This window comes from Pseudoduganella umbonata (assembly GCF_014192225.1).
In the GTDB taxonomy this organism is placed as follows: domain Bacteria; phylum Pseudomonadota; class Gammaproteobacteria; order Burkholderiales; family Burkholderiaceae_D; genus Rugamonas; species Rugamonas umbonata.
The window spans coordinates 1-56,397 of the sequence record NZ_JACHXS010000011.1; the positions used below are offsets into that span (position 1 = coordinate 1).

General features: G+C 65.7%; 54 protein-coding genes (1 of these 54 only partly in view). 23 read left to right on the forward strand and 31 right to left on the reverse strand.

What is annotated here, in order from left to right:
- Nucleotides 1–82: 82 nt before the first annotated feature.
- From FHS02_RS23780 to FHS02_RS23795, 4 genes are all read left to right on the forward strand, one after another.
- Nucleotides 83–922 (forward strand): DUF2345 domain-containing protein, encoded by an 840-nt coding sequence (locus FHS02_RS23780; RefSeq protein WP_137316937.1) that lies wholly within the window; start codon nt 83–85, stop codon nt 920–922.
- Complete coding sequence (locus FHS02_RS23785; protein ID WP_137316936.1) at nt 922–2,175, forward strand: glycoside hydrolase family 19 protein; 1,254 nt, start codon at nt 922–924, stop codon at nt 2,173–2,175. The genes FHS02_RS23780 and FHS02_RS23785 overlap by 1 nt, the downstream gene beginning before the upstream one ends.
- A 702-nt stretch (nt 2,176–2,877) precedes the next feature.
- Nucleotides 2,878–3,354: a hypothetical protein gene (locus FHS02_RS23790; RefSeq protein ID WP_137316935.1), complete on the forward strand. Its 477-nt coding sequence runs from the start codon at nt 2,878–2,880 to the stop codon at nt 3,352–3,354.
- A 213-nt stretch (nt 3,355–3,567) separates the two neighbouring features.
- Entirely contained in the window at nt 3,568–3,951 is a 384-nt protein-coding gene (locus tag FHS02_RS23795) for a M949_RS01915 family surface polysaccharide biosynthesis protein (protein ID WP_137316934.1), read from the forward strand.
- Between the two features lie 122 nt (nt 3,952–4,073).
- On the opposite strand, the gene FHS02_RS23800 is transcribed toward FHS02_RS23795, so the two are convergent.
- The 8 genes from FHS02_RS23800 to hemC form a co-directional block, all read right to left on the reverse strand.
- Complete coding sequence (locus FHS02_RS23800) at nt 4,074–4,898, reverse strand: hypothetical protein (RefSeq protein ID WP_137316933.1); 825 nt, start codon at nt 4,896–4,898, stop codon at nt 4,074–4,076.
- A gap of 268 nt (nt 4,899–5,166) precedes the next feature.
- Complete coding sequence (locus tag FHS02_RS23805; RefSeq protein WP_137316932.1) at nt 5,167–6,285, reverse strand: HupE/UreJ family protein; 1,119 nt, start codon at nt 6,283–6,285, stop codon at nt 5,167–5,169.
- Nucleotides 6,286–6,290: 5 nt separating this feature from the next.
- Nucleotides 6,291–8,369, reverse strand: coding sequence for a DUF3500 domain-containing protein (locus tag FHS02_RS23810; RefSeq protein ID WP_137316931.1), 2,079 nt, complete (start codon nt 8,367–8,369; stop codon nt 6,291–6,293).
- Nucleotides 8,370–8,602: 233 nt separating this feature from the next.
- A complete protein-coding gene (gene ppa, locus FHS02_RS23815) occupies nt 8,603–9,142 on the reverse strand; it encodes an inorganic diphosphatase (RefSeq protein ID WP_137316930.1) in 540 nt (179 codons plus the stop codon).
- 159 nt (nt 9,143–9,301) lie between these two features.
- Entirely contained in the window at nt 9,302–10,498 is a 1,197-nt protein-coding gene (locus tag FHS02_RS23820; RefSeq protein WP_137316929.1) for a heme biosynthesis protein HemY, read from the reverse strand.
- A 1-nt stretch (nt 10,499) separates the two neighbouring features.
- Nucleotides 10,500–11,654 (reverse strand): uroporphyrinogen-III C-methyltransferase, encoded by a 1,155-nt coding sequence (locus FHS02_RS23825; RefSeq protein WP_137316928.1) that lies wholly within the window; start codon nt 11,652–11,654, stop codon nt 10,500–10,502.
- Nucleotides 11,651–12,433 carry a uroporphyrinogen-III synthase gene (locus tag FHS02_RS23830; protein ID WP_137316927.1) on the reverse strand — a complete coding sequence of 261 codons (783 nt, stop codon included), beginning with the start codon at nt 12,431–12,433 and terminating at the stop codon, nt 11,651–11,653. The genes FHS02_RS23825 and FHS02_RS23830 overlap by 4 nt, the downstream gene beginning before the upstream one ends.
- 3 nt (nt 12,434–12,436) lie before the next feature.
- Entirely contained in the window at nt 12,437–13,375 is a 939-nt protein-coding gene (gene hemC, locus FHS02_RS23835; protein ID WP_137317772.1) for a hydroxymethylbilane synthase, read from the reverse strand.
- Between the two features lie 350 nt (nt 13,376–13,725).
- Here hemC and ppc point away from each other — a divergent pair, with 350 nt between their 5' ends.
- Entirely contained in the window at nt 13,726–16,563 is a 2,838-nt protein-coding gene (gene ppc, locus FHS02_RS23840; protein WP_175424943.1) for a phosphoenolpyruvate carboxylase, read from the forward strand.
- A 45-nt stretch (nt 16,564–16,608) separates the two neighbouring features.
- On the opposite strand, the gene FHS02_RS23845 is transcribed toward ppc, so the two are convergent.
- From FHS02_RS23845 to FHS02_RS23855, 3 genes are all read right to left on the reverse strand, one after another.
- Nucleotides 16,609–17,103 carry a hypothetical protein gene (locus tag FHS02_RS23845; RefSeq protein ID WP_137316925.1) on the reverse strand — a complete coding sequence of 165 codons (495 nt, stop codon included), beginning with the start codon at nt 17,101–17,103 and terminating at the stop codon, nt 16,609–16,611.
- 98 nt (nt 17,104–17,201) lie between these two features.
- The gene (locus tag FHS02_RS23850; protein WP_137316924.1) at nt 17,202–17,411 is read right to left on the reverse strand and encodes a hypothetical protein; all 210 of its coding nucleotides are present in this window, start codon (nt 17,409–17,411) and stop codon (nt 17,202–17,204) included.
- A gap of 239 nt (nt 17,412–17,650) precedes the next feature.
- Nucleotides 17,651–19,018 carry a S41 family peptidase gene (locus FHS02_RS23855; protein ID WP_175424942.1) on the reverse strand — a complete coding sequence of 456 codons (1,368 nt, stop codon included), beginning with the start codon at nt 19,016–19,018 and terminating at the stop codon, nt 17,651–17,653.
- Between the two features lie 242 nt (nt 19,019–19,260).
- Between FHS02_RS23855 and FHS02_RS23860 the strand changes: the two genes are divergently transcribed.
- Nucleotides 19,261–19,926 carry a GIN domain-containing protein gene (locus tag FHS02_RS23860; protein WP_137316922.1) on the forward strand — a complete coding sequence of 222 codons (666 nt, stop codon included), beginning with the start codon at nt 19,261–19,263 and terminating at the stop codon, nt 19,924–19,926.
- A 13-nt stretch (nt 19,927–19,939) separates the two neighbouring features.
- Here FHS02_RS23860 and FHS02_RS23865 read toward each other — a convergent pair whose 3' ends face one another.
- Nucleotides 19,940–20,608: a GNAT family N-acetyltransferase gene (locus tag FHS02_RS23865; RefSeq protein WP_175424941.1), complete on the reverse strand. Its 669-nt coding sequence runs from the start codon at nt 20,606–20,608 to the stop codon at nt 19,940–19,942.
- Between the two features lie 97 nt (nt 20,609–20,705).
- Between FHS02_RS23865 and FHS02_RS23870 the strand changes: the two genes are divergently transcribed.
- From FHS02_RS23870 to FHS02_RS23880, 3 genes are all read left to right on the forward strand, one after another.
- Entirely contained in the window at nt 20,706–21,044 is a 339-nt protein-coding gene (locus FHS02_RS23870; protein WP_137316920.1) for a zinc ribbon domain-containing protein YjdM, read from the forward strand.
- 100 nt (nt 21,045–21,144) lie between these two features.
- A complete protein-coding gene (locus tag FHS02_RS23875; protein ID WP_137316919.1) occupies nt 21,145–22,107 on the forward strand; it encodes an SMP-30/gluconolactonase/LRE family protein in 963 nt (320 codons plus the stop codon).
- Between the two features lie 61 nt (nt 22,108–22,168).
- Nucleotides 22,169–23,263, forward strand: coding sequence for an HAF repeat-containing protein (locus tag FHS02_RS23880; RefSeq protein ID WP_175424940.1), 1,095 nt, complete (start codon nt 22,169–22,171; stop codon nt 23,261–23,263).
- A 30-nt stretch (nt 23,264–23,293) separates the two neighbouring features.
- On the opposite strand, the gene FHS02_RS23885 is transcribed toward FHS02_RS23880, so the two are convergent.
- The 3 genes from FHS02_RS23885 to rpoD all read right to left on the reverse strand — a co-directional run bounded on the left by FHS02_RS23885 (nt 23,294) and on the right by rpoD (nt 27,097).
- Nucleotides 23,294–24,007, reverse strand: a complete 714-nt coding sequence (locus FHS02_RS23885; RefSeq protein ID WP_137316917.1) for a YjjG family noncanonical pyrimidine nucleotidase — start codon at nt 24,005–24,007, stop codon at nt 23,294–23,296.
- 53 nt (nt 24,008–24,060) lie between these two features.
- On the reverse strand, nt 24,061–24,375 hold the full coding sequence (locus FHS02_RS23890; protein ID WP_137316916.1) for a hypothetical protein: 315 nt from the start codon (nt 24,373–24,375) through the stop codon (nt 24,061–24,063).
- A gap of 253 nt (nt 24,376–24,628) precedes the next feature.
- A complete protein-coding gene (gene rpoD / locus FHS02_RS23895) occupies nt 24,629–27,097 on the reverse strand; it encodes an RNA polymerase sigma factor RpoD (RefSeq protein ID WP_137316915.1) in 2,469 nt (822 codons plus the stop codon).
- A gap of 590 nt (nt 27,098–27,687) precedes the next feature.
- On the opposite strand from rpoD, the gene FHS02_RS23900 reads away from it, so the two are divergent.
- From FHS02_RS23900 to FHS02_RS23920, 5 genes are all read left to right on the forward strand, one after another.
- On the forward strand, nt 27,688–28,206 hold the full coding sequence (locus FHS02_RS23900) for a ProQ/FINO family protein (RefSeq protein ID WP_371870582.1): 519 nt from the start codon (nt 27,688–27,690) through the stop codon (nt 28,204–28,206).
- Nucleotides 28,206–28,880 (forward strand): 3'-5' exonuclease, encoded by a 675-nt coding sequence (locus tag FHS02_RS23905; RefSeq protein ID WP_137316913.1) that lies wholly within the window; start codon nt 28,206–28,208, stop codon nt 28,878–28,880. The genes FHS02_RS23900 and FHS02_RS23905 overlap by 1 nt, the downstream gene beginning before the upstream one ends.
- Before the next feature lie 70 nt (nt 28,881–28,950).
- Nucleotides 28,951–29,727 (forward strand): c-type cytochrome, encoded by a 777-nt coding sequence (locus tag FHS02_RS23910; protein WP_137316912.1) that lies wholly within the window; start codon nt 28,951–28,953, stop codon nt 29,725–29,727.
- The gene (locus FHS02_RS23915) at nt 29,724–31,007 is read left to right on the forward strand and encodes a cytochrome c (protein ID WP_137316911.1); all 1,284 of its coding nucleotides are present in this window, start codon (nt 29,724–29,726) and stop codon (nt 31,005–31,007) included. Before FHS02_RS23910 ends, FHS02_RS23915 begins: the two co-directional genes overlap by 4 nt.
- A 296-nt stretch (nt 31,008–31,303) precedes the next feature.
- A complete protein-coding gene (locus FHS02_RS23920; RefSeq protein ID WP_137316910.1) occupies nt 31,304–32,080 on the forward strand; it encodes a head GIN domain-containing protein in 777 nt (258 codons plus the stop codon).
- 110 nt (nt 32,081–32,190) lie between these two features.
- Here FHS02_RS23920 and FHS02_RS23925 read toward each other — a convergent pair whose 3' ends face one another.
- The 3 genes from FHS02_RS23925 to FHS02_RS23935 are packed head-to-tail and all read right to left on the reverse strand — an operon-like array spanning nt 32,191 to nt 35,397.
- The gene (locus FHS02_RS23925; protein WP_229422427.1) at nt 32,191–34,452 is read right to left on the reverse strand and encodes a TonB-dependent receptor; all 2,262 of its coding nucleotides are present in this window, start codon (nt 34,450–34,452) and stop codon (nt 32,191–32,193) included.
- An 8-nt stretch (nt 34,453–34,460) separates the two neighbouring features.
- A complete protein-coding gene (locus FHS02_RS23930; RefSeq protein ID WP_137316909.1) occupies nt 34,461–34,901 on the reverse strand; it encodes a copper chaperone PCu(A)C in 441 nt (146 codons plus the stop codon).
- A 40-nt stretch (nt 34,902–34,941) separates the two neighbouring features.
- Entirely contained in the window at nt 34,942–35,397 is a 456-nt protein-coding gene (locus tag FHS02_RS23935) for a DUF2946 domain-containing protein (protein ID WP_137316908.1), read from the reverse strand.
- A gap of 77 nt (nt 35,398–35,474) precedes the next feature.
- Here FHS02_RS23935 and FHS02_RS23940 point away from each other — a divergent pair, with 77 nt between their 5' ends.
- On the forward strand, nt 35,475–36,599 hold the full coding sequence (locus FHS02_RS23940; RefSeq protein ID WP_137316907.1) for a serine hydrolase domain-containing protein: 1,125 nt from the start codon (nt 35,475–35,477) through the stop codon (nt 36,597–36,599).
- A 23-nt stretch (nt 36,600–36,622) separates the two neighbouring features.
- Here the strand turns inward: FHS02_RS23940 and FHS02_RS23945 are convergent, their stop codons facing one another.
- Nucleotides 36,623–37,165: a YaeQ family protein gene (locus tag FHS02_RS23945; RefSeq protein ID WP_137316906.1), complete on the reverse strand. Its 543-nt coding sequence runs from the start codon at nt 37,163–37,165 to the stop codon at nt 36,623–36,625.
- Nucleotides 37,166–37,175: 10 nt separating this feature from the next.
- Nucleotides 37,176–38,045 carry a formyltetrahydrofolate deformylase gene (purU, locus tag FHS02_RS23950; RefSeq protein WP_137317770.1) on the reverse strand — a complete coding sequence of 290 codons (870 nt, stop codon included), beginning with the start codon at nt 38,043–38,045 and terminating at the stop codon, nt 37,176–37,178.
- A gap of 235 nt (nt 38,046–38,280) precedes the next feature.
- Between purU and FHS02_RS23955 the strand changes: the two genes are divergently transcribed.
- The 3 genes from FHS02_RS23955 to FHS02_RS23965 all read left to right on the forward strand — a co-directional run bounded on the left by FHS02_RS23955 (nt 38,281) and on the right by FHS02_RS23965 (nt 40,536).
- Nucleotides 38,281–38,886: a hemerythrin domain-containing protein gene (locus tag FHS02_RS23955; protein WP_229422426.1), complete on the forward strand. Its 606-nt coding sequence runs from the start codon at nt 38,281–38,283 to the stop codon at nt 38,884–38,886.
- 306 nt (nt 38,887–39,192) lie between these two features.
- Entirely contained in the window at nt 39,193–39,546 is a 354-nt protein-coding gene (locus tag FHS02_RS23960) for a KGG domain-containing protein (RefSeq protein WP_217496869.1), read from the forward strand.
- Between the two features lie 486 nt (nt 39,547–40,032).
- The gene (locus FHS02_RS23965) at nt 40,033–40,536 is read left to right on the forward strand and encodes a Dps family protein (protein ID WP_137316905.1); all 504 of its coding nucleotides are present in this window, start codon (nt 40,033–40,035) and stop codon (nt 40,534–40,536) included.
- Nucleotides 40,537–40,575: 39 nt separating this feature from the next.
- Here FHS02_RS23965 and FHS02_RS23970 read toward each other — a convergent pair whose 3' ends face one another.
- The 4 genes from FHS02_RS23970 to FHS02_RS23985 form a co-directional block, all read right to left on the reverse strand.
- Nucleotides 40,576–41,445 (reverse strand): TOBE domain-containing protein, encoded by an 870-nt coding sequence (locus FHS02_RS23970; RefSeq protein WP_137316904.1) that lies wholly within the window; start codon nt 41,443–41,445, stop codon nt 40,576–40,578.
- Entirely contained in the window at nt 41,442–42,116 is a 675-nt protein-coding gene (locus tag FHS02_RS23975; protein ID WP_137316903.1) for an ABC transporter ATP-binding protein, read from the reverse strand. Before FHS02_RS23975 ends, FHS02_RS23970 begins: the two co-directional genes overlap by 4 nt.
- On the reverse strand, nt 42,113–42,784 hold the full coding sequence (gene modB / locus FHS02_RS23980; RefSeq protein WP_137317767.1) for a molybdate ABC transporter permease subunit: 672 nt from the start codon (nt 42,782–42,784) through the stop codon (nt 42,113–42,115). The genes FHS02_RS23975 and modB overlap by 4 nt, the downstream gene beginning before the upstream one ends.
- A 202-nt stretch (nt 42,785–42,986) precedes the next feature.
- Nucleotides 42,987–43,874 (reverse strand): endonuclease, encoded by an 888-nt coding sequence (locus FHS02_RS23985; protein WP_229422425.1) that lies wholly within the window; start codon nt 43,872–43,874, stop codon nt 42,987–42,989.
- A gap of 36 nt (nt 43,875–43,910) precedes the next feature.
- Between FHS02_RS23985 and FHS02_RS23990 the strand changes: the two genes are divergently transcribed.
- A complete protein-coding gene (locus tag FHS02_RS23990) occupies nt 43,911–44,420 on the forward strand; it encodes a YgjP-like metallopeptidase domain-containing protein (RefSeq protein ID WP_137316902.1) in 510 nt (169 codons plus the stop codon).
- Nucleotides 44,417–45,361, forward strand: coding sequence for a cupin-like domain-containing protein (locus FHS02_RS23995; RefSeq protein ID WP_371861442.1), 945 nt, complete (start codon nt 44,417–44,419; stop codon nt 45,359–45,361). Before FHS02_RS23990 ends, FHS02_RS23995 begins: the two co-directional genes overlap by 4 nt.
- A gap of 4 nt (nt 45,362–45,365) precedes the next feature.
- Here FHS02_RS23995 and FHS02_RS24000 read toward each other — a convergent pair whose 3' ends face one another.
- The gene (locus FHS02_RS24000; RefSeq protein ID WP_137316900.1) at nt 45,366–45,647 is read right to left on the reverse strand and encodes a hypothetical protein; all 282 of its coding nucleotides are present in this window, start codon (nt 45,645–45,647) and stop codon (nt 45,366–45,368) included.
- Between the two features lie 101 nt (nt 45,648–45,748).
- Between FHS02_RS24000 and FHS02_RS24005 the strand changes: the two genes are divergently transcribed.
- The 3 genes from FHS02_RS24005 to FHS02_RS24015 all read left to right on the forward strand — a co-directional run bounded on the left by FHS02_RS24005 (nt 45,749) and on the right by FHS02_RS24015 (nt 48,142).
- On the forward strand, nt 45,749–46,552 hold the full coding sequence (locus FHS02_RS24005) for a tetratricopeptide repeat protein (protein ID WP_137316899.1): 804 nt from the start codon (nt 45,749–45,751) through the stop codon (nt 46,550–46,552).
- On the forward strand, nt 46,549–47,025 hold the full coding sequence (locus FHS02_RS24010; RefSeq protein WP_137316898.1) for a hypothetical protein: 477 nt from the start codon (nt 46,549–46,551) through the stop codon (nt 47,023–47,025). The genes FHS02_RS24005 and FHS02_RS24010 overlap by 4 nt, the downstream gene beginning before the upstream one ends.
- 172 nt (nt 47,026–47,197) lie before the next feature.
- Entirely contained in the window at nt 47,198–48,142 is a 945-nt protein-coding gene (locus FHS02_RS24015) for an alpha/beta hydrolase (protein ID WP_217496868.1), read from the forward strand.
- 52 nt (nt 48,143–48,194) lie between these two features.
- Here FHS02_RS24015 and FHS02_RS24020 read toward each other — a convergent pair whose 3' ends face one another.
- The 6 genes from FHS02_RS24020 to FHS02_RS24045 form a co-directional block, all read right to left on the reverse strand.
- A complete protein-coding gene (locus tag FHS02_RS24020) occupies nt 48,195–50,654 on the reverse strand; it encodes a glycoside hydrolase family 95 protein (RefSeq protein WP_137316897.1) in 2,460 nt (819 codons plus the stop codon).
- Nucleotides 50,655–50,706: 52 nt separating this feature from the next.
- Nucleotides 50,707–51,621 (reverse strand): GntR family transcriptional regulator, encoded by a 915-nt coding sequence (locus FHS02_RS24025; RefSeq protein WP_137316896.1) that lies wholly within the window; start codon nt 51,619–51,621, stop codon nt 50,707–50,709.
- Between the two features lie 78 nt (nt 51,622–51,699).
- On the reverse strand, nt 51,700–52,710 hold the full coding sequence (locus tag FHS02_RS24030; RefSeq protein ID WP_137316895.1) for a zinc-binding alcohol dehydrogenase family protein: 1,011 nt from the start codon (nt 52,708–52,710) through the stop codon (nt 51,700–51,702).
- A 122-nt stretch (nt 52,711–52,832) separates the two neighbouring features.
- Complete coding sequence (locus tag FHS02_RS24035) at nt 52,833–54,308, reverse strand: CitMHS family transporter (RefSeq protein ID WP_137316894.1); 1,476 nt, start codon at nt 54,306–54,308, stop codon at nt 52,833–52,835.
- Between the two features lie 246 nt (nt 54,309–54,554).
- Complete coding sequence (locus FHS02_RS24040) at nt 54,555–56,003, reverse strand: sensor histidine kinase (protein ID WP_137316893.1); 1,449 nt, start codon at nt 56,001–56,003, stop codon at nt 54,555–54,557.
- Between the two features lie 13 nt (nt 56,004–56,016).
- Nucleotides 56,017–56,397, reverse strand: partial view of a response regulator gene (locus FHS02_RS24045; protein WP_137316892.1) — the 3' portion only. Its footprint extends 309 nt past the window's final position; 381 of the gene's 690 nt are visible here — the last part of the coding sequence; the start codon falls outside the window, past its right edge; its stop codon occupies nt 56,017–56,019.

Genomic DNA, 56,397 nt, shown 5'->3' on the forward strand with positions numbered 1-56,397 from the left:
ACCCATACAAAGTCCGAATGTACGCTTGCAGACTTACCTATTTGCCTTTAACGACTGATGTGCTTGCAAATCGGGGGCGTCCATGTACGCTGTCAATGGCCAGGATGCGCTGAAGTCGCAGGCGGGTGCGCGCACGCTGGACCCGGCCGCGCCCGTCGAAAAATTCGGCGCACCGCTGGTGGTGATGGATTCAGCGTCCAGCATCAACTGGGCATCTCCCGCATCGACGGTGCTGTTCACGGGCGCGCAGCTGCAGTGGACGACGCAGTCGGATCTGCACATGGCCGCGGCTTTCACCGTGTCCTCCGTATCGGCCGAAGCGACCGGGCTGTACACGCATGAAGGTGGCGTGCAGGCGTTTGCCGGGAACGGGCCGGTGTCGCTGCAGGCGCATACCGGGCAGCTGGAGATCCTGGCGGACAAGGAAGTGACGGTCATTTCCGTCAACGACTGCATCGAAATCAAGGCCAGCAAGAAGATCGTGCTGCAGGCGGGGCAGTCGTCGGTGACGCTGGATGGCGGGGATATTACGTTTGCTTGCCCGGGGAATTTTTCGGTGAAGGGTGGGAAGCATGTGTTGGATGGTGGGGCGTCCGCCGCGGCGAACTTCTATGGCCTATCAAACGCTCGAGTCAACTTACCGACAAATCCGTTACGTTATAGCCAGCAGATAAATATTGCAGGCATGTTGGAAAATGACCCTGAACCTGCCGGCGCTCACTACGAAATTTGGACAAAAGGTAGTGATGCACGCCTCCTTGCACGCGGCACAGTCAGTGCTGATGCCTTATCTGAGCGAATTTTCACGGATACGGCAGAGGATATCGAAATCATAGTCGGAGAAAACGAATGGGGACGATACGTGCATCGAGTAGATCTCGATGATGAAGAGGTAGATGACGCTTATATGGATGAAGAGTAATGGGTACTTGGCAGGACTTCTTACGATATGTGGATCAACTCCGGGGAAAATCTCATCAAAAGGTTCCGGGAGCTGTGATGATTTGCTTCGTGAACCGATATTTCAAACCAGCTGATGCAATAAAGTATCGAATCGAACATGATGGCAAGGTTACAGCTGGAACTACTACTGTTACAACTAATACAGTCGAGATCAAACCAGACTCCCTTCAACCCATATCGGTTTATGCATGGTCTCGCGTGCGAAAAGCGTTCAAGCTCATAGATAAGATTCCCCCACTCTTGGACCGACCGCAGCTCATCTATGAAAGGATGAAAACCTACAAGCATGAATCGAGAACTCAACAGCATCCCGAATCACTGCCGCGTGAGCCCGGCCCGCGAAAAGCGCCACCCACTTCTCCAATACCTAAACATTCCAATGATTCAACTCAACAACCTCAGGGGGTAGAGCCTGTAAAAGCAAAAAATCAGCGTGGCGAGCCAGAGCATCAAACAAATCGCAATATCGAAAATATTATCAAGGCAGCACAACTTAAGACCATATTCCCGAGCGCCGACGTAGCTTATCTAGAAAATGTCGCGGAAGAGCTAAATGCCAACCTGGAAAAGTACAAACTAGACACACCACTACGAAGAGCGCACTTTTTTGCTCAAGTGCGGCAAGAGGCCGGTGCAAGCCTATCACCGAAGCAAGAGAATTTGAATTACAAACCTGCAGTTTTAATTGCAAAATTCAGCTATTATGGTGAGCATGCTAACGAGGCAAGTCAGGATGGCAGATTAGATGAAGTCGTAAAGGTTGAAAAAATCATTGGGAACAAGAAGAAAATAATCGAAAGAGAAAAAACTATTAAAGCAGCAAACCAACAGGTTATAGCAAACAAGGCATATGGTGGTCGCGGCGGAAACGGCCCAATCTCAAGTGGCGATGGCTGGCGTTTTCGTGGGCGTGGAATCTTCCAGCTAACACTGCGCGACAACTATTCCACATTCAATAAAGAATACCCTACGTACTGGGCAGACGGTGCTGTAGATTTTTTAGCGAACCCCGACAAAGTGTGTGATTTTCCGTATTTCATCAGATCGGCTGTCTGGTATTGGGTAAAGCACTCGGCTTATGTCAAAGCCGATCAAGGAGCGAGCGATGCTGCCGTTAATTCTATAACACGCATTGTCAACGGCCGAGCAATGGACGCTGCAGCTGAACGGCGTGCAAATTTTCACGAACTTACATATCCGGCATTTAAGTAAACTATGCTCTTTACTAAAACAAATTTTTTAAGTGGCTTCATTATCGCATTCGTACTAAATGGATGTGGCGATCTCCACGCAGAAAACGCATCGCTCTGCAAGATTTCTGAATCTCCATTATTTTCTTGTAGCCTTTCCAACTCTAAAATCGTGTCTATATGCGCCTCAGCAAGTGGAAAGGCAGACTACGTGGAATATAGGTATGGAACGGATTCGAAAATGGAGTTATCGTACAAGGCGGACGCAAGCAATCAGAAAAATAAGTTTCATCGTGCCGAGATAATATACGCAAGTAACTCGGAAGATACGATCTGGTTTCGCAAAGGGCAATTCACCTATAGTATCTTTATGCCAGCCCGAGGAACACCCGGCATTGAAGTAACACGTAACAAAGATGTTATTGCTAGGCACGAATGCGCGGGAGGTTGGCGAGGAGCGACCCGCAGTACACACATTGAATCAAACTTTATAGAAGATCATGGAACGGGCGACAGTACTAAGTTTGAAAGTCTATGGTAAATCACGCGACCTAAGCAGAACACTAGAAGTACATGGGGCAGCGGTCGTTTTCACGGCGTGCGCACCACCGACACCGATAACGCAATCGACGGCTTCGGCGCGCGCGAATGCGCTATCGATCAGCAGTCGTGACCAGAGGCAGGTAATTCTAGCCTCCACCGAGTTATTCTTCTTCCGAGTCGTATGAAAGCATCTTTCGGCCTTCTTGTCGCAATAATTTCTGCGCAAGCCCTCGGGACTGCGATGACGAACTGTGCTGCGGATGAAAGAATATTGTTTTCCTGCGCAGCCAACAAAAAAACAATCTCGGTCTGCGTGTCGCCTTCAGCACTTAATAATAGCTACGTCGAATATCGATTCTCCGCAGCTGGAAAAATGACATTTTCTTATCGAGCCGATGCAAGTCAACCGAAGCATCTCTTTCAGCGCGTACATGTTACCGGCGCAAGCTCGGCAAGCACAATCATCTGGTTTGAAAATGACGGCTATGTGTACCTCATGAATGACCCTATAAAAGGCCGCCCTTCCATCTCAGTTAGAAAAGATAGAAAAACCATTACGAGAATGGAGTGCACTGGAAAATTTGCAGGCGACACCGACATTGTTAGTCCGTATATTCAAGAGAAAACCAACGATGAGTATTTTAATCTCTTGCGATAATAACTAAATCGCCGAGCAGAATTCTCGAATGCAGGATGGAAAACATAAGGCGGTGACCACAGTGAGACCGACAGCTTCGCTTATGGTCAGCGCCGTGGTGCTCTTCAGTGCCCAAGCTTGCAACGCTGCCACTGGCCTTAGCATGGCAACAACCGTCGACAAACGATACCTGGGGGGCCAGGCTATCCGGTTCGACGGCAAATTGGCAGGCGCATGGCGCGTCGACGATCGCAATGGCGATCACGTGCTCGTTCTCAGCCTCAAGGCAGCCCCCTCCCCGACAAAGCCGACTCCACGCGCATCGAAAATATCGACCTTGCGGCGCGCTACTACACGCGTCATTCTGGAACATGGCAGACGGAGTGGACAATCCGCGACGGTAGCGATTGCCCTGGACTGGACGTGGCCGGCGATTTCTTTACAGCCGACGTCGGTTTCACCGACCTGAATCTGGATGGGGTGGCTGAAGTGACCGTGCCCTATCGATTGTTTTGTGGCGGCGGGGTCGATCCATATACAGTCAAGGTCATCCTGCGTGACGGTACTACCAAGTTGGCGATCCGGCGCGAATCCCTTGTTCGCTATCCCGGCCAGTAGCCGTTCGGTGGCGAACATCGGCACGACAAGGCATTGCTTGCTCCGAAACGTGCTGCATTCAAAAAACATATGGATGGCGTATGGCGCAACGTATTCGGCGATTCGCGCGAGTAAGACACTTCCTAGTTCCGTAGCATTTCGGGCTGGAATGAGCAACTCGTTGCCCATTGCCGAACAGGCCGACTGCCCAATACGCTGCCGGCAAGGCGGTCCTGGTATCGCAGCCACGCCGCGAACCGCGCGGGCGTATTGATGCTGGCGGACTGAATGCTTTTTCCGGCGTCGCCGTCCGATGGTGCCACATGCATGAGGCACTCGATTGCCCGTCCCAGCAGGTTGGCGGCTTGCAAGGATTCCTGCGAATTGGTGGATAGGATTCCGCGCTGAGCAGCAACGGCGTAATCGTTCAACGCCTGCACCAGTCTTTCTGAATGCCCGAAATTCCTTGCAATGTAAACCTCCACATCGTCCCGTACCCAGTTTCGATTGTAATCAACTCCGGCGAGCGTGGCCTTTCCAGCCTGTCCCGGGTCGGGCGGAAGTTTCGCACCAGTGTATGAAAGCACTCGCAATACAGGATCGAACTTGTCCCGTGCCGGGTTATGAAAGCGGATAGCGACGTTCGTGACTGCTGCGCCCGGCATCAGGCCGGATTTGCCAACCGGAAGTAATACCATTGGCTTTCCATCTGGCGAAAAATCCGCTGCGCTGTTGACGGAGGCCGTTTCCGGCAGCCCGGTAACCATAAGATAGATCGGTGAAAGCAGTGTTTCGCGTCCAGTATTACGAACGGAAATCAGAGCGTCAAAAGTTTTTGCAGCGCGATTGTAGGCTAGTGGCGACTTCGTGACTGTAACGAGGTTGGTAACGTTACTGAGCGCCGCGTTTGCTGTCGGGATGGCGCAGGCCGCGAGCAGACCTGCGAGCATGCGAAAGGTTCGGTTCATACGTGGCTCCGTGACGAGATATCACGCGTCCCACCATTTGGTGAACGCGGCCGTGCCGGCTGGATGAGTTTTTCACGATCAGGCCGGAGAACCTTGCGAGCAAGCAATGTTCGCATCAGATCGACTTGCCTCCGACACGCTCACCATCAGGCCTGTATCAGATACCCAGGCACGCAAGCGATGGTCGAGAAGAACACCTGGAGAATGGCCAGGCGTCCTCGATCAACCGGGATTGCGCAGACAGCCGACGTTCCACCCACAGCATCCCTCACACTCGCAGCGCAATCCACATCACCGCCATGGCCCCCGCCGCCAGCGCCGCGATACGCCTGCCGTACACGCTGAAGCGCGAGCGGGCCAGCAGCAGCAGCAGTGGCGCGGCTACCGCAACGATCGCCACCTGCACCGCCTCGATACCGAGGTTGAACGCCAGCACGCCGGCAGCGAGCCGCAGGCCGGAGAGCTCCAACTCGCGCAGCGACGCGCCGAACGCGAGCCCGTGCACCAGCCCGAAGCCAGCGGCGATCCACGCTTCGCGGCCCCGGAAGATGGGCCGCCACGCATGCGCGGCGGAGACGAGGATCGATGCGGCGATGGCTACTTCCACCGGCTGCTCAGGCACGCGCACAGTGCCCGTGGCGCCCAGCAGCAGCGTGAGCGAATGGCCGACGGTAAATGCCGTCACCACCTTCAGCAGGCTGGCGGCCAGGTGGCGCGGGCCGCCGTAGCCGTGCCAGCGCCCGTTCTTCACCAGCAGCGCGGCGGGCAGCAGCAATGTCAGCAGGAACAGCAGGTGGTCGGCTCCTTCGGCAATGTGCGCCATGCCGAGGCGGAACAGGTCGAGGCTGCCCGCCCACCAGCGCGGGTCGGCGCCCTGCACCGTCACGCTGCGCTGGCCGAAGCGCAGCGTGCCGGCGATGCGCGGCATCGAATCCTCGCCCGTGCGCAGCGTGACCACCGCGATATGGCTTTGCACGTGATGGGCGATCGCATCGAAGTTCAGCGTGAAGCGGTCCAGCGGTGCGCCGGCCGGCGGCCTGAGCGTGACGAAGGCCACCACGTCGGCCGGGCGCTGGTGCAGCAACCAGCGCACCTTGCCCACCTTGACGGTCCAGGCCCGGCCGTCGGGCGCCACCGGGCGGATGTGCGCGGCCAGGTAAGCAGCCAGTTCCGCATCGGCGAGCAGCACGCGGTTTGACGGCACCTCGACGAGGGGCCGTCCGAATGCCAGCGCCAGCTCGTCGAGCGGCAACGTGACTTCCGCGCGCACGCTGTCGGCCCGGCCTTCCAGGAGCACCGCCGATTGCGGCGACGGATGGCCCCGTGCCGCGGCCATCGCCAGGGCGAGGCACAGAATGGCGGCCAGTTGCAGCACCCGCGACAGCATGGCGATCAGAAGCTGCCGCCGTAGTCGGCCGTCTTGTCGCGCCAGATCGTGTGGTAATGCACGTTGGCGCCGTACACGATGCCCTGCTGCACGATGAACTCGATCCACACGCGCGGCCCGTCGATGCGGATGTACGAGCGCTGCGCGTCGAGCGGCGACGATTTGGCGTTGGGGTAGGCACTGAAGTCGGCCTTGGTGCCGTTCTGGCCGACGCCATAGCCGACATACGTATTGGCCAGCGCATCGTCGGACAGGTATTCGCCCAGCAGGGCAGCTGCCACGTCCGCAGACTGCGTGCCGGCCCAGGCCTCGATCGCTGCGCGCAGATAGGCCTTCTGCGTGGTGTTCATCGCCGAGTATTGCAGGCCGCGGCCGCCGGTCGGATACACCAGCGACTTGTAGTTGCCGTCGGTGTTGCCGGAAGCGCCCATCAGCACGTCGGTGAACGTGCCGGCCAGCTTCGCCGCGGCATTGGTGGTGCTATCCGCGTAGATCGATTCGGCCAGGTTGTACATCGCGGCGCGCTGATTTTCCATCGGTGCGTGCGCCGCGCCTTTCGTGGAGGCGTCGTTCGTGACCGTGACGGTGCCGTCGGCCGCCACCGACCAGTCGGGAGGTTCGACGCCGATGAACGTTGGCGTGGCGCTGACCTTGCTGGCGTTGTACGTGATGTTGTAGGCCAGGTGGTGGCCGATCACCTGCAGTATCCATGGCGACGTGGCCGACGGCGTGCCGACGAATGCGATCGAGTACAGGTCGCTGCCGTAGCCCAGCGCGGCCATGCCGCCGCCGGTGCCGGTTGGCGCGGTGCCCGTTCCGTCGGTAGGGAATGTGCCCGTAGGCGGAGTGCCCGTGCCGCCGGCTGGGAACGTTCCGGTGGGTGGAGTGCCCGTGCCGTCGGTAGGCATCGTCCCTCCGCCCGGCATGCCGGTACCGCCGCCGGTCGCCTGCGCAGTGGCCAGCACCTGGTCGGCCGCGCGCAGCTCGTTCAGCAGCGCGATGCCGGTGGCGCCCAGCGCTTTCGCGATCACCGCATTGGCCGCCGCCAGCTGTTCCGCGGTCAGCGTGGTGGCGTTCAGGCGCAGGCCGTGGCGGTTGCCCGGCAGGTTGGTCCACTGGCTGGCATTGGCCAGCGTGTAGTCGAACAGCACAGTGGTCGACGACGTGGCGTCGGTGGCAACCGTTCTCTGCTCCGCCGACAGCGTGGCCAGGAACGCATTGGCCGTGTCGACGACGCCTGCCGTGCTGGCGCCAGCACTGGCGACGTTGACCGCCAGCGCCACGGCGGCACTGGTGGCGCTGCCCGCGGTGTTCGTGACGACGACCTTGTAGGTGCCGGCGCTGCTGGCACTGGCGGTGGCGATCCGGTACGTGCGGCCGGTGGCGCCGGCAATCGCTACGTCGTTGCGGTACCACTGGTAGGCGACGCTGACGCCATTGACCGCGACCTCGAACGTGACGCCGGTGCCAGCGTTGACGGTGCGGGCCTGCGGCTGGATGGTGATCTCGGGCGCCGTCACGGACGGCGATACGGCAATCACCGCCGCGGTGCTCTGCGCCGAGCCGGCCGCGTTGATGACCTGGACCATGTAGCTGCCGGCCGTGGAAGCGGCGTAGCTGGGCCCCGTGGCGCCGTCGATGGCGACGCCGTCCCGGTTCCACTGGTACGTCAGGTCACTGCCCTCTGCCGTCACCGTCAGCACCTGGCTGGTGCCTGTCAGGATCGTGGCGGACGCAGGCTGCGCGGTGATGACCGGGGCGCTCGTCTGCGTGACCACGGCGTTGGCGCTCGTGACCGAGCCGTCGTCCGCCGTCACCACCACGTAGTACGTGCCGGCGGTAGTGGCGGTGTAGATGGCCGACGTGGCCTTGGCGATCGGCGCGCCGTCCTGGTACCACTGGTATGCCAGGCCGCTGCCGCTGGCAACGACGGACAGCACGCTGTTCGAGCCCGTGACGATCGTGGCCGACATGGGCTGGGTGACGATGGCGGGGCCGGTGGCAGTGTCCGAACTGCTGCCGCAGCCGGACAATAACAGCGTCAGCGACGCGGCGATGGCGGCCGCCCGGGTGGAAAAGTTCATGGCGCGTGCTCCGTGGTTGTTCAGGTACGCGGCACTGTAGCGAAGGCGGTCGCTGGCGGGATCGGTATTGCGGGAGTTTTGCCGGGTTTTACCAGGCTTTACAGATGTTGCGGTAACCGGGAAACCGGTGTCTGACACTATTTTTCTGCGAAAAATAATGTCAGACACCAGGCCCACGGCAGCCAACGAAAAAGGCAGCCGAAGCTGCCTTCCATTGGCCGTGCTTGAATCGATTACTTCGATTCGCCGTCCTTGTAGGCGGCCACGCCCGACAGGATTTCCTGCTTGGCTTCTTCCGGACCGGCCCAGCCTTCGACCTTGACCCACTTGCCCGGCTCCAGGTCCTTGTAGTGTTCGAAGAAGTGCTGGATCTGCTGCAGGCGCAGGTCCTGCAGGTCTTCCGGCTTTTGCCAGTGCTTGTAGATCGGCAGCACCTTGTCGACCGGCACGGCCAGCACCTTGGCATCCTGGCCGGCTTCGTCCGTCATCTTCAGCACGCCGATGGCGCGGCAGCGCACCACCACGCCCGGGATCAGCGGAAATGGCGTGATCACCAGCACGTCGACCGGGTCGCCGTCGGCGGACAGCGTGTTCGGCACGTAGCCGTAGTTGCACGGGTAGTGCATCGCGGTGCCCATGAAGCGGTCGACGAAGATCGCGCCCGATTCCTTGTCCACTTCGTACTTGATCGGATCGGCGTTCATCGGGATTTCGATGATCACGTTGAAATCGTTCGGCACGTCGCGGCCGGCGGAAACTTTATTCAGGCTCATGTTTTTCCTCGTTAATACAGCTTTGTCAATTGGCTAAACCGCGCAATTATAGCCAAATGCAAGCTGGTGCGGCGCAGCAAAACCACACCTGAAAATAGGGACGGACCCTGTTTTTAGAGAAATTTCCTCTAAAACAGGGTCCGTCCCTATTTGTTTGTTTTACAGGATGGTGGCCAGCGCGCACTGCCGGTAGTGGCTGGCGGCTTCTTCGGGCTGCTGCAGGGCTTCGTGCAGCTGGGCGAGCTTCAGGTGGGCTTCGCGCACCATGGCGGGGTCGGTGGCGTCGGACAGCGCCTGTTCCAGGTAGCGCTGGGCCTTGCCCCACAGTTTCTGCTTCAGGCACAGCGAGCCCAGCGTGAGCGCCAGTTCGGCATCGGTCGGGCGTTCCAGCAGCCACGCTTCGCAATGCTCGATCTGGGCCAGCAGCGCGGCCGAGCCGGCCGGGGCGGCGGCGTCGCGGTAGGCGCGCACCACGCGCTCGTCCCAGTTCGCCTTCAGCGCTTCCTCGGCCACTTGCCGGGCTTCGTCGTGCAGGCCGCGGGCGTTCAGCGCGCTGGAGGCGCGGCATGCCACGAACGGCTTGACGCGGTCCACCGTCGGGATCGTGGACCAGACGCGCATGATCGACTCGGCATCGTGCGCCTTGTCCGACAGCAGGTCCTGGTAGGCCAGCTCGCGCAGGCGCGCCGACAGCGCCGGGTGCAGCGCGCGGTGCTTGTCCAGCGAACGCACCAGGCGCAGCACTTCCGGCCAGTTCTTGGCCTGCTGCTCGGCCTTCAGCGACCATTGCAGCGCGTGGATGTGGCGCGTACCGCTGGCGTTCAGCTCGCGCACGGCGGCCAGGGCCGCTTCCGGCTGGTGATCGTCGACCAGCAGTTCGGTCATCGTCATCAGGCGCGCCGTCTTCATCGCGGGATCGTCGGCGACGCGCGCCAGCCACTGGTCGCGGCGGGCATTCTGGCGCATCCGGTGCGCGGCGCGGGCGCCGATCAGCGCGGCCACGCCGGCGTTTTCCGGCAGCTCGGCGGCACGCAGCGCTGCCTTCTCGGCATGGCCGAAACGGCCTTCGAACAATGCCTTCAGCGCATCGCGCAGTCCCTTGTTGCCGTCGCGTTCACGCTTGCGCTGGCGGTATTCGGCCACCCGCGCCGGCATCTTCGCCGTGGCGCGCACCGCGCGCACCACCGCATACAGCAGCACGAACAGCAGTACCTGCAGCACCACGAAGAAGTTCAGCGACAGGTCCATCCGGTACGGCGGATAGAACAGCACCACGTTGCCCGGGTTGTAGCGGGCCGTCACGGCGACGCCGATGGCGGCCGCCATCAATGCAAGTAACCAGAGGAATACGCGCATGTCAGGGCTTCGCCTTGTAGTTGCGCACGGCGTTCAGGCTGTCCGAAAGCGTAGGCATCTCGATCGACAGGTTACTGCCCTGCACCTGGCGCAGCAGCGTCTGCACGGTTTGCGTCTGGCGCGCCCTGGTGTCGAAGTGGCGGGCCAGCGTTTCCTGCGCCGCCAGCAGGTCGGTGCGGAAAGCGGCCTCGTTGCGCGACAACAGCGCCATGCGCGCATTCAGCAGGCGCAGCTTCAGGTTCTCGCGCAGGAAGTACGCATGCTCGGGCGCGAGCATCATCGATTCAGGATGCTCCACCGTGCGCACGCGGACCAGCTGGCGCACGTCGGTCCACATCTCGCTGCTCCAGCCGTTCCAGGCCTCCTGCAGGCGCGTGACCCAGGTATCCTGCGGCACCACCGGCTCCATCTGCGGCGCCTTGCTGGCCTTGCCGGACCTGCCCTGGTAAGCCGTCGTCGTGGTGGCATCGGCCAGCATCGGCAGCGAATCGATCTGCGCGATCACATTGTCGAGCCGCACGGCCAGGCCGACCGAATCCACGCTCGGCAGGGCCTTCAGTTTTTCGGTATCGCGCGCGATGGCGCGGCGGATCGTGATGAACTGCGGCGTATCCGAACGGGACAGGCTGCGGTCGGCGTTCTGCAGCGCGATCAGCGCGCCCGGCACGTTGCCGGCCAGTTGCAGCTGCTGGCTTGCCGTCGACAGCACCTGCTCGATCTCGGCCAGTGCCCAATCGTCGCGGTTGCGCGACATGTCGTTGTACAGCTGTTCGAGCGCCAGTTGCTGGGCCTGCGCTTCCTGCTGGCGGTTTTCCAGCACGCCTACCTTCACCTGCAGGTCGCGCGTGGCTTCCTGCACCGTCTTCACCAGCTGGTTCGATTCCGCGTTCAGCGCATCGCCCTTCTGCAGCCGCAGCGCCATTTCGGACCGCACCTTGCGCATTTGCGTGTGCGTGTTGACCGCCTGCGCGGCCAGCAGCAGCGCCAGCAGGGCGACGGCAATGGTCAGGTTGCGGTTCGACAGGCCGGTGGCCGGAGCGGCGGGCGGCGGGCTGGCGGGTGCCGTTGGAACGGCCGCGCCGGCCGGGGAGCCAGCTTGTGGAGCGGCCCCGCCTTGCGGTGCGGCGGAGTCGGGTAAGGTAGGCAAATCGTTCATGGCCGTGATTGTAACGCGGCGAGCAGGCGATCGTCGCCGGATCCTGTGAGCGTCATTCTGAAGAGGCCGAGCTGGCGGGCCGTTTCGGCAATCCGGGCATGCGGGACAATGAGATGCTGCTGTTGCATCTTTGCCACAACGTCTTCGCCGCCGGCCGAACAGCCCATTTCTTCGAGCAATACGAACAGGCCCCGCAGGGCTTCCGAGCTGGTGACGATCCAGTCGTTCGGCGCGGCCAGCAGGTCCCGCAGGCGTGCCTCGAACCCGGGCGTCAGTGCCGGCACGCTGCGGCGGTAGGCTGCGACCGCCGTCACGTGGGCACCGGCGGCGCGGAAGCCGTCGCCCATCAGTTCGCGGCCCGCCTCGCCGCGTACGATCAGCACCTGTTTGCCGTTCAGGGCAGCGAGATCGAGCGCCTGCAGCAGGTGTTCGGAATCGCTGTGGACCGGGTCGAGCGGGCTGACGATATCGGCATTGCCTGCGTTGATGCCATGGGCCGCCAGCGCGGCGCGGCTGCCCTCGCCCACCACGGCCAGCGTGACGCCGGCCGGCCATTCAGTGATATGGGCGAACGCCGCGTCGATCGCGTTCGGCGACACGAACGCCACCAGCGCGAATTCGTGCAGCCGACCCAGCACGGCGCGCAGCGGCCCCGTGTCGGGCAGCGGCGAAATGTCGAGCAGCGGCAGTACTTCGGCACGCCGCCCGAGCGCAGTCACGCGCTCGGCCAGCGGCAGGGCCTGCGCGAGCGGACGGGTGATGACGACGGCGCCCGGCATCCGTCAGGCGCCGCTGCCGTCCGCCTCGGCGAGGCAGGAGGCAAGGATCGCCACGGCGTCCTGTTCGCGCAGTTTTTCCGCGACCTGGTCGCCCAGCTGGGCCGCATCGGTGGCCGGGCCATGCACCTCGGCACTGGCGACGCGCTTGCCATCCGGCGTGGCGACCATCGCGCGCAGGTACATCTGGCTGCCGACGATCGTGGCATGCGCCGCCAGCGGCACCTGGCAGCTGCCGCCGAACACCTTCGACACGCGGCGCTCGGCAGTGACGGCCTGCGCGGTCGGCACGTGGTTCAGCGGCGCCAGCAGCGCCACAAGGTCGACGCCGTCGGTGCGGGCGGCAACCTCGATGGCCATCGCGCCCTGCCCCGCGGCCGGCAGGCTGTGCTCCGGCTCCAGCACGGCGCGGATGCGCTGCGGCATGCCCAGGCGCTTCAGGCCGGCGGCAGCCAGGATGATGGCCGCGTAGTCGCCGCGGTCCAGCTTGCCCAGGCGGGTATCGAGGTTGCCGCGCAACGGCTTGATGACGAGGTGCGGATGGCGCGCGGCGATCAGCGCCTGGCGGCGCAGGCTGCTGGTGCCGACGACGGCACCGGCCGGCAGCTCGTCGAGCGACGCGTAATCGTTCGAGACGAACGCGTCGCGCGGGTCTTCGCGCTCGAGCACGGCCCCCAGCGCAAAGCCTTCCGGCAGCTCCATCGGCACGTCCTTCAGCGAATGCACGGCGAGGTCGGCGCGGCCCTCGGCCATGGCCACTTCGAGCTCCTTGACGAACAGGCCCTTGCCGCCCACCTTCGACAGCGTACGGTCCAGGATCTGGTCGCCGCGCGTGGTCATGCCGAGGATTTCAACGGAACACTGCGGATATAATAAAGACAAGCGCGCCCGCACATGCTCGGCCTGCCACATGGCGAGCCGGCTTTCGCGCGACGCGATCACCAGCCTGGATGGAACGCTTGTATTGGCATCGATATTGGTATCGATATTGGCACCGGTATTGGGGCCTGTGTTGGCATCAGTATTGGCGCCGGCAGCACTGATATCGGCGTTCGCATTCACTTCAGTCTGGACTGTTTCAGAGGTATTCAAGGCTGCTTCTTTCCTGTACTTTTCACTGTATTTTCGCTGCTGCCCGCGCTGACAGGCGTGCATCAGTTACCTGTGCGTGCGGATGGACCACAAAAATGGGCCATAAAATGGACCACAAATTCTAGCACGCGCTTTTCCTTGCAGCCGTGGCCACCAGCCCAATGCACCGAACCTCAACTTTGCCACTTCGTAGCGATCATTCCATGGTTAATCAAGCAAGTGTGAAACAAGCAGAAGAGTCAAACAACGAACCGGGCGCCGCCGACAAGGACGCGCCGCTGAAAGAGGACATCCGCCTGCTCGGCCGCCTGCTCGGCGACGTGCTGCGCGAACAGGAAGGCGAGGAAGTCTTCGCCGTGGTGGAAACCATCCGCCAGACCGCCGTGCGGTTCCGGCGGGAGGCGGATGCCGGGGCCGCGAAAGAGCTGGACGGCATGCTGAAGATCCTGACGAAGGAGCAGACCATCTCGGTGGTGCGCGCCTTCTCCTACTTCTCGCACCTGGCCAACATCGCCGAAGACCAGCACCACATCCGCCGCCGCCGCGCCCACTTGCTGGCGCACTCGCAGCCGCGGCGCGGCAGCACACGGTATGCGCTGGCCAAGCTGAAGGAAGCGGGCGTCGACCAGGCCACCGTGCAGGAGTTCTTCGAGGAAGCGCTGATCGCACCGGTACTGACCGCGCACCCGACCGAGGTGCAGCGCAAGTCGATCCTCGATGCCGAGCACGACATCGCGCGCCTGCTGGCCGAACGCGACCTGCCGCTGACGCCGCGCGAACGCGCAGCCAACCTGCACATGCTGCGCGTGCGCATCGCCACCCTGTGGCAGACCCGCATGCTGCGCTACACGAAACTGACGGTGGCGGACGAGATCGAGAACGCGCTGTCGTACTACCGCATCACGTTCCTGACCGAAGTGCCGGGCCTGTACGACGACATCGAAGCTGATATCGCCGAGCAGTACGGCACCGCGGATGCGCCAGCCGAGGTGCCCCGCATCGAAGCGCCCTATCTCCAGATGGGCAGCTGGATCGGCGGCGACCGCGACGGCAACCCGAACGTGAATGCCGACACGATGCAGCATGCGCTGGCCCGCCAGGCCACGACGATCCTCGATTTTTACCTCGACGAGGCGCACGCGCTGGGCGCCGACCTGTCGATCTCCACGCTGATGGTACCGTGCAGCCCCGCGCTGCAGGCGCTGGCCGACGCGTCGCCCGACCAGTCCGACCACCGCGCGGACGAGCCTTACCGCCGCGCCCTGATCGGCATCTACGCCCGCCTGGCCGGCACCGCCCGCAAGCTGGGCGCGACCAACATCCTGCGCAAGGAAGTGGGCCATGCCGAGCCCTACCCCGATGCCGCCGCCTTTTCGGCCGACCTGCAGGTGCTGATCGATTCGCTGGAAGCGAACCACGGCGGCATGCTGGCGCGCCCGCGCCTGACGACGCTGAAACGGGCGGCCGACATCTTCGGCTTCCACCTGGCGTCGCTGGACATGCGCCAGAGCTCGGACGTGCACGAGCGCGTGCTCACCGAACTGTTCGCCCGCGCCGGCGCGCTGCCGAACTACGCGGAGCTCGACGAGGACGCCAAGGTGGAACTGCTGCTGGAAGAGCTGGCGCAGCCGCGGCTGCTGTACTCGCCGTACCTCGACTACTCGGAGGAAACGCAGACGGAGCTGTCGATCTTCCGCGCCGCGTGCGAGATCCGCCGACGCTACGGCGAGCGGGCCATCAGCAACTACATCATCTCGCACACGGAAACCGTGTCCGACCTGCTGGAAGTGCTGGTGCTGCAGCAGGAAACGGGGCTGCTGCGCACCAACGCCGCGGGCGACACGACGGCGGACCTGATGGTGATTCCGCTGTTCGAGACGATTCCCGACCTGCAGCGCGCCGCCGGCATCATGGAAGCGGTGATGGCGCTGCCGGTCGTGAAGGACCTGATCGCGAAACGGGGCCAGATCCAGGAAGTGATGCTGGGTTACTCGGACTCGAACAAGGACGGCGGTTTCCTCACGTCGAACTGGGAACTGTACAAGGCCGAGATCGCGCTGATCGAAGTGTTCGGCAAGGCCGGCGTGAAGCTGCGCCTGTTCCATGGCCGCGGCGGCACCGTCGGCCGTGGCGGCGGACCAAGCTACGAAGCGATCCTGGCGCAGCCGAAAGGCACCGTCAACGGCCAGATCCGCCTGACCGAACAGGGCGAGATCATCGCATCGAAATTCTCGAACGCGGAGATCGGCCGCCGCAACCTGGAGCGCCTGGTGGCGGCCACGCTGGAGGCCAGCCTGATGCCGGCCGCGCACCCGGAGCACAGCGAGCAGCTGGCCGGCTTCGAGACGGTGATGACGGAACTGTCGGACCGCGCATACAAGGCATATCGGAACCTCGTGTACGAAACGCCGGGCTTCACCGACTACTTCTTTGCCGCCACGCCGATCGCCGAGATCGCGGAGCTGAACATCGGTTCGCGCCCCGCCTCGCGCAAGTCGACCAAGCGCATCGAAGACCTGCGCGCGATTCCGTGGGGCTTTTCGTGGGGCCAGTGCCGGCTGCTGCTGCCGGGCTGGTACGGTTTCGGCAGCGCCGTGGCCGGCTGGATCGCCGACGGCGACCGCGACGAGCGCATCGGGCAGCTGCGCGACATGGCCGCGCACTGGCCGTTCTTCGCCACCCTGCTGTCGAACATGGACATGGTGTTCGCCAAGACCGACCTGGCGATCGCGTCGCGCTACGCCGAACTGGTGCCGGACAAGGAACTGCGCGAGCGCATCTTCAAGCGCATCGGCGATGAATACCGCCAGACGCTGGAGGTGCTCGATACCGTGACCGGCGTGACCGAACGCCTGGCCGGCAACCCGCTGCTGGCGCGCTCGATCCAGAACCGCTTCCCCTACCTCGACCCGCTGAACCACCTGCAGGTGGAGCTGATCAAGCGGCGCCGCGCGCTGGCGGACAAGGCCGATCCCCGCGTGCACCGGGGCATCCACCTGTCGATCAACGGCGTGGCCGCGGGGCTGCGCAATACGGGCTGAGTGTGGACGTTGCCCGATGAAGCGGACCTGCGGGTCCGCTTTTTTTTATGGCGTGTCGTTATATGGCGTATCGTTGTTCGCCGTCGATGCCAGTGCCACGATCGCGGTCCCCGCGGCGGCAACCAGCGCGTCTTCGATCAGGCCGCTGCGGGTCTGGCCGATGCGCGCCATCGCCTGCTTGCGCGCATACAGCGTCAGGTAGGCAAGCGGTACGGCGGTGGCGATCGCGGCGACCGCGCCATCCTTCTCGCGGCCCTGTGGGGCCAGCGCCGCACCGGCAATCCCCGCGCTCATCACGCGCGCCAGCAGCCCGAGGAAGACGGTGCGGTCGGGCGCGGACTTCATCTTGTCCCCGGCCAGTTCGCCCGCCCCCATCGCCAGCGCACCGTACTTGAACAGCGGGTGATCCAGCAACAGCAGTTTTCCCGGCGTCTGGCGGCCCGCCAGGCGGGCCGTCGCGATGGTGGCCATGGGCGTCATCGACCTGGCGCTGGCAACCGCGCCGATCAGGATGGAAGGAAGCAGGCTGCGAATACTCATCTCTCATGACTCCTTTGCAGGTGGGTTGGATCGGCCTCTTCGGCAAGGCCACTGCTGAACTGTAGCGGCCCCCTGCCTGCGCTGTCGCCACCTTACGTTCAAGCAATGCCTGGTGGCGCTGCCACGTCCGGGGCCCCTTCGGTGCGCTTCGGTGGAACGACGGTGGTGATGCTCACCGCCACCGGATCGCTGGCCGGGAAGGACTCGTCCAGGGCTTCGTCCAGGCCGCGCGATTGCGCGTCGTCTTTGTTCGTCTCGGCAACGACGCGCTTGTCGGCGTCATTCGATGGCTTTCGTGGGGTAGTCATGCGCGCTCCAGGTTCAAGGTTGACTGCAAAGGAGGATCCCTGCATGCGGCATTGCTGCGGCAACGCGTTTCACATCAGTGGCAGGAGCCTCGTCCATTCGTCACCGGACGGCTTCCCGGCGATGTGAGCCAGCTTACCGCTTTCGCGCCGGTAAAACCCATCCCGCTTGCGGGGGATCGACGCAGGCGGATGGGCGCCCTGCCACCAGCGCCGCGTCGTCGGCTGGCGCGACCGACCGATCAGCTGCCGGGCAGCCGCAACATCGCCGAGATGCCGCGCCAGACCGATCCCAGCGCCTGGCCGGACGGCAGCGCCGGATGCAGCTGCACGATGGCGGCCTGCAGCGCGCGGTCGCCGGCCGAGCCGAAGGTCTTGCTGTCCTCGGCGACCGGGCGCTGGGAAGCCTCGGTTTCCGGTACCGCCGAACTGGCAGGCAAGTGATTGGCCATGTCGGCTTCGCGGAACAGCAGGGCGTCGTCGCCCCTGGCAACCGCCGGCGCGATCGCCACATCGGGGACGATGCCTTGCGCCTGCACCTCGCGGCCGTTGGGCGTGTAGTAGCGGGCGATGGTCAGCTTGATGGCGGATTCGTCGGTCAGCGGGAACACCGTCTGGATCGAGCCCTTGCCATAGGTGCGCGTGCCAAAGAGCTTGCCGCGGCCGTGATCCTGGATGGCGCCGGCCACCAGTTCCGCCGCCGATGCCGAGGCGCCGTTGACGAGTACGGCCAGCGGGACGTCCTGGGCGAATGCCGGCAGCTGCTCGCAGGCATCCGCGCTCCCCGGCTTGCCATAGAACCTGGGCGACACGGTGATCTTGCTGTTGCTTTCCGGGATCCGGCCGGTCGACGAGAAGACCATGGCGCCCTGCGGCAGGAAGGCGCCGGCCACGGCGACCGCTGCCGGCAGCAGGCCGCCCGGGTTGTTGCGCAGGTCCAGCACGATGCCTTTCACGGGGCGCGGCCCGTCCAGCTGGCGCAATGCGGCGATCAGTTCGGCCGCGGTATTGCCGCCGAATTCGGCGATGCGGATGCGGGCGATATCGCCGTCCAGGTGCTGCACCGTGACGGTGTGTTCCTGCAGGGTGGCGCGTTCGACGCTGAGCGTGCGCAGCGGCGTGTTGCCGCGCCGCGCCAGGGTCAGCTCCACCTTCGTTCCCGGTTCCCCGTGCACGCGGCTGGCGACCTGGCTGTCGCGCAGGCCGAACAGCGGTGCGCCGTCGATCGCGACGATCGAATCGCCGGCCCTGACGCCCTGCTTGTCCGCCGGGCTGTTTTCGGCGACGTCGCGGATCAGGACCTGCCCGTTGATCATCTCAACGCCGATCCCGATGCCCACATACTGGCCTGAATGGATGCGTTCGAGGTCTTCCAGGTCGGCCTTGTCCAGGTAGCGCGAATGCGGGTCCAGCGCGGACATCATGCCGCGGATCGCTTCCGTGAACAGTTTTTTCCGGTCGGCCGGCTCGACGTAGTCCCGCAGCACGAGCTGGTAACTGTCGAGCATCTGCTCGAACTCTTCTTTCGGTATCTGCACCGGCTCGGCCGCATGGCACGGCAGGGTTGCCGCGCAATAGCCGATCGCTGCACTCAACATCCATCGCTTCATCGTTTGCTCCTTCATGGAGCCCCGATTCTGCGGCGGGCAGGTGCCAAGTGCCGTCAAGACAGGTAATTTCACGTAAAGGCCGCTTGCCCCGTGTAGCCGAAGCTGCCGGCGGCGCGGCGTCGTTCAGTCGCAATCCTTGCAATTTGGCACCAAAAAACGACGTTTCGTCGCAATCGGTGCCGATCTGGCCGGCCGTGGCCCTAGAATCGCATCACCATACAACACAACAAAAGGTTCCTGCCATGCGCTTTGCCTTGTCCCCTGCCCGGTCTTCCGTCCTGTCCCGCACGTTTTTCCGTTCCCTGCTCTGCTCCGCCCTGTTCGCCGCTTCGGCCCATGGCGCCGAGGATGCCCGCCAGCTGGGCGCCTTCCGCGCCATCGCCATCCACGGCCCGATCAACATCGAAGTGCGTGCCGGCCAGGCGCAGTCCGTGAAAGTGATCGGCCGGCCCGAATTCATCGGCAAGGTGCTGACCAGCGTGAAGTCCGACGAACTGAGGATCGACTACGCGGAAAAGGGCAATGCCTCGCTCAAGAACGGCGACAAGATCGTGATCACCGTGCCGTCGCTGGTGAAATGCGTCGTCGAAGGTGCCGGGCAGGTCGACATCGACAACGTGAAGGAAGAGCGGCTCGACCTGCAGTTCGAGGGCGCCGGCCGGCTCGAAGCGAAGGGCAGCGCGAAGTGGCTGCGGCTGAAGGCGCGCGGCGTCGGCGAAGTGACCACCCAGCACCTGAAGGCCGAGCGCGCGGACGTGAACTTCGAAGGCATCGGCGATGTGAAGGTGCACGCCAGCCAGACGCTGAACGCGGTGGTGCGCGGCATGGGCAGCCTGACCTACTTCGGCCAGCCGAAGTCGCTGAACAAGTCGGTGTCCGGCATCGGCAGCGTCTCGGCCGGCGACTGACCGGCACGGCCACTCACGGCCTGGCGGCCAGCCTGGCGTGGCGCAGCACGCCGTTGCGCTCGAAGCCCAGCGCTTCATACAGGGCGATGGCACGCCCGTTGCGCGCTCCCACGTGCAGCATCGGCGTCACGCCCTGCCGCTGCATGCCATGCATGATGTGCTGCACCAGCAGCCTGGCATGGCCGCGCCCCGTGTACCCGGGGTGCGTGCAGACGGCGCTCACTTCGCGCAGCGTGCCGAAATCCATCCGCTCGCCGCACAGCGCGATCAGCCGGCCGGCGTCGTGGATGCCGAGGTAGCGGCCCATCGTGCCGGTGCGGGCACGGAAGTAGCCGGGAAACGCGATCGCTGTCAGCGCCTGCATGGCCGGATCGAGTGCATCGAGTTCGGCGATGCCCTCGCCCGGCGGCGGCGCCACCGGACCACCGCGGTAGACCATCTGCAGCACGCCGCCCAGTTCATTCAGCTGCCATCCCTCCGGCACCGCCGGAATCGCGCCGACGAAGTACACGTCGCCACCCAGCCGCGCGAGATCGTGCTCCGGCACGAACATGCCGTCCTCCGGCACCGCGCAGAACGGCGCCACGTCGGGCTCGTAATGCAGCATGGCGCCAAGTTCCCGCGCCAGGTGGCGCTGGCCGCTCGTCAGTGCCGCCCAGACCGGATTGGCCAGCCTTTCCATCGTCGTCCTCCTTTTGTCGTCCACCGTTTGTCGCCCACCGTTCATGCCCGCCATTTTCGACGGAGTATACTGCCCGCTTTTTCGCGAAGAATCCACGATGAGCGCCCTGCCTCCCTGCCCGCAATGCGGTTCCGAATTCACCTACCAGGACGGCGCCAACCTCGTCTGCCCCGAGTGCGCGCATGAATGGTCGGCCGCGGCCGATGCGCCCGCCGACACCGTGCGCGTGTACCGCGACGCGGCCGGCAACGTACTGCAGGATGGCGACACCGTCACCGTTATCAAGGACCTGAAGCCGAAGGGATCGGGCGGCGTGATCAAGCAGGGCACGAAGGTGAAGAACATCCGCCTCGTCGACAGCGATCACGACATCGACTGCAAGATCGACGGCTTCGGCGCGATGAGCCTGAAATCAGAATTCGTGCGCAAGGTCTGAGCGCGCAGGCGCCTGCGGGCGCCTGGCGTCCGCGCGAAATCGATTGCAACAAGAATAATACCTGCCTACAATCGCCGAGGTTTCCCACTCGAGGCAATGTATGGCATTCACGGCACGATCCTGCTCCTTCTTCCGCTCCCTCCTCCGTTTTTCCGCGCTGGCCGCCGCGCTGGCCGGCCTGCCTGCCGGCCCGGCCCTGGCCGCCGCCTGCGGCAAGGCGCCTTCCGGAGAACTGGCCGCGCAGCGGGTCGCGGCCGCGGCGCCGACGCGCACCGGCCCCCAGCTGTACGAAGGCCCCGTGTGGATCGGCGATGCGCTGTACTTCTCGGATTTCGGCCACACCGGCGGCTTCCCTTCGCGCATCCGCAAGCTGGCCGCCGACGGCACCGTCAGTACCTTCCTCGATGATAGCGGCAGCAATGGCCTTGCGGTCGATGCGCAGGGCAACCTGGTCGCCGCCACGCACAAGTACAAGGCGCTGTCGCGCTACGCGATGCCGGACAAGGCGCGCAGCGCCATCGCCGAACGTTACGAAGGCAACGTGTTCAACTCGCCGAACGACATCGCCATCGCCGCCGACGGCACGCTGTACTTCACCGATCCCGATTACCAGAAAGCGGCGGCGCCCGGCGGCCAGCCCGTGACGGGCATCTACCGCGTCGGCATCGACGGCAAGGTCACGCTGGTGGACGGCACGCGGCGCAACCCGAACGGCATCGCGCTGTCGCGGGCCGGCGACCTGCTGTACGTGAACGCCGGCGACGGCGAGGTGAAGGCCTATCCGGTCGCGAACGGCGTTCCCGGCGCCGGCCGCACGTTCATCCAGGGCATCGACGGCGGCGACGGCATGACGCTGGACTGCCACGGCAACCTGTACGTGACCGAGCACGGCGCGCGCCGCGTGCGCGTGTTCTCGGCGCAGGGCAAGGAACTGGCGACGATCCGCGTCGATGCCAACGTCACCAACGCGGCCTTCGGCGGTGCCGATGGCCGTACCCTCTTCATCACGGGCGACCGCGCACTGTGGCGCATCGCGCTCGACGTTACGGGCCAGCCTTACTGAAGGTCCGCCGCGCCCGCGGCGGGTAGAAGTATGTAGTGAATCCAACACGGAGGAGATCTGCATGCGCACCACCATGATCCTGCTCGCGGCACTGTCGCTGTCCGGCGCCGCCATGGCCCAGCCGGGCTTCGGCGAAAGCCGCTTCGAACACAGCCTGGCCGCCGACATCAATCCCGCCGGCCTGGTAGCCGGCGAAATCCGCAACGAGGATGGCCAGCGCCGCGCGGTGCTCTACCACCGCGGCCAGGCCACCGACCTGGGCACGCTGGGCGGCACCGACAGCTACTCCACCGCCATCAATGCCGCCGGCACGGTGACCGGCGGCGCGCTGGACGGCAGCAACCGCTGGCGCGCATTCCGGTGGAACCGCGATGCCGGCATGCGGGACCTGGGCACGCTGGGCGGCCGCAGCAGCCTGGGCATCGCCATCAACCAGGCCGGGCACATTGCCGGCTATGCCGACATCGAGGACGGCAACTTCCACGCCTTCGTGCACGACGGCGCGAAGATGACGGACCTCGGCACGTTCGGCGGCCGCACCAGTTACGCGACAGCCATGAACAACGGCGGCACGGTGGTGGGCGCGGCACAACTGGAAAACGGCTACCGCCACGCTTTCGCGTGGACGCCCGCCGGCGGCATGCGCGACCTCGGCACGCTGGGCGGCAGGCTCAGCGTGGCCACGGCGATCAACGACAGCGGCGTGATCGTCGGCGCCGCGGAGACGGCCGACCGCAGGTGGCACGCCTTCCTGCACGATGGCAAGAAGATGGTCGATCTCGGTGCGATGATCAAGCAGGGCCAGAGCTATGCCACCGGCATCAATGCGGCCGGCGACGTGGTCGGCACGATCCGCTACCGCGACAATGCGCCGCTGACCTTCGTCTACAAGGACGGCCGGATGCGCATCCATCAGAACCGAAACGCCCTGTACGAGACTGGCAAGATCACCGACGACGGCAAGGTGGTCGGCGCCCATTACACGGGCCACCGCTACCAGGCGCTCTCGGTGCCGTCGATCGTCGACCTGTCGTACAAGACGAAATCGTCGGACTACCTGCTGCTGGCGTTGCTGGTGCTGATGGTGGGCTGGTGCCTGCAGAAGGGCTACGTGCACTGGCGGCATGGCGTGCTGGGCAAGCCGTCGGTGTACTGACCTCGGTTGCGCTGTGCGTCGGCGGACCGGCTACGCCAGCCGGCGCGTGCCGGCGTCGGCCAGCAGCGAGGGAACGATGTCGTGCAGCGATGCCACCTCGAAGGTCGGCACGGCCTGGGAGTCGTTGGCCGCCCGGTCGGGATTGAACCAGCAGCTGTCGATGCCGTAGCGGTTGGCGCCCAGGATGTCGGCGTCGAGCCGGTCGCCGACGATGATCGCCTCGTGGCGCGCAAAGGCCCGCGCCAGCTTGCCGGCATGCTCGAAGAAGCGCACGTCCGGCTTGGCGAAGCCGCAGGCTTCGGAGGTGCAGACGAACGATATGTGCTTGCCGAGCCCGGAACTGGCGATGCGCAACTGCTGGATCTGTTCGGCGCCGTTGGTGACGATGCCCACTTCGCCCACGTCGGCCAGCCCTTCGCACAGGGCCGTCGCGCCGTCGATCAGCACCACGGTATCGGACAGCGATTCCACGAACAGCCGGCTGGCCTTCTCCGGGTCGAGATCGAGGCCATTGGCCGCGAAGGTCTGGCGGAAGCGGTCCACCTTGAGGAATTCCTTGGCGACGGTGCCGGCCTCGAAACGGCGCCACAGCGCCGTGTTGATGACCTGATAGTGCGCGAACAGCCCGTCGAGCGGGCCGGTGAAGCCGAGCGCGCCGAGCGTGCGCGCGAACGAGAGATGTTCGGATGCCTTGAAGTCGAGCAGCGTATCGTCGAGGTCGAACAGGAACAGCCGGTGTTTCATGGTTCTTGAGTTCGCTTTGGAATATTGCATCCTAGCACGGCTCGGCGATCGCTTCAGTGGATCGGAAATCCCAGCGCCGTCGGCAATGGCTGCGCCGCGACCGACGTTTCGCCTTCCGGATCGTTTTCAGTGATCCATTCGATCCAGCCCAGCACTTCGCGAATGCTGGCCAGGCCGCTGTGCAGGGCCGTGCGCGCGGAGCGCAATTCCTCGAGTTTGCCGCCGGTGTGCGCCGGGTCGATGCTGATGACCTCCGGCACGGCGCCGATACGGTGTTCCAGGTCCGCCAGGTCGGCGGTCATTTCATCCTGCAATGCCTGCAGTACGGTGACGACAAGCTCGGTGTCGCACATATCCATGTCATTCATGGGGATTCTCCAGTCAGTTTGCCAGCATGTTAAAAGCCCTCATGCGGCCAGGCGGCAGGTAAGCCAACCGGCAGGACCGCGGGTAGGCGAGACGGGAGATCGGAACCAGCGACAGCATCACGACACGATGCTGCCCAAGGCAGAGCATACAGCCAGCCGCCCCTTTCACCTAGTCCTTTCGGCATTCGTGCGCGGGGAGCGACGGCCAAAAAAAAGGAAGCCGAAGCTTCCTTTTCCGCGATCGGGCGACCGATCAGTTCTGCGTCAGGAACGTCTTCAGCTTGTCCGAGCGCGACGGCTGGCGCAGCTTGCTCATCGCCTTGGCCTCGATCTGGCGGATACGCTCGCGCGTCACGTCGAACTGCTTGCCCACTTCTTCGAGCGTGTGGTCGTTCGACATTTCGACGCCGTAGCGCATGCGCAGCACCTTGGCTTCGCGCGGGGTCAGCGAGTCGAGCACTTCCTTGATCACGTTGCGCATCGAAGCATGCAGCGCCGCGTCCAGCGGGGCCAGCGTGGTGTTGTCCTCGATGAAGTCGCCCAGCTGCGAATCGCCGTCCTCGCCCATCGGCGTTTCCATCGAAATCGGCTCCTTGGCGATCTTCATGATCTCGCGCACCTTCGATTCCGGCATTTCCATCTTCGCGGCCAGCGTCGCCATGTCCGGCTCATTGCCGGTTTCCTGCATGATCTGGCGGCTGATGCGGTTCATCTTGTTGATCGTTTCGATCATGTGCACCGGCACGCGGATGGTGCGCGCCATGTCCGCGATCGAACGCGTGATCGCCTGGCGGATCCACCACGTGGCGTACGTGGAGAACTTGTAGCCGCGGCGGTATTCGAACTTGTCCACCGCCTTGAGCAGGCCGATATTGCCTTCCTGGATCAGGTCGAGGAACTGCAGGCCGCGGTTGATGTACTTCTTGGCGATCGAGATCACCAGGCGCAGGTTGGCCACCGTCATTTCGCGCTTCGCGTGGCGTGCACGCTTCTCGCCCGCAGCCATCTGCTTGTTGATCTTGCGCAGGTCGGCCAGCGGCAGTGCCACGCGTTCCTGCAGGTCGATCATCTTGTTCTGCAGTTCCTTGATCGCCGGCACGTTACGGCCCAGCACGGCGCTGTACGGATGACGTGCGTCGACTTCGCCATCGACCCAGTCCAGGTTCGTTTCATTGCCCGGGAAGACCTTGATGAAGTGGGCGCGCGGCATGCCGCAGCGGTTCACGCACAGCTCCAGCACGGCGCGCTCGATGCTGCGCACCTGCTCCATCTGGCCGCGCAGCGTGTCGCACAGCTTTTCCACGACCTTGGCCGTGAAGCGGATGCCCAGCAGCTCGGCGGAAATGGTGGCCTGCGCCTTCTGGTAAACGGCCGAGCCATAGGCCGACTTGCGCATCTTGTCGAACTGCGCGGAGATGACGGCAAAGCGTTCCAGCGCGTCGACCTTCAGCTGCACCAGCTGCTCGGTGGAGAAGCCGGCCGCGCCGCCGTTGGCGTCGCCGTCGCTTTCTTCTTCCAGCTCTTCTTCCTCGTCCTCGTCGTCGTCGTCGGACGCGGCGGCTGCCGGGGCCCGCGCCGGCGCCGGCGCGGAACTCTCGTCGGGGTCGACGAAGCCATCGACCACGTCATCGACCTTCAGCTCGTCGTTCTCGATCTTCGCCGCCAGTTCGACGATCTCGTTGATCGTGGTCGGGCAGGCCGAGATCGCCTGGATCATGTCGCGCAGGCCTTCCTCGATGCGCTTGGCGATCTCGATCTCGCCTTCGCGCGTCAGCAGCGCCACCGCACCCATTTCACGCATGTACATGCGCACCGGGTCGGTGGTACGGCCGAAGTCGGAGTCGACGGTGGACAGCGCCGTCGCGGCGGCCGCTTCCACTTCGTCGTCGGAGGTGGCGGTCGGCACGTTGTCGGACAACAGAAGCGCCTCGGCATCCGGCGCGCGCTCGTAGACGGCGATGCCCATGTCGTTGAACGTGGCGATGATGCCCTCGATCGCTTCCGGATCGACAATGTTTTCGGGCAGCTGGTCGTTGATCTCGGCATAGGTGAGGAAGCCGCGATCCTTGCCCATGTTGATCAGGTTCTTGAACTGCTGGCGGCGCTTTTCCACGTCTTCGGTGGACATGCCGGCTTCGCCGCCGAACGGGTCCAGGCCCTTGGCCTTGCGCTCGCGCGCCTTCGACGCGGCCTTCAGTTCGGCGCGTTCGACGGCGTTCAGTGCCGCCACTTCATCGTTCTCGGGCGTGAATTCGCTCGGCTTGCGGCCGCGGCGGCCCGGCACCTTCACGGAAGGCAGCAGGTAGCCGGACGTGTCGATCGAGGCCAGCGTGGCGGCATCGGTGACCTGGCTGACGGCGGCCGGCGCCGACGGCGACTGCACGGGCGCTTCCAGCTTGGCCTTGCGCACGCGCACCACCGGCGCCTTCGGCGCTTCGTCGGCACCTGCCACCACCTTGCGTACGGGCTTCTTCGGCTCGTCGCCGGCCGGCACTTCGGCAGCGGCGGACTCGGCCACAGGAGCGTCGGCCAGCACCGGCTCGTCCCCCGGCAACACGGCCAGGCGGGACGTCTTCTTCTTCACAACGGTCACTTTACCGGCGGCCTCTTGCGCATTGTCGATCACATAGGATAAGGTGGTCTTCGGCACCGTCAGCGGCGCAGCTTCGGCGCGCGGCTTCTTGGTGGACAGCGTTAGGGTCTTCGGCGTTTTCGTCGTCATCAAATATCTCTTCAGTGCCTGGCGGGGCACGACGCAAGTGGAAAATTGAACAATCCAGCCCGGCCTTCAAAAAGGCCGCGCCGGTACGTATGTGGGGATCATCCGGAATGAAAAAAGCCCGCGTTTCACGAACCTTTCAGGTTCATTCGCGGACTCCATTCGAGGTATTCCGTGGTAATTCCGTTTTAACCTGTGCTTTTGCTACTAATGGCGCAGGTACTCATGTGAACTTCTCAGTGCGAACAGAAGAGAGGGCTCGGCCCTGACGCGCCCGCGCCGTGCTCTGTAAACCAGCCCATGACCTGCATGGAAGTTCATGAACTACGGGGCGCCGGCATGCGGAAAGCCCTGTTCAGGGGACCGCGGACAACTCCTAACCAGACTGAATCTGCACCGCCCTGCTTTTGGTGCGTCGGCCATTATACACGGAATGTCACTATCTGGCACGCCGCCACCGCAAGCAATCCCCGTCGCAGCCCCATGCCGGCCCCGAACGCCGTATGGACAAGCCGTCATGATGAAGAAAAATGCAACGCGCGTGCGGGTCGCGCCGTGGTATGCTGGCGCCTCCTGATCAATCCATGAAGTCGATGAATACCAGCCTTACCCACGAGCCGTCCGCTGCCGACGAATCTGCCGAATCCGCTGAATCCACCAACAACGCCGCCGCCGCTCCTTCCGAGGCAGCCGCCGCCGCGCCCGTGGTACCGGCACCGAGCGCCCGCGCGCTGCTGAAGCAGCTTGCACAGCAATTCCCGCCATTCCGCGATTTCCTGCCGCTGGCAATCGGCATCGACAAGCAGATCCTCGCGCAAGTGCCCGGCATCGACCGCAAGCTGATGCGCGCCGCGCTGGGCATCCACACCGGCTCGCAGCGTTACCTGCGCGCGATGGAAAAGGCCACCGTCCGCTATAACCTGGATGGCTCGACCGGCGCCGAAGTCACCGACGTGCACCGCAAGCACGCCAAGGACACGCTGAGCGAACGCTTCCGCAAGGAAGCGGAACGCAAGAAGGCCGAGCGCGAAGCGCAGGCGGCCGAGGAAGCGGCACAGCGCCGCCAGGAAAAGCTGGAACAGCTGACGGCGAAATTCTCCCGCAAGGGCTGATGGCGTTCCATACCGAAGCACGGCCGCGCGAGCCCGAACTGCCGCCCTACCCGGGCATCGCGCTGGCCGATATCCGCCTCGTGCGCACCGCCGAGGAAGCACAGGCCGCCCAGGCCGCGCTGCTGGCGCACGATGCCATCGGCTTCGACACCGAATCGAAACCCACGTTCGTCAAGGGCCAGAGCTCGGACGGGCCGCACCTCGTGCAGTTCGCCGACGAGCACAGGGCCTGGCTGTTCCCGGTCGGTCCGGACGTGGCGCCGCTGCTGCCGGCGCTGAAGGCGATCCTCGAATCGGCGCACACGCTGAAAGTGGGCTTCGGCCTGGCGGACGACGTCAGGCGGCTGCGCGCCAAGCTGGCGATCGAGCCGGCCCATGTGGCCGACCTGTCGAAGGCGCTGCGCGTGCCCGGCCAGAAACACGACCTGGGCGCGAAAAGCGCGGTGGCGCACTACTTCGGCCTCAAACTGCAGAAATCCAAAAAAATCTCGACCACCAACTGGGCTTCGCCACGGCTGACGGACAAGCAGCTGCAGTACGCCGCCGACGATGCCCAGGTCGCGCTGCGCGTGTACCGTCACTGGCTGGCGCTCGGCAACAGGCTGCCCGCGCCGAAGGCGCCGCGCCCGAAGCGGCCCACGGCCGCCACCCCGGCCGCACCGGCCGGCGACTGAACCGCGCGCCACTGTTCTTCCTCTGCGCGCGGAGGTATGCTTGGGCGGTCGCCATCCGCCCAGGAACGGTATGCCCCATTCGAGATGCCCGCTGAATGCTCCCGACCTTTACGCGTATGACCCTCATGCGCCTGACTTTCACGCGTTCCTTCTGCCCGCGTTCGTCCTGGCCGCGCTCCTCCTGACCGCATGGTCCGCGCCCGCGGCGGCCGCGCCACCGGATACGCTGGCGCAGCGCGTGGCGCCCTGCCTGGCATGCCACCAGCCGCAGGGCCGCAACGATGCGTTCTTTCCCCGCATCGCCGGCAAGCCGGAAGGCTACCTGTACAACCAGCTGCTCAATTTCCGCGACGGGCGGCGGCAGTTCCCGATGATGACGTACATGGTCGGCAACCTGCCGGAACCCTACCTGCGCGAGATCGCCCGGTTCTTCGCGGACCAGCATCCGCCCTACCCCGCCGCGCCCCCGGTCGCCGCCACGGCGCAGATGCTGGAGCGGGGCCGCGTGCTCGTCCAGCAGGGCGACGCGGGGCGCCGGATCCCCGCCTGCGTGGCCTGTCACGGGCAGGGGCTGGCCGGCGTGGCGCCGGCGATTCCCGGTTTGATCGGCCTGCCGCGCGACTACGTCAACGCCCAGTTCGGGGCCTGGAAGAACAAGGCACGCCGTGCACAGGCGCCGGACTGCATGGCCGACATCGCGGCCCGCCTCACCGAAGCCGACGTGGCAGCCGTTTCCGGCTGGCTGGCGAGCCGGCCCGTCGACGCGGCGGCGCGGCCGGCAGCGGCGCCCGCCGCACCGCTGCCGATGCGCTGCGGCGGCGTCCCCGATCACGGCGGTGTGCCATGAGCCGCCGCCTGCGCTGGATCGCCGCCGGCGCGGCGATAACCGTAGCGGTGGCGGCCGGCCTGCTGTGGCCGCGCCACGATGCGGGCCCGCCGGCCAGCGCCGCTTTTGCCGCGCTGCCCGTCGGCGAAAAGATCGCGCGCGGCGCCTACCTGGCTCGCGCCGCCGACTGCATGGCCTGCCACACCGTGCGCGGCGGCGAGCAGTATGCCGGCGGCCGCGAACTCCAGACACCGTTCGGTGTCTTCGTCGCACCGAACATCACCCAGGATGCCGCAACCGGCATCGGCAGCTGGACCGCGGACGACTTCTGGAACGCGCTGCACAACGGCCGCGCACGCGACGGCCGGCTGCTGTACCCGGCATTCCCGTACACGAACTACACGGCGATCACGCGCGACGATGCCGATGCGCTGTATGCCTATTTCCGCACCATTCCCGCCGTCTCCCGCGCGAACGGGCCGCACCGGCTGCGCTTCCCGTACGATATGCAGGTGGCGCTGGCAGCCTGGCGTGCACTGTACTTCCGCCCGGGCGTCTACCGGGAACGGCCGGAGCGGCCGGCCGAATGGAACCGCGGCGCCTACCTCGTCGAAGGCCCCGGCCACTGCAGCGCGTGCCACAGCGCGCGCAACGTACTGGGCGGCAGCGGTGGCGAGCTGTCCGGCGGCCTGGTGCCGGTGCTGGGCTGGTACGCGCCGTCGCTGACGTCCGACGCCGAAGCGGGGCTGGGCGGCTGGCCGGTCGAGGAGATCGCACAGCTGCTGCATACCGGCGTGGCGCCGCGTGCGACCGTGTTCGGACCGATGGCGGAAGTGGTGCGGGAAAGCCTGCAGCACCTGTCCGAGTCCGACGTGCGCGCGATGGCGGTCTACCTGAAGTCGCTGCCGGCGTCCGGCAACGGTAGCCAGCCCCATGAACGCTCGAAGGCGCCCGAGGCGGCAGCTTTCCTGCAGGCCGGCGCGAAGCTGTACGACAAGCATTGTGCCGAATGCCACGGTGCCAGGGGCGGCGGCTTCCCGCCCCATTACCCGCCGCTGGCCGGCAACCGCGCACTGACGATGGCCGACTCCACCAATGCCATCCGCATCGTGCTGAACGGCGGCTTCCCGCCCGGCACGCGCGGCAACCCAAGGCCCTACGGCATGCCGCCGTTCGGCCACGCGCTCGACGATGCCGAGGTGGCGCAGGTGGTCTCCTACCTGCGCAGCGCCTGGGGCAACAATGCACCGCCCGTCTCCGGCCTGGACGTCAACCGCTACCGCGCCGTGCCGCTGGATTGATTGCGCCATCCGGCAGAAAATCGTTTCCCGAAAACCGGAAAACCGGTGGCGGCGCAGGGGTTTCGAGGAGCATCGCTCCTCGCCTGCGGAGCGGAGATGGCCTGAAGGCTATCTCTCCTTCCAGGCTCCGATTAATTTGAAATGTTTCAAAAAAACTGGTGTCTGTCACCGGTTTTGCCTGGCGCCAGGTTTGCATTCTGTCCCGCTCTCCGTGCAGTCCGTCGCACGGCCGGCGACTGCCGGGCCGGGTTTGCGTACGATCAGCCCATCGACAAAGCATTCCCGGAGAGCCCGCCATGAAAACCAAGAATCTCGCCCTGTTCGTCACCGCCATCACTGCTGCCGCCGCGCTGGCGACCGCCCTTCCGGCGGCCGCCGACGGCCCATCGCTGGCCTGGCTGGGCGGTGGCGAGCGCATCCAGGGCAGCGGCAAGATCGTCTCGCAGACGCGCCAGCCCGGCGCATTCCGCGGCGTCGAGCTGACGACGGGTGCGCACGTGGAAGTGGTCACCGGCGGCGACGACTCGCTGACAATCGAGGGCGACGACAACATCCTGCCGCTGCTGGAAACGGTGGTGCGCGATGGGGTGCTGACGATTCGCCCGGTGAAGAAGAACATGCAGATCGATGGCCGCCGCGTGCGCATCGTGGTGCGGGCCCGCAAGGTGGACAGCCTGGGTGTCGCCGGCTCCGGCCGGCTGGAGGCGAACGGCGTGCGCGCCGACAAGCTGACGCTCGAAGTGGCCGGCTCCGGCTCGCTCGACATCGACGGCATCGATGCGAAATCGGTCGACGTGGACGTGGCCGGCAGCGGCAAGGTCGAAGCGGCCGGCCAGGCGGCACGCGCCGACATTTCGATCGCCGGTTCCGGCAAGGCCGACACCACCCGCCTGAACGTGCAGCATGCCGCGGTGAGCGTCAGCGGTTCCGGCCAGTCGCTGCTGGCGGCACACAGCTCGATTACCGCCAACATCACCGGTTCCGGCAACGTCGGCTACTACGGCGATGCACAGTTGACGAAAGCCGTCGCCGGCTCCGGCACCGTCCAGCGCCTTGGTACATCGGCACGCTAACGGCCCAGCCAGGCGCCTGCGGGCGCCCTACCTCTTTGCCAGGCCCGGCAGGCTCCAGCCCGCCGGGCCTGTCATCGTTTACGCTGGCGCCATGCATCCGGCGCCGACGCTCACAGGTCGAACTTCAGCTCGGCCACCAGCGTGCGCTGGGTGTACGGATGGAAGGCCCAGTACTTCTCGTTGCCCAGGTTGTCGATGCCCAGCGCGCCCGACCAGTGCGCGTCGAAACGGTAGCGCACCCGCACGTCGGCCACGAAATAGCGCGAGACGCCCATGTACGTGAAGCCGTTCGGGTCGGAGTTGTCCAGCGTGCCGTACTGCGTGCCGCTGTAGCGCACACCGGCGCTGGCCGAGAGCCGGTCGGTGGCGCGCCAGGTGGCCAGCGCCGTGGCCCGCCAGCGCGGCACCCGCGGCTGCCGCTTGCCCACCGATGCGGGCAAGGCGGCGTTTTCCCGGATGCGCGAATCGGCATACGTGAGGCTGGACTGCAGCGCCAGGCCCTGGATGAACACGTCGTCCGCCTGCTGCGACAGTTCCAGGCCGGTGGTGCGGATGCGGCCCACGTTCTGCACCGTCGACACGGTGGGTGTCAGCGGCTGCGAATACAGCGCGTCGCGCGTGCGTTCGTGGAACAGCGTCGCGCGCAGGCTGCCCCGCGGTGTCAGCCGCTCGGCCGTCAGTTCTTCCGTCCACGACCGTTCGGCGCGCAGGCCGGGGTCGGTGTTGACGATGCGGCCGTCGACGATCGCCCCCTGGAACAGTTCGGCGGCTGTCGGGTTGCGGATCGCCCGGCCGGCCGAGGCCTTGACGGTCCACTCGTCGGTGAAGCGCCACGCCAGCGCGGCCTTCGGCGACCAGCCATCCTCGCGCCGCGCGCCGAAGCGCAGCAGCGCGCTGATGGCGTTCGACACCTCGCCACCGTATGCCTGCCAGCGTTCCCAGCGCGCGCCCACGGTCGCCTTCCAGCGCGGGTCGATGCGCCAGGTATCCTGTGCGTACACGCTGGTCAAGCGCGTATCGCCGTTGAACGTGGAAACGTGGATGCCATCGGTTCCGGCCAGCCAGTCGGGCGTCGAGAACACCCGCGTGCGCAGGCCTGCTTCGTCGCGCTGCACGCCGAAATCCACGGTATGTGCGGCGTCCGGGCGCCAGGTGCCCTTCAGCGCCAGCGTGTGCCAGCCGCTGCCCGCCATGTCGGTCACGTTGCCCTGCCCGGTTGCATCCTGGTCCGCCAGCACCACGGTCGGCACGCGCACCAGGTCCTTGCGGTAGTCGTATTTGCTGGCGGCGATCTCCCAGTCGAACGTATCGCGCGCATGCCGTTTCAGCGAGAGACCGTGCATCAGGTGCTCCAGGTCGCCCCGCTGCGGCGCGAAGTCGGAGGCCAGCAGCGAGTAGCGGCGCCCGCCGACATCGATGTCCCCGCCGGTCACCCGGTTGCCGGCCGCGTCGCGCAGGTACGAATCGCTGCGCCGGACCGCATCGTTGCGCCACCAGCCCAGCGTGTAGCTGGCGCGCAGCACCGGCGAGAAGTCGTAGGCCAGCTTGACCTTTGCATGGTCCTGCACCGTGTGCACCTGGTTGTTCGCGCCGAAAACCAGCCAGTCGCGATTCGCGGGATTGCGGCCCGGGACAGCCCCCGTAACCGGCACGCCGCCGCCCCCGGCCACGCCGGCCGATACCAGCCTGTTGGCGAAGCCGACCGGCTGGCCATCGCTGTCCTGCCGCGACAGGTGCAGCCACCACGACAGCGCGCCCTGCCGGTCGCCCAGCGCGGCGCTGCCCTGCCAGCCATGGAAACTGTCGCGCGTGCCATATTCCGAGAAGCGCTGCGCGAAGCCGGCCAGCCGCACATGGCCTTCCAGCTTCGCCGGCATGCGCGTCTGGAAGTCGACCACGGCACCGACCGAGTTGCCGGGATAGGAGGCCGAGAACGGGCCGTACAGCACGTCGACGCGCTCGATCTCCTCGGGCGTGACGAGACCCCAGCGCGGCGTGTACGAGGCGCCGTTGCCGAGCAGGTTCGACAGCAGGATGCCGTCCGCATACACCAGCGAGCGGGCGCTGTTGCCGGTACCGGATGCGCGGCTGGCCAGCACCGCGTGGTCGTAGTCGCCGATGTAGCGCTTGCGCACGTTCAAGCTGGGGAAGTACTTCAGCGCGTCCTCGCTGTCGAAGGCATTGATGCGCTCGGCGATCTGCGCCGCCGTGATGCCTTCGATCGTGGTTGGAATCTGCGCCGGCAGCGACGTGGGCCGGCCGCCGTGGATCGTCACCACGTCCAGCTCCTGCTGCGCGGCGCCCTGCGCATGGGCGCACAGGCCCAGCGCCGCCAGCATCGCTGCCAGCGGTCGTTTCGGGGGTTGGGTCATGGCGCCTCCTAGTGGCGTGGCGGAGCGTACGTCAGCGGCCGCACGGCCACCTGCACTTCCACGGTGTCGCGCTTGCCGCCCTTGTGCTCGACGACCAGCGTGAGCGGCACGGTCTCGCCTTCCTTCAGCTGGCGCTTCAAGCCCATCAGCATCACGTGGTAGCCGCCGGGGGCCAGCGGCACGGCCTTGCCGGCCGGCAGGTCGATGGCGTCGACATGGGCCATCGACATGCGGTTGTCCTGCATCGACATCTGGTGCAGCTCGGCCGTTGCGACCGGGCTGCTGACGCCGACCAGCCGGGCATCGGTCTTCGATTCGATCTGCATGAACGCGCCGGAAGCCCGGGCAGCGGGCACGGTGGCACGCGCCCACGCATCCTTGACGACGACCTGGGCGTGAACGGAAAGGGAAGCAAGCGCCAGCGCGCCGGCGATAACGAGGTGTTTCATGGTGACTCCTGAATTGGTTGAAAGGCTTTGCAACGGCGATTCAGGAGATGGCGGGCGGTCCGCGCGGCTGCGCGCTGGCCCAGGCCTGCAGGGGCCGCGGCGCGTGGTAGTACAGGTAGGGGCGTTCCGCGCCGGCTGCCGCGGCGGGCACCGCCAGGGCGGCCGGCGGCGGCAGCCCCACCGTGCCGGCATGCGGCAGGCAGTAGCCGCAGTCGGCCATCGGCAACGTGCCATCCAGGCCGGCCATGCCATGGCTGGCGAATGCCGGCGGCACCGGGTTGGCACGGTCGGTCAGTGCGGCGAAGGTTGCTTCGTCCAGCTCGCCGAAGCCGGCCAGCGTGGTACCGTCGTTCAGGCAGATTTCCCACGCGTGCTGCTGGCCGTGCGATGCCGCGAGCGCGTGCGACACCGCCGGCACGAGCGCATTCAGCAGGATCGCGCAGCACGCGAGCCATGCATGCAAACTCCGCAGCAGCCGTTTGGACGATGTCTTCATCGGCACCGATTATAGCCCGCGCTGCAGGGCCGCACGATCACCGTTAAGATGGCGCCCTGTGCAACAAGAGGTCCATCATGCCCACTGGTTCCCATCTCGATAAAGTGATCGACAGCGCGCTGGCGCGCCAGCGCATCGTCGGTGCCGTGGTACTGGCCGCGCGCGACGGCGAAATCGTCTACCGCCGCGCGGCAGGCAGCGCGGACCGCGAGCGCAGCGTACCGATGCGCGACGACGCCCTGTTCCGCCTGGCCTCCTTCACCAAGCCGCTGGTCGCCACGGCCGCCCTGAAGCTGGCCGACGACGATACCGTCGACCTGTCGGCGCCGGTCACCGACTGGCTGCCGCAATTCCGGCCGCGCCTTGCCGATGGCACGGCGCCCGCGATCACGCTGCAGCACCTGCTGACGCACACGGCCGGCCTGTCGTACGGCTTCCTGGAAGCGGCGGACGGCCCGTACCGCCGGGCCCGCGTTTCCGACGGCCTGGACCAGCCGGGCCTGTCGCTGGAGGAAAACCTGGCGCGCATCGCCGCCGCCCCGCTGGCGTATGCGCCCGGCGCGGGCTGGCGCTACTCGGTGGCGACGGACGTCCTGGGCGCCGTGCTGGAACAAGCCGCGGGCATGCCGCTGCCTCAGATTGTGCAGCGCGAAGTGACAGGACCGCTGCGGATGCGCGACACGGCGTTCCATGTCGAGGATGCGGGTCGTCTCGTGACGCCCTACCGCGACGCGAAACCGGCGCCGCCGGCCCGCATGGGCGACGAGGAAGCGGTGCCGTTCATGGACGGCTTCGCGCACTTCTCGCCGGGGCGGATCTTCGACGCCGCGTCGTATCCGTCCGGCGGCTCCGGCATGGCCGGCACGGCGGACGATTTCATGCGCTTCCTGCTGAGCCTGAGGACATCGAACCGGGCGATCCTGCGCGCGGCCGAAGTGGACCGCACCGGCACCGGCGCGATGACCCAGGGCCCCGGCTGGGGCTTCGGCTACCTGGGCGCGGTGCTGGGCCATCCGAAGGAAGCGCACTCGCCGCAGTCGGCCGGCACGCTGCAGTGGGGTGGCGCGTACGGCCATTACTGGTTCTTCGATCCGCTGGCGGACCTGGTCGTGGTGCAACTGACGAACACCACGTTCGAGGGGATGGCGGGCGCCTTCCCGCGCGACGTGCGCAACGCCGCGTACAGGGATCTTATTGCTTGAGATGCATTACCTGATGCCAGGGCTCAGCGCTCGGCCTTCCACACTTCGCGCTCGACCAGCACGGTCTCGCTGCCGTCGGTCAGCCAGATCTGGCCATCCTGGATGGTGCATTGCAGCTGCATGTTCCGCTGTGCCATCTTCTCCAGCGCAGCGGTGGTCTCGGACGGCAGGTTGACGACGGAGACGTTCTTCGCCCGCTCGATCTTGTTGGCGATGTTCTTCCACCAGATCGGGCTGGCCGTGCTGTAGCTGTACACGATCACGTGTTCGGCGCGCCCGGCGCCCTTCAGGATGCGGCGTTCTTCCGGCTGCCCCACCTCGATCCACAGTTCGATCGCATCGGTCAGGTCCTTTTGCCACAGGTCCGGTTCCTCGACGTCGAACATGCCCTTGGTGAAGCTGAGCGCCTCGTTCGCGTGGATCGCGAACGCCAGCAGGCGCACCATCATGCGTTCGTCGGTTTCCGACGGGTGGCGCGCCAGCGTCAGTGCGTGGGTGCCGTAGTAGTTGCGGTCCATGTCGGCGATCGACAGTTCCGCCTTGTAGATTGTTGCCTTGAGTGCCATTGATACAGTCTTATTTGAAAATCACGGTGCGGTGTTCGTTCGGCAGCACGCGGTGCTCGACGAACCATTTGACGGCGCGCGCCAGCACCACGCATTCCACGTCGCGGCCGATGGCGGACAGCGTTTCCGCATCCATCGAATGGTCGACGCGTTCCACGTCCTGCTCGATGATCGGACCTTCGTCCAGGTCGCCCGTGACGAAATGGGCGGTGGCGCCGATCAGTTTCACGCCGCGCTGGTGCGCCTGCGCATACGGCCGGGCGCCCTTGAAGCTGGGCAGGAACGAGTGGTGGATGTTGATCGCCTTGCCCTTCAGCCGCGCACACAGCGATGGCGACAGGATCTGCATATAACGGGCCAGCACCACCAGGTCGATGTCGTGCGACTCCACCAGGTCGATGATGCGTGCTTCCTGCGCCAGCTTGGCGCTTTCCGGCGCGCCCGCGGCCAGGGGCAGGTGGTGGAACGGGATGTTGTAGCTGGCCGCCAGCTGGTAGAAATCCATGTGGTTCGACACGATGGCCGGGATCTCGACGGGCAGCAGGCCGCTCTTGTAGCGGAACAGCAGGTCGTTCAGGCAATGGCCGATCTTCGACACCATCAGCAGCACGCGCGGCTTGCGGTGCGCATCGTGCAGGTGCCATTCCAGGCGCAGCGTGTCGGCCAGTTCGGCGAATTCGGCACGCAGCACGGCATCGCCCACCGCCGCATCCTCGGCGGCGAAGTGCACGCGCATGAAGAACTTGCACGTTTCCTGGTCGCCGAACTGGGCGGAATCGATGATGTTACAGCCGTGCTCGGCAAGAAAACCGGACACGCGGTGCACGATGCCGCGCTGGTCCGGGCAGGAAAGCGTGAGGATGTATTCGGGATGCATGATGAGTAGGGAGCTGTTGGGCTGAGGTCGGTTCTGGCTGGAGTCGGCCGGAGCCGGCGCAAGAGCGCTATTGTCGCACGAACGGCAGAGCATACCAATATGGCAAGAGCGCGCCTGCCTTATGGCGCCAGGCATATACTGGATCGCAGGTAACAGGCAGCCGCCGCGCAACGCATCGGCCGATGCACTCGACCAGACCCTTGCGCGGCATCTTCATCACATAACAGGAGAGCCACCCATGACCACCAACATCAACGATCCGGTGCCGATGCCGAGCAGCGCCGACCACCCCGCCATCGACATGCCGCGCAGCCAGAATACGCAGGCCAAGGATGCCGTCGCCCTGCTCACCGCCGACCATGACAAGGTCAAGCAGCTGTTCCGTGAATACGAGCGGCTGCAGAACATCGGCGACATCAGCCTGAAGGCCGACCTGGCCCTGCAGATCTGCATGGAGCTGGAAATCCACACGATGATCGAGGAGGAAATCTTCTATCCGGCCGTGCGCAGCGAAACCGGCGATGAAAAGATGGTGCAGGAAGCCATCCAGGAGCACGCCGAGGCGAAAGAGCTGATCGCCCATATCCAGGGCATGTCCGGCGACGATCCGGACCTCGACAGCACCATCGCCATGCTGCGCAAGGCGATCGAACACCATGTAGAGGAAGAAGAGCAGGAAATGTTCACGCAGGCGCGCCAGGGCGGCGCGGACCTGATGTCGCTGTGCGAACAGCTGGCCGACCGCAAGGAGCAGCTGGAGCACGACATGGGCGCCCGCCCGTTGCGCAGCGGCACGCGCGAAGCCGTCGGCGAACGCTCCGCCATCGGCAAGGCCGATTCCTGAACGATCGCCGGAACTTACGCGACGGCCTCCTCCTCTAACCACACGAAGCGGCCGACCTTGCCGCTTCGGCACCCGGGCCGGTGGCCCGGCTTCGATGCATCGATTCAGTTGAACCGGCCGGTCTGATTCGTTAGATCTGATTCGTCAGCTTCGATTCGTCAGCTTCGATTCGTCAGCTTCGATTCGTCAACTTCGATTCGTCAGCTCCGATTCGTCAGCTTGATTCGTCAGCTCGATTCGTCAGCGCCGATCCTGTTCTGCCGATTCGATGCCTGGATTCGATCCTTAGAGTGAGAGAGGTGACACATGGCTACAAATCACGGCAACGATGCAGGAACCGAACAGCGATCCGAACCGGGCAAGGGCAACAGCCAGCGGGCGGAATCGCCGGGGAGCGGAAAAACCTCGAGCAAACGGGGTTTTGCCGCGATGGACGTGGCAACCCAGCGGATGATTGCCAGCAAGGGGGGCCAGGCCGCCCACCAGAAAGGCACGGCGCACGAATTCGATTCCGAGGAAGCGCGTCGCGCCGGCCAGAAAGGCGGCGAGGCAGTCAGCAGGGATCGCGAGCACATGGCGGAAATCGGCCGCAAGGGCGGTGAAAGCCGCCAGTCGGCCAGCCGGCTGGCACGCCAGGGAGGCAAGGAAGAAAAGCGCTGACCCCGTCGACCGCCGCGCCGGCGCATCCACATCACGGCGGGCCGGGGGCATATCCCCGGCACCGCCGATTTTCCGGATCTCTCCTGGGCCCCCGGCCCACCGCAACCGTCCCGCGGCTTGTTCTTCTTTCGCGGCTTGTTCCTCTCTCGCGGCTTGTTCCTCTCTCGCGGCTTGTTCCTCTCTCGCGCGGCTGGCTCCTCTCTCGCGCGGCTGGCTCCTCTCTCGCGCGCCCTGCTCCTGCCTCGCGCCCTGCTCTTCCCTCGCGCCCTGCGCTTCCCTCGCAGCCTGCTCCCTGCCGCATGCCCCGCGATTGCCCCGCTTATTTTTGCCGCGGCCCGCGCACGCGCTGCACGGATTCCCGGCCTGGAATCGGCCTGTCGGCGGGGCTTCTCCCCCTTCCGGGAGTCGTGAAACCTGCCCGCACGGTTCATCACGCGGCGCCATTGTCTGCGATACAATGAATTTCCAAATTCAGAAGAGGCACACATGAACGACCAGGCAAAAGAGGACGCACTGAAGACGCCGACCGACCTCGGCAACAAAGCCCGCAAGGAAGTGGCTGAAGGGCTGAACGCGCTGCTGGCGGATACGTTTGCGCTGTACATCAAATGCAAGAACTTCCACTGGCACGTGAGCGGACCGCACTTCCGCTCGTACCACCTGCTGCTCGACGAGCAAGCCACCGCCATCTACGCGATGCTGGACCCGATCGCCGAGCGCGTGCGCAAGCTGGGCGGCACCACGATCCGCTCGATCAAGCACATTTCGGAACTGCAACGCATCAAGGACAATGACGCGCCGTTCGTCGACGCCATCGCCATGCTGGACGAACTGCGTAACGACAACCAGGCGCTGGTGAAATGGATGCGCGAAGTGCACGACGTGTGCGACGAAGACCAGGACATCGCCACCGCCAGCCTGCTGGAAAACTGGATCGACGAAGCCGAACAGCGTATCTGGTTCCTGTACGAATCGACCCGTACCGCCTGATGACAGCGTGCCGGCGCGCATGCCGGCACCGCTTTCCCGCTACACCACGCCGACGATCACGCTGGACGCCTTGAACAGCGCGGTCGCCGGCATCCCGGCCACCAGTTCCAGCTCTTCCACGCTGTCGCGCGTGACGGTGGCCGCGATCGTGCCGCCACCCGGCAGCGCGATCGCCACCTCCGCATTCACCGCCCCCGGCACCACGCGGGCAACGGTGCCGGCAAGCTGGTTCCGGGCCGACAGTTTCATGATCCGCATGGGCTCCTCCCCCGTTCCCTGCTCCGCCACCGCGACGATCACCGACGACGCCTTGACCAGCGCGAATGCCTGCACGCCCGGCGCCAGGCCAAGGCTTGCCGCGCTTTCATGCGTGACCACCGCCACGATGCGCTGCCCGCCGACGATGCGCAGCACGACTTCATCGTTGACGGCGCCGCGCGTCACGGTTTCCACGCTGCCCAGGAACTGGTTGCGCGCACTGGTTTTCATGTTCATCACCTGTAGCAGATCGATGTCGCGCAAGTTATCCGCGCCCTGGTTCCGGCCCAGCTGTTCGACGAAGCGGCGATGCACTTCTTCCAGGCGCCGGAACTGTTCCACCAGTTGCACGCCCCGTTCGGTGAGCCGCGTGCCGCCGCCCCCCTTGCCGCCGGCCAGCCGCTCGACCAGCGCCGCGCCGGCCAGGTTGTTCATCGCGTCCACCGCGTCCCACGCGCCCTTGTAGCTCATCCCCACGGCCCTGGCCGCCGCGGTGATCGAGCCGTGCGCGGCGATAGCCGCCAGCAGCGCGATGCGGTCCGGGCCGCCCAGGTGCCTGCCGCCGGAGCTCAGCCACAGCTTGCCGTGCAGTTCCAGCGGACCGGCCTGCTCGGGATTCGTCTTGCCGCTTTCGTCGTCCGGGTCCGTCATGGCGCTCCCTCCGATACGATGGCGCCATCGGCCATCGTCAGTACATGGCCGCCGAACGCGACGGCGTCTTCCGGGTCGTGCGTAATCATCAACATCGGAATATCCAGGCGGCGCTGCAGCGCGTCGAGCTCGGCGCGCATGCGTACGCGCAGCGCCGGATCGAGTGCCGCGAACGGCTCGTCCAGCAGCAGCGCGGCCGGCTCGGCGATCAGGGCCCGCGCCAGCGCCACGCGCTGCCGCTGGCCGCCGGACAACTGGTCCGGCAATTGTTGCGCCACCGGCGCCAGCCCGAACGCGTCCAGCCAGTAGGCAATGGTTTCGCCATTGGCGTTGCGCGGCGGGTTGAACAGGCCGCGGCGCAGGCCGAACGCGATGTTCTGCCGCACGTTCAGGTGGGGAAACAGGGCATAGTCCTGGAACAGGTAGCCGACGTTGCGCCGCTGCGGCGGCACGTCGATGCCGTTGGCGCTGTCGAACAGCACGCGCCCGGCCAGCTCGACATGGCCGGCATCCGGCCGGGCCAGCCCGGCCACCGCCTTCAGCATCTGGCTCTTGCCCGCCCCGGATGCGCCATAGATGACGATGCGCTGGCTTGCCGAGGCGAAGCGCGCGTCCAGCCGGAACGTGCGGTTGCCCGAGCGCAGCGTGGTATCGACGTGCACGCGGATCATGGCAGCGCCTTCCGGGGCGGCGCCAGCCGGCTGGCCACCACCAGCACGGCCACGCAGGCAACCGACGTGACGAGCACCAGCAGGTTTGCCGTATCGTCCTGCCCGGCCTGCACGGCTTCGTAGACGGCGATCGACAAGGTCTGCGTCTTGCCGGGAATGCTGCCGGCCACCATCAGCGTGGCGCCGAACTCGCCCATCGAGCGGGCGAACGCCAGCAGGGTGCCGGCCAGCACGCCGCGCCATGCCAGCGGCAGCGTCACGCGCAGGAACACTCCCGGTCCGGACACGCCGAGCACCCGCGCGGCCTGCTCCAGTTGCGGGTCGACCGTCTCGAACGCGGCGCGCGCGCCTTTCACGACCAGCGGAAACGCGACCACGGCCGCGGCGATCACCGCCGCCTGCCACGTGAAGATCAGGTTGATGCCGAACGCGTCATGCAGCCAGCCGCCCAGCGGGCCGTTGCGCCCGATGACGACCAGCAGGTAATAGCCGAGCACGGTGGGCGGCATCACCATCGGCAGCGTCAGCAGCGCATCGAGCAGTTCGCGACCGGGAAAACGCCGGCGCGCCAGCACCCAGCCGATGGCCACGCCGAATACCAGGTCGATCAGCGTGGCAAACAACGCCACCTTCAGCGACAGGCCGAGCGGGATCCAGGCATCCGCCATCATGGGTTCCCGGAACGGTGCATGGCCGAGAGGCCTGCGGGGTCGGCCAGGAAGAACAACGGCAGGCTGCTACGCATGAAACTCTCGTGGAAGAAGCGAAAAGCGCAATATACACGATTATATAGCGATGAATTTCAGTGCTCCCTATCGCGCTCCGGATATAGCGTGGCAACCATGCGGCTGCAACCAGGCGGCGCCAGCGCTACGGCAGTTCGATGGCCAGCCCGCCCTCCAGCAGCGGCCGCTGGAGGATGTGGTACACCGCCGCGTCGAAGCGCGCCGCGCCGCGCTTCTTCTTCAGCTTGCCGGTGCCGAGGTAGCACCAGTTGTCGACCAGCTGCTTCTGCCGCAGCCCGCCGGACTCCTCGACGATCGCGATCGGACCTTCGTACGGCCAGCGCCGGACCTGCATGTGCCCGAGCGCCGCCGCCAGCCGCGCGCCGTGGTCGGCCACGCTTTCTTCGCCGGTGCAGCCGCCGCGGCAGCGCGCGATCTGCCGCGCAAAACACGGCCGGCCGGGGCTGCCCTTTTCCAGCCCCGTCAGCACCGAGCACAGGCTGGCCGACTGCGCCACGTTCTTCAGGGTTTCCTGCGCCGCCTTTTTCGTGCCGAACAGGCCGAACAGCCCATCGGTGCGGCCGAAATCGATTTCTTTCGCGAACACGATCTCCGGCCGATGTTCCCTCAGGGCGATCGAGCACATGTCGCGCTGCTGGCGCAGCTTGACGTTGAAGACGGGCTGGTGTTCGCGGATCAGCATGGCCTCGCGCAGCAGCGCGCCCAGTTCCCCGCCGGTGCGCTCGAAATCGATATGGCGGGTGCGTGCCAGCATCTGCGCCTCCTCGGGCGTGCGGAGGTGCGACAGCACGCGGTGCCGGATGTTGACGCTTTTGCCAATATAGATCGGCGTGGCGGCCTCGTCGCGGAAGATGTAGATGCCCGGCTGCTGCGGCAATACATCGATGCAGTCGCGCGGGATGTGGGCGGGATACGTGAACAGGAGTGCGGGATCGGCGCGGATCAGCAGTCCCACTGAATTGACATGGGTGCGCATCACGCCATGATACGGCGTGGCAATACGGGCAGGCAAGATCGAAGTACTTTGCTGTGGTACAGTTTCGCCGCCATGACAGCCATACTGAAATACCTCGGCGCGTATTCCGACGACACGCGCCACCAGGTGCAAGCCCTGCTGAACCAGAACCGCCTCGGCGACGTGATCAGGAAACGTTATCCGAAAGCCCACGACGTGCGCAACGACAAGGCACTGTACGACTACGTGCAGGGCCTGCGCGACGAATTCCTGCGCAACGCCGCGCCGATCGACAAGGTGCTATTCGACAGCAAGATCCACGTGATCAACCACGCGCTCGGTCTGCACACGGCCATCTCGCGCATCCAGGGCGGCAAGCTGAAGGCCAAGCACGAGATCCGCGTGGCCACCATGTTCCGCGATTGCCCGATCGAGTTCCTGCGCATGATCGCCGTGCACGAACTGGCGCACGTGAAGGAAAAGCAGCACGATAAGGCGTTCTACAAACTCTGCACGTACATGGAACCGCATTACCACCAGTACGAATTCGACGTGCGCCTGTACCTGACGGAACTGGAGCATTCGGGGCGGAAGCTGTGGTGAACGGCGTCGTGACGCGGAAAACGCCGCGCCTGCCGCCCACGCGCGAGGAATCGGAAGCCGCCGCCGCCGACCGCGCCGCCCACTACGCGGCACGGGAACGCAAGGATGCGCAGGTGCGCGGCGTGGCGTCCATCGCCGGAATGCGCGAAGCGATCAAGGCGGCAGCACGTACCCTCCCCGCCATTGCTGGAGTCCCGCGCGTCAAGGCGCTCGACAAGGCGGCGTTTCGCGCCCGCGCAGCGCAGGGCCTGCCATTCGTGATGACCGGCATCGTCGACCGCTGGCCGCTGGCCGCGCTCACGGTGCAGTCGCTGCGCGAGCACTACAGCCACCTGCCCGTGCGCGCCCGGGTGGGCGACTACGTCAACACGGCTTTCGCGCCCGACCGGGCGATGCGCGACATGGGCATGCTCGAGTACCTGGACCTGGTGGCTGCCGGCACCGAAGGTTTGCCGCCCATGCATTTGCCGCCCTACTTGGGCAACCTGGAGCTGCGCGAACTGAACCGGCTGTGCCACTGGCCTTCGTACTTCGACAAGATCGGACCGCCCCGCTTCTGGCTGGGCCCCGCCGGCACGGTGACGCCGCTGCATTGCGACTACGACGACAACCTCTTCGCGCAGGTCTGGGGCAGCAAGCGGATCATGCTGGCGCCGCCCCACCACGACGAATTCCTGTACCCGAACGAAGCCAACGCCATCCTGTTCGGTTCCCCGTTCGATCCCGAAGCACCGGACTTCGACCGGTTCCCACTGGCCCGGCAGGCCGCGACGATCGAATGCCTCGTCGGTCCCGGCGACATGCTGTACGTGCCGGCCGGCTGGTTCCACCAGGTGCGCGCGCTGACGTTTTCGCTGTCGTCGAACCGCTGGGCGCGCGGTGTGCCGCTGGTGCTGGGCGACAGGGCGGCTGACCGCCGAAGTATCGCATCAGCACCATAGAAGGTTACTTCAGCAGCTTGGCAGGAACCGAGCGCCACGCCAGTATTTTCATCTCTTCGACGATACCAAAATAGGCATCCCCGGCGATCGGTATCGCTTTCAGAAAATACGGTTTCTGCGACAGTGCGAGGAAGACGTCCACCAGGAACTCATCGCGGAGTTTGGTACGTCCTGACAAAAGCCTCAGGTCTTCCCTGGAAATCTTGAAGCGGCCTTTGGACTTGCCACCGAACGTGGTGTGGAACAAACCGTGGAGATCAGCCGCAACGGCATCCGCAGTTTTCATCCTACCTCCCAAGAGTATCTATAGATAATCTATCTTAGCTGATTATCTGGACATTTTCCACGTGGCATGCAAAAATTCCCAAGGACATTCTTGAGGCCGACATGCGACAAACTGAAGTGGAAAGTATGTATTTCGACGGATCGTATGACGATCCCTTTAAGGAAGTTGCCCGCCTCCGCGCGCTGGCGCCGCATTTGCCAGCCGCGAAAGCCGAGCTCGCGATCTGCTACCTGCAGGGTTCGGGTGTTCGCAAGAACCGCGTGCGTGCTCATGCACTGTTTCAAGAGGCTGCAGGTGGTGGCAGTGTTGTCGCCTTGTTCGCACTGGGCAGCATGTATCTTGAAGGTGACGTCATTCCGGCGGACCCGGTGCAGGCATTGCGCTACTGGCGCCGCGCAGCAAGGAAGGATAAGACCTGCAAACGCCGCAGTGCGGACACCTGCCGTAATTGCGCGGAACTGATCGATTTCATGGGAGACAAGGCGGCCAGCCTTGCCATTTGCAACCTGGCTGTGGTCTATGAAACCGGGATGCACGGTGTGCGCAAAAGCCTCGCACAGGCACGGCGCTGGCAAGCGCTCGATCGGGCTCGCAGGAAGCGAAAGACATCACCGGTCGCGGAGCAGCCTGCTGCGGAGAACGAGGACACCGTATTTGGTCGCGCAGCCGAAGCGCGCGCAGACTATGAAACCGCTGCACTTTACTACCTGCGAGCTATCGGCAGGGGCGATGACGAAGCGCGCGCGCGTTACGTGGCGTTGCGCGATAACGGCCGACTGCAGCACGTGTTGCTGAAATGGCAGGGGCAGCGGCGTGCCGACGATTACATTGCAGCCGGGCGGCTGTCATCGATCGCCGACCTGGGCCTGCTGCCTCCTGTTACCGACGAGACGAGCAGCCCATGATCGTCGAGGCAGAAATCTCTTTGCTGTTCGACCACGGCAACACGGCTGGTTGTCATACCCGCCATGCGGACATTAGTTCGCTGAAGAAGCATCTGGCTCCGCTCGTTGCGGCCCATTACGTTGTCGCGCCTCGCACGCTCGGCGCCATGGCGTCTGGCGAGTCGATAACACTTGACTGGGCTGCTGGAACGGCTTACCTGCCCGGCGCTGCAGGACTGCAGCTGCTGGCTGTCGTCGTCCTGCCCGCAATCTTGCGCAGGCTGCGCCGCAGCAACCCGGAAAGAATGCCTGCCATCGTGAGCGCCCTCCGGGGCTTGATGATCGATCACGTACCGGTCGGCATCGGCACCGGATTCACCGGAAGCATCCAGCTCTTGCAATCAAACGACGAGCTCGAAGACTGGTTCACGCTACTGCCTTCAACGTTTCCCGCAGCGCAGCCCTCCTCCTGCTCTTATCCACGGGCTTCCTGACGAACGGCCATGCAATCATGGGCGATGGGTAAGCGCCCCATGAGTCGTCCGTGCCGACAAAGTTGCCGGTCTGTTTTCCGCAACGGCCAGCCTTCGCAGCCCTGCCGATCCCGCCGCCGCGCGCCGGAAATGCGCTACCCTTGCACGGGAGACCGGCTTGCAAGGAGACGCCATGGATCGCCGCACATTCCTGTCGAGCAGTGCGCTGCTGGCGGCAAGTCCGGCATGGGCCGCCGGGCCGGCGGCGCGGGGTACCCCTAACTACAAGGTCTGGCTCCACTACACCCAGCAGGAACTGGACGATGCCTACTCGGACGCGAAGTGGGTACCGGACATGCGCGAACTGCTGGCACGGCAGGCCCAGGCCGGCGAAAAGATCCGGTCGCGATTCCCTCCCAGGACGGCAAGCTACGGGCCGGCCGCATCCGAAGCACTGGATATCTTCTCCCCCCGGGAGCCTGGCGCCGGGCGCGCGGCAATGATCTTCATCCATGGCGGCAACTGGCGCTTCGGCTCGAAGGAATCGGTATCGTTCCTGGCGCCCGCCTTCACGCAGCACGGCGCCCACTTCCTCGCCCCGGAATTCGCCAGTATCCTGCACAACACGCTGCCCGGCATGGTGGACCAGTGCCGGCGCGCGATCGCATGGGCCGGCAGGCACGCCGCGCAGTTCGGCGTCGATCCCGCGCGCCTTTACGTGGGCGGGCACTCAGCCGGCGGGCATCTGGCCGCCATGATGCTGACGACCGACTGGACCCGCTTCGGCATGCCGGCCGACCTGCTCAAGGGCGGCCTTGTCCTCAGCGGCCTGTGCGATCTCGAGCCGGTGGTACTGGCTGCCGGCAACAGCCACCTGAAACTCACGCCGCGGGAGCGCACGGAGCTCAGCCCGGTCCACAAGCTGCGTGATGTAACGTGCCCGGTAATCGTCGCCTGGGGAAGCGGCGACAGCCCGGAATTCAGGCGCCAGGGCAGCCAGCTGGCCGGCGCGCTGCGCGCGGCCGGCCGGCTTGCCGGCACGTTTGTGCTGCCGGGCGTGAATCATTTCGAGATTCTCGACGTGCTCGGTTCCGGCGACTCCCACCTGGGCGCGGCGACGCTGGCGCTGATGCGCTGACCCTGATGCGCTGACCCGCCGCGCAATCGCCTGGAAGCGAAGTCCCGCTTCGTCAAATAGGCCGCACGGCGTAAGTCTTTCCTTTCACGGCCCTGAACGTCACCGTATGGCCGATTGCGCCGGGCCGGCTGCGCACCCCGTCCACCTCGACGGGCACGGCGGTGCGCACCACGCACTGCCCGCCCTGCCGCGCTTCGATGCGGGCACCGCGCAATCGACCGCCGTGCCAGTCGATGTCGACGACGTAGTTGCCCCGCCCGACGATGCCCTTCACGGCGCCGTCGCGCCACGCGGCTGGCAGCGCCGGCAGCAGGTGCAGTTCGCCGTTCTGGCTTTGCAGCAGCATCTCGATGGCGCCGGCCGTGCCGGCGAAGTTGCCGTCGATCTGGAATGGCGGATGGGCATCGAACAGGTTCGCGTAGGCGCCGCCATGCTTGTCGCCCGGTTTCGTCAGCCGCAGCAGGTTGCGGAACAGCCGGTGGGCACGGTCGCCGTCGAGCAGCCGCGCCCAGAAGTTGACCTTCCACGCCAGCGCCCAGCCCGTGCCGTCGTCGCCGCGCAGTTCCAGCGTGCGGCGCGCCGCGGCGGCCAGTCCGGGTGTCGCCAGCGGCGAGATCGTGCGCGCCGGGTGCAGCGCGTACAGGTGCGAGACGTGGCGGTGATGCGGTTCCACTTCGTCGAAATCCTTGTACCACTCCTGCAACTGGCCGCGCGCGCCGACGCGGAACGGCAGCAGCCTGGCGGTGGCGGACTCCAGCTCGGCGCGGAACGCGCCGTCGATGCCCAGCACCTGCGCGGCCGCGCCCACGTTCTCGAACAGGTCGCGGGCAATGGCCAGATCCATCGTCGCGCCCACGCTGACGGTGCCCTTCCTGCCGTCGCCATAATAGAAATCGTTCTCCGGCGATGTCGACGGCGACGTGACCAGGTGCCCGTCCGCGTCCGGGTGCAGCCACGCCAGCGTGAAGCGCGCCGCTTCCTTCATCAGCGGGTAGACCTCGCGCAGGTAGGCCGTGTCGCCGGTGTACTGATAGTGCTCCCACAGGTGCCGGCTCAGCCACGCGCTGCCCATCGACCAGTTGGCCCACTTCGGATCGCCCTTGCCGAAATCGCCGACCGGATTGCTGGCGGCCCAGATGTCGGAGTTGTGGTGCACCGCCCAGCCGGGCGCGCGGTAGTACGACGCCGCCGTATCGGCACCGGTGACCGCGAGATGGCGGATCAGGTCATCCATCGGCGTGAACAGCTCGGACAGGTTGGCGCTCTCCACCGGCCAGTAATTCATCTGCACGTTGATGTTGGTGGTGTAGTTGCTGCTCCATGGCGGCCGCACGGCATCGCTCCAGATGCCCTGCAGGTTGGCCGGCGCGCCACGGGTGCGCGACGACGAGATCAGCAGGTAGCGCCCGAACTGCACGTATAGCGCTTCCAGCGCCGCGTCGGGCTGGCCGGCCGTGAACTCGGCAAGGCGGCGGTCGGTGGGCAGCGCCGTGCGGTCCGTTTCGCCAGGATTGAGCGTCAGCGCCATGCGGTCGAACAGGCGGCGAAACTCCGCGACGTGGGCCGCGCGCAGCGTCGTATAGTCGCGCTTCGCCGCCTTCTCCAGGTGCGCCAGCGCCAGCGCATGCTGGTCCCTGCCGGCACTGTCCGGGCACTTGTCGAAGCCGGCAAAGCTGGTGGCGGCGGACAGCAGCAGCACCACTTCGGATGCGCCCCGGATGGCGATGCGTTCGCCGCTGGCTTCGACCGTGCCGTCCGTGACGACGGGTTGCACGATCAGTTCGAAACGCATGCCCCGGCAGCCGGACGGATCGGCCCACACGACCGGTTCGGGGTTGTAGTTGACGTAGTTCGGGTCCACGTGCGCCGGTGCCCTGCCCGCCATGACCAGCGCCGTGCCGGTGGCGGCAGTGCGCGCGCGCAGCTGGCTGGTGGCGGCCACGTCCAGGTCGAGCCGGCGCGGCGCGCTCGACGTCAGCCGCACGACGATCACGCCGTCCGGCGCGGAAGCAAACACTTCGCGGCCGTAGCGCACACCGTCCACGGTAAACGACGTGGTGGCGATGCCGTCGCGGATATCGAGCGCGCGGCGGTAGCCGGTCGCAGTGCCCTTGAGGTCCTGCCGGATCAGCAGGTCGCCCAGCGGCTGGTAGCTTTCCGTGTACGGCCCCTGCATCCTGCGCGCCCAGTCGCTGCCGCCGGCGTAATCGCCGCCTGCCAGCGCCGCGCGTGCCTTGCCCAGTGCATCGAAGGCGCCCGGGTTGAGGTTCCCGCCCACCGGCCCGCCGCTCCACAGCGTGGCTTCGTTCAGCTGCAGCAGCTCTTCGCCCGGGCGGCCGAACACCATCGCGCCGAGCCGGCCATTGCCGACCGGGAGAGCCTCCGTCCACGCCTCGGCGGGCCGGTCGTAGTGCAGCGTGAGCGCATCGGCCGGCGCGGCGCCGGCTGTGGCGGCCAGCAGCGCGGCACTCAGGAAGGCAATGGGAAGGGCAACGGCGAAGCGAACGGTCATGGGCTGTCCTGGAAAATCGGAGGGAATGCCGGGGCAGCGCGGCGGCCGGCGGTCAATCCGCCTGCAGTGCCCTTTCCCGGTTGTGCAGTGCCTGCAGCATGGTGGTGCGCGACGATTGCAGGTGCGTGCGCATCGCCGCCAGCGCGGCCGGCACGTCGCGCGCCACCAGCGCGCGCAGCACCGCCACGTGTTCCTGCACCGCGTACTGGTTGCGCGGCAGCTCGTCGCGCTTGTCCCACTGGTAGTGATAGTGGAAGACCAGCGAGACCGCGTCGTTCAGGCTGTTCGCGAAGCGGTTGCCCAGCAGGCCGATGAGAAACGTATGGAATTCGCGGTCGAGCGCCGGGAAGTCCGCATGGCTGGCCGCCGGGGCCGCGCCCAGCGCCTCGTGCCGCGCCAGCAGCTCGGCCAGCCGCGCGAAGGCGGGGTCGCCGGGCGGCAGCGCGGCCACCCGCTCGATGGCCTTCAGCTCGAACATCTCGCGCACTTCGCCCAGCTCCTGCGCGAACGACGGATCGAACGCGCACAGGCGCCAGCCGCCGCGCGGCTTTTTCTCGATCAGGCCGTGCCGTGAAAAGCCGATCAGGAACTCGCGCACGGCGATCGTGCTGACGCCCGACGCGCGGGCCAGTTCCGCTTCGGAAAACTCGGCGCCCGGCGGCAGGTCGCGCTGGTAGATGCGTTCCATCAGCACCTGCTGCAGCCGCTCGGTGCCGCTGTGCAGTTCCGCGACGTCGAACCAGTCGTCCGGGCGCGGCTTGCGCAGCAGCTGGCGCTCCTTCATGCTGGCGATCAGGCCCCGGTCGATGAAGTGGGCCAGCGTGCTGCGGATCGCCGTGCGGCTGCCCTGCCCCAGCTCCGTCATCTTCACCTCGGTCGGCAACGGTTCGCCCACCGCTACGTGTTCGTCGATGTACTCGAGCAGCAGGTTGGTACAGCGTCGCGAGGTGGTGGGCAGCTTGGACATGGGGCGTGCATCGGGCCGCGCTGGCGGCGCAAGGTAAACGGTAATCGTTCATTCTACCTGCGCGCCTGGCTGCCACCGTCACACCTCGACGATGGCCTTGATGACGCCGGCCGCCGGGTCCATCCAGCGCGGCAGCACGTCGACGAACCCGGCCAGCGTGGCGCGGTGCGTGTTCATCAGCGCCGTCGGCACCCGTCCCGCCTTCATCGCCGCGAGCACGGTGCGGAAATCGCCGGCGGTGGCGTTGCGGCTGCCCAGCAGTGTCGTCTCGCGCTTGTGGAATTCCGGGTCGTCGAACGAGATGCGGTCGCGCACGATCGACACCAGCACGTAGGTGCCGCCGTGCGCGACGAACTCCAGGCCGCGTTCCATCGCCTGCACATTGCCGGTGGCGTCGAACACGGCATCGAAGAATTCGCCATCGGTCAGCGCGGCCAGTGCGGCCTTGTCGCCTTCCCCCACCGTGACGGTGCGTTCGATGTCCAGCGCGGTGCGGCAGAACGCGAGCCGGTCTTCGCGCGTATCAAGCACGGTGACCGTGGCGCCCCGCAGCCCGGCGAACAGGGCCACGGCGACGCCGATCGGCCCGGCGCCGGCGACCAGCACGTTCTGGCCGGCCTCCACCGCGCCGCGCTGTACTGCGTGGGCGCCGATGGCCAGGAATTCCAGCATCGCCGCATCGTCCAGCGAAATGCCGTCGGTCCGGAAGACGAATTGCGCCGGCAGCGCCAGGTACTCGGCCATGCCGCCATCGCGGTGCACGCCCAGCACCTCGATACGGGTGCAGCAGTTGGTCCTGCCCTTGCGGCAGGCCACGCAGTGGCCGCACGACAGGTAGGGCATCACGTAGACCGCATCCCCCGGCTGCAGCCCGCTGCCCGCCGGCGCCGTGACCACCTCGCCGGACAGTTCATGGCCCATCACGCGCGGATAGCTCAGGTAGGGCTGGGTGCCGCGAAAGATGTGCATGTCGGTGCCGCACAGGCCGATGCGGCGGATGCGCAGCAGCACATCGCCGGCGCCAGGCTGCGGCATGGGCCGCTCGACCAGCCGCAGCTCGCCGGGGGATTCGCAAACGACCGCTTTCATGGTGCCCTTTCAGTTCGGATGGTGGGCACCAGTGTACTTCATATATATCGTACAAATCTACCGGATTACCGCTCAAGGGGGTGAGCGGTAATCCGGGGACAGGGTAAGGCTGTGTTTAAAGCTCAGGCATTGCCCATCAGCGGGATCACGCCGAACAGGATCGCCGCGACCAGCATCACCAGCGTTGCCGAGATCGACCAGAGCAGCGTGTAGCGCTGGTGGTCGCCGAATTCCACCTCGGACATGCCGACCAGCAGGTAGGTCGATGCCACGAGCGGGCTGAGCAGGTGGACCGGCTGGCCGACGATCGATGCGCGGCCGATCTCGGCGGCGCTGATGCCGTAGATCTCGGCCGCCTTGGCCAGCACCGGCACGATGCCGAAATAAAACGCGTCGTTCGAGATGAAGAACGTGAACGGAATGCTGAGGATGCCCGTGACGACGGCCAGGTAAGGCCCCATCCATTCCGGCACGCCGGCGATGACGCTGTTGGCGATGGCATCGACCATTTTCGTGCCTTGCAGGATGCCGACGAAGATGCCGGCGGCGAAGATCAGCGACACCACGGGCACCGCGTTGCTGGCATGGGAAGCGATGCGCTCCTTCTGCTCCTGCAGGCCCGGGTAATTGACCATGATCGCGATGGCGAAGAAGATCATGAACAGTGCCGGCAGCGGCAGCGCGCCCATGATCAGCAGCACCATCAGGGCGGCCGTCAGCAGGAAGTTTATCCAGATCAGTTTCGGCCGGGCGGTGGCCGCGCCGGACAGCGTGATCTCCGGCGTGGCAACGGCCGGGCCGGACGCTCCGCTACCGGCGGCGGCGGCATGCGCGCCGGCCGCTTCAGCGCTGCCGCCATGGGCAACCCACTGGTCGGCGATCGCATTCAGTTCGGCGGTCGGCGGCATCCCCGCCAGGGCAGGCTGCGGGAAGCCGGCCGCAGGAGCGGACTTGCGCTCGGCGCCACCGGCCGGCAGCGCGGCGAAGCCGATGCGCTTGCGTTCCTTCATGCCGAGCATATAGGCCACGAACAGCACCCACAGCGCGGTGACGGCCATCGGCAGGATCATCGGCACGAAGATCTCGCTGACGTCCACGCCCAGCGCGCTCGCGGCCCGCGCGGTCGGCCCGCCCCATGGCAGGATATTGAACACGCCGCCCGCCAGCATGATCACGCAGGCCAGCACCAGCCGGCTCATGCCCATGCGCTTGTACAGCGGCAGCATGGCCGACACGGTGATCATGTAGGTGGTGGCGCCGTCGCCGTCCAGCGAGATGAACATCGCCAGCGCCGCCGTGCCGACCACGATCTTCATCGGGTCGCCGTCGACGATCTTGAGGATCCGGCGCACCACCGGATCGAACAGGCCGGCGTCGATCATGATGCCGAAGTACAGGATGGCGAACATCAGCATGACGCCGGTCGGCGCCAGCTTCTTGATCCCGTCGAGCATCATCGGCCCGAGTTCGGGGCCGAAGCCGCCGATGATGCCGAAGGCGATCGGCACGATGATCAGCGCGACCAGCGCCGGCAGGCGCTTGGTCATGATCAGGAACATGAACACTACGACCATCGAATAGGCCAGTGTGGTCAACATAATCGGTCTCCTTGCAGGTGTGTCACCTGCGTTCTTGCAGTTGTTTCGGGAAGCGCTGCGGATGGCTGCCGGGTCAGGCGGCTATCTCGCAATGTTCGGGATTCCAGGCGAATCGCCGGGCTGGGCGGCGCCAGGACGGCGCGCGCGAAGGGGTCGGGGGGTTTTCCATCGTGTCTCCAGTCGTTGTCGGCGTATTGTTTTGCTCGTTTGTGCCGACTATAAGCTTGCGTTGCTTTCAACTGGCTTTCAGTGGCCACCGCCGAACAGGATGCCGACCTTCAGGCCGCGGCCGCCCTCGCCCGTCCCGAGCGCCACGGTGGCGCCATGCATGCCGGCAATGTCGCGCACGATGGCCAGCCCCAGGCCGGTGCCGCCCGGATTGACTTCCAGCGTCGCCTGGGCGCGGTAGAACGGCATCAGCACCTTGTCGTGCTCCTCGGGCGGGATGCCGGGACCGCTGTCCACCACTTCGAGCAGCACGCCGCCGTCGCGCCGCGCGACCCGCAGCAGCACGCTGCCGCCCGCCGGCGTGTAGCGGATCGCGTTGTCGACCAGGTTGGCGACCAGTTCATGCAGCATCAGCTCCTGGCCGTGCACCGTGGTATCGGCGCCCTCTTCCGCTTCCAGGGCCAGGTCGATCCCTTTCTGCACCGCCGGCACGGCCAGCTCGAGGCCCACCTGGGCCGCCACCGCCGCCAGCGATACCGGCCCGGCGGCCGCGCTGCCGCCACCATGTTCGATGCGCGCCAGCGTGAGCAGCCGATTGGCCAGGTGGATGGCGGAATCGGTGGTGCCGGCGATCGAGCGCACGATCTCGCGCATTGCCGCCGGGTCGTCTTCGCGCAGCGCCACCTCGGCCTGCGTCTTGAGCACCGCGAGCGGCGTGCGCAGCTGGTGCGAGGCGTCGGCGATGAAGCGGCGCTGGCTGGCGATCAGGTCCTGCATGCGCGCCATCGTGCCGTTCATGGCCGCCACCAGCGGGCGCACTTCGCGGTGCACCAGCGCCTGGTCGATGTTCGACAGGTCCGACAGCGGGCGCGTCTCGACTTCGCTCTTCAGGCGCATCAGCGGCCGCAGCACGAGGCGCACGGCGAACCACACCAGCGTGGCCACCGCCAGCACCAGCAGCGCCTGGCGCAGCAGGGTATTAACCAGGATGCGCCGCGACAGCGCGCGGCGCGCATCGAGGGTTTCGCCGACCTGGATCAGCGCGATGCCGCGCATCGACTCGTCGTAGACCGGCTGCAGCAGTGCCGCGATGCGCACCGGCTCGCCGTTGTAGTCGGCGTGGTAGAAGCGCACCAGGGCCGGATACAGGTCCGAGCGCGGCACGCTTGCCGGTACCGCCGGCAGGTCGTCGTAGCCGGACACGGTTTCGCCGTGCAGGCCCGTGACCTTGTAGTAGATGCGGCCCAGCGTGTCGGTCTCGAAACTGTCCAGTGCCACATACGGCACGTTGGCGACCACCTTGCCGCCGCGCACCGCGACCCGCTCGGCCAGCGCGCGCGTGGACGACAGCAGCGAGCGGTCGTAGGCGATGTCGGCGGTTTCCAGCGCGTCGCGGTACACCGATACCGCGTTCAGCGCGACGAGCGCCACCAGCGGCAGGATCAGCCAGCGCAGCAGCTGGTTGCGCAGGCTGCCCAGCGGGCTGGCGGCATGGGCGCGGCGCACGAGCGAAGCAAGCCAGGGCATTGCGGCCCCGGCGTCAGGCCGGGCGTTCCTGCATCAGGTAGCCGATGCCGCGCAGCGTGACGATGGATGCGCCGCCGTCGGGGCGGCGTTCCAGCTTCTTGCGGATGCGGTGCACATACAGTTCGATGGCGTCGAGGTTGACGTCGTCTTCCAGCGCGAACACTTCCTGGAACAGCTTTTCCTTCGACAGCGCGCGGCCCGGCCGTGCGATCAGCGCTTCCAGCACGGCGTGCTCGCGAGGCGTCAGCCCCAGCGGCTCGCCGCAGTAGGAAAACATGCGCGACACGGTATCGAAGCTGAGCTGGCCGCAGCGGTGCACCAGCGCCTCGTTGCCGCTGCGCCGCCGCAGCAGCGCTTTCACGCGCGCTTCCAGTTCGGCCAGCTCGAACGGCTT

Coding starts and splice junctions, on each gene's coding strand:
- FHS02_RS23780 (WP_137316937.1), top strand. CDS start 83: ATGTACGCTGTCAATGGCCAGGATGCGCTGAAGTCGCAGGCGGGTGCG.
- FHS02_RS23785 (WP_137316936.1), top strand. CDS start 922: ATGGGTACTTGGCAGGACTTCTTACGATATGTGGATCAACTCCGGGGA.
- FHS02_RS23790 (WP_137316935.1), top strand. CDS start 2,878: ATGAAAGCATCTTTCGGCCTTCTTGTCGCAATAATTTCTGCGCAAGCC.
- FHS02_RS23795 (WP_137316934.1), top strand. CDS start 3,568: ATGGCGCGTCGACGATCGCAATGGCGATCACGTGCTCGTTCTCAGCCT.
- FHS02_RS23800 (WP_137316933.1), bottom strand. CDS start 4,898: ATGAACCGAACCTTTCGCATGCTCGCAGGTCTGCTCGCGGCCTGCGCC.
- FHS02_RS23805 (WP_137316932.1), bottom strand. CDS start 6,285: ATGCTGTCGCGGGTGCTGCAACTGGCCGCCATTCTGTGCCTCGCCCTG.
- FHS02_RS23810 (WP_137316931.1), bottom strand. CDS start 8,369: ATGAACTTTTCCACCCGGGCGGCCGCCATCGCCGCGTCGCTGACGCTG.
- ppa (WP_137316930.1), bottom strand. CDS start 9,142: ATGAGCCTGAATAAAGTTTCCGCCGGCCGCGACGTGCCGAACGATTTC.
- FHS02_RS23820 (WP_137316929.1), bottom strand. CDS start 10,498: ATGCGCGTATTCCTCTGGTTACTTGCATTGATGGCGGCCGCCATCGGC.
- FHS02_RS23825 (WP_137316928.1), bottom strand. CDS start 11,654: ATGAACGATTTGCCTACCTTACCCGACTCCGCCGCACCGCAAGGCGGG.
- FHS02_RS23830 (WP_137316927.1), bottom strand. CDS start 12,433: ATGCCGGGCGCCGTCGTCATCACCCGTCCGCTCGCGCAGGCCCTGCCG.
- ppc (WP_175424943.1), top strand. CDS start 13,726: ATGGTTAATCAAGCAAGTGTGAAACAAGCAGAAGAGTCAAACAACGAA.
- FHS02_RS23845 (WP_137316925.1), bottom strand. CDS start 17,103: ATGAGTATTCGCAGCCTGCTTCCTTCCATCCTGATCGGCGCGGTTGCC.
- FHS02_RS23850 (WP_137316924.1), bottom strand. CDS start 17,411: ATGACTACCCCACGAAAGCCATCGAATGACGCCGACAAGCGCGTCGTT.
- FHS02_RS23855 (WP_175424942.1), bottom strand. CDS start 19,018: ATGAAGCGATGGATGTTGAGTGCAGCGATCGGCTATTGCGCGGCAACC.
- FHS02_RS23860 (WP_137316922.1), top strand. CDS start 19,261: ATGCGCTTTGCCTTGTCCCCTGCCCGGTCTTCCGTCCTGTCCCGCACG.
- FHS02_RS23865 (WP_175424941.1), bottom strand. CDS start 20,608: ATGGAAAGGCTGGCCAATCCGGTCTGGGCGGCACTGACGAGCGGCCAG.
- FHS02_RS23870 (WP_137316920.1), top strand. CDS start 20,706: ATGAGCGCCCTGCCTCCCTGCCCGCAATGCGGTTCCGAATTCACCTAC.
- FHS02_RS23875 (WP_137316919.1), top strand. CDS start 21,145: ATGGCATTCACGGCACGATCCTGCTCCTTCTTCCGCTCCCTCCTCCGT.
- FHS02_RS23880 (WP_175424940.1), top strand. CDS start 22,169: ATGCGCACCACCATGATCCTGCTCGCGGCACTGTCGCTGTCCGGCGCC.
- FHS02_RS23885 (WP_137316917.1), bottom strand. CDS start 24,007: ATGAAACACCGGCTGTTCCTGTTCGACCTCGACGATACGCTGCTCGAC.
- FHS02_RS23890 (WP_137316916.1), bottom strand. CDS start 24,375: ATGAATGACATGGATATGTGCGACACCGAGCTTGTCGTCACCGTACTG.
- rpoD (WP_137316915.1), bottom strand. CDS start 27,097: ATGACGACGAAAACGCCGAAGACCCTAACGCTGTCCACCAAGAAGCCG.
- FHS02_RS23900 (WP_371870582.1), top strand. CDS start 27,688: ATGAATACCAGCCTTACCCACGAGCCGTCCGCTGCCGACGAATCTGCC.
- FHS02_RS23905 (WP_137316913.1), top strand. CDS start 28,206: ATGGCGTTCCATACCGAAGCACGGCCGCGCGAGCCCGAACTGCCGCCC.
- FHS02_RS23910 (WP_137316912.1), top strand. CDS start 28,951: ATGCCCCATTCGAGATGCCCGCTGAATGCTCCCGACCTTTACGCGTAT.
- FHS02_RS23915 (WP_137316911.1), top strand. CDS start 29,724: ATGAGCCGCCGCCTGCGCTGGATCGCCGCCGGCGCGGCGATAACCGTA.
- FHS02_RS23920 (WP_137316910.1), top strand. CDS start 31,304: ATGAAAACCAAGAATCTCGCCCTGTTCGTCACCGCCATCACTGCTGCC.
- FHS02_RS23925 (WP_229422427.1), bottom strand. CDS start 34,452: ATGACCCAACCCCCGAAACGACCGCTGGCAGCGATGCTGGCGGCGCTG.
- FHS02_RS23930 (WP_137316909.1), bottom strand. CDS start 34,901: ATGAAACACCTCGTTATCGCCGGCGCGCTGGCGCTTGCTTCCCTTTCC.
- FHS02_RS23935 (WP_137316908.1), bottom strand. CDS start 35,397: ATGAAGACATCGTCCAAACGGCTGCTGCGGAGTTTGCATGCATGGCTC.
- FHS02_RS23940 (WP_137316907.1), top strand. CDS start 35,475: ATGCCCACTGGTTCCCATCTCGATAAAGTGATCGACAGCGCGCTGGCG.
- FHS02_RS23945 (WP_137316906.1), bottom strand. CDS start 37,165: ATGGCACTCAAGGCAACAATCTACAAGGCGGAACTGTCGATCGCCGAC.
- FHS02_RS23955 (WP_229422426.1), top strand. CDS start 38,281: ATGACCACCAACATCAACGATCCGGTGCCGATGCCGAGCAGCGCCGAC.
- FHS02_RS23960 (WP_217496869.1), top strand. CDS start 39,193: ATGGCTACAAATCACGGCAACGATGCAGGAACCGAACAGCGATCCGAA.
- FHS02_RS23965 (WP_137316905.1), top strand. CDS start 40,033: ATGAACGACCAGGCAAAAGAGGACGCACTGAAGACGCCGACCGACCTC.
- FHS02_RS23970 (WP_137316904.1), bottom strand. CDS start 41,445: ATGACGGACCCGGACGACGAAAGCGGCAAGACGAATCCCGAGCAGGCC.
- FHS02_RS23975 (WP_137316903.1), bottom strand. CDS start 42,116: ATGATCCGCGTGCACGTCGATACCACGCTGCGCTCGGGCAACCGCACG.
- modB (WP_137317767.1), bottom strand. CDS start 42,784: ATGGCGGATGCCTGGATCCCGCTCGGCCTGTCGCTGAAGGTGGCGTTG.
- FHS02_RS23990 (WP_137316902.1), top strand. CDS start 43,911: ATGACAGCCATACTGAAATACCTCGGCGCGTATTCCGACGACACGCGC.
- FHS02_RS24000 (WP_137316900.1), bottom strand. CDS start 45,647: ATGAAAACTGCGGATGCCGTTGCGGCTGATCTCCACGGTTTGTTCCAC.
- FHS02_RS24005 (WP_137316899.1), top strand. CDS start 45,749: ATGCGACAAACTGAAGTGGAAAGTATGTATTTCGACGGATCGTATGAC.
- FHS02_RS24010 (WP_137316898.1), top strand. CDS start 46,549: ATGATCGTCGAGGCAGAAATCTCTTTGCTGTTCGACCACGGCAACACG.
- FHS02_RS24015 (WP_217496868.1), top strand. CDS start 47,198: ATGGATCGCCGCACATTCCTGTCGAGCAGTGCGCTGCTGGCGGCAAGT.
- FHS02_RS24020 (WP_137316897.1), bottom strand. CDS start 50,654: ATGACCGTTCGCTTCGCCGTTGCCCTTCCCATTGCCTTCCTGAGTGCC.
- FHS02_RS24025 (WP_137316896.1), bottom strand. CDS start 51,621: ATGTCCAAGCTGCCCACCACCTCGCGACGCTGTACCAACCTGCTGCTC.
- FHS02_RS24030 (WP_137316895.1), bottom strand. CDS start 52,710: ATGAAAGCGGTCGTTTGCGAATCCCCCGGCGAGCTGCGGCTGGTCGAG.
- FHS02_RS24035 (WP_137316894.1), bottom strand. CDS start 54,308: ATGTTGACCACACTGGCCTATTCGATGGTCGTAGTGTTCATGTTCCTG.
- FHS02_RS24040 (WP_137316893.1), bottom strand. CDS start 56,003: ATGCCCTGGCTTGCTTCGCTCGTGCGCCGCGCCCATGCCGCCAGCCCG.